Annotated in this window: 42 protein-coding genes (2 of these 42 running past the window's edge); 5 read left to right on the forward strand and 37 right to left on the reverse strand. The window is 71.7% G+C overall.

The features are described 5' to 3' along the window. The 6 genes from ACFWV3_RS06960 to ACFWV3_RS06985 all read right to left on the reverse strand — a co-directional run. On the reverse strand, positions 1 to 332 hold the 5' portion of the coding sequence (locus tag ACFWV3_RS06960; RefSeq protein WP_382409152.1) for a hypothetical protein. Its footprint begins 745 nt before the window's first position; 332 of the gene's 1,077 nt are visible here — the first part of the coding sequence; its start codon is at positions 330 to 332; its stop codon lies beyond the left edge, outside the window. Continuing rightward, positions 329 to 2,716 carry a lantibiotic dehydratase gene (locus ACFWV3_RS06965; protein WP_382409154.1) on the reverse strand — a complete coding sequence of 796 codons (2,388 nt, stop codon included), beginning with the start codon at positions 2,714 to 2,716 and terminating at the stop codon, positions 329 to 331. Before ACFWV3_RS06965 ends, ACFWV3_RS06960 begins: the two co-directional genes overlap by 4 nt. Continuing rightward, positions 2,713 to 2,886 (reverse strand): thiazolylpeptide-type bacteriocin, encoded by a 174-nt coding sequence (locus ACFWV3_RS06970; RefSeq protein WP_382409156.1) that lies wholly within the window; start codon positions 2,884 to 2,886, stop codon positions 2,713 to 2,715. Before ACFWV3_RS06970 ends, ACFWV3_RS06965 begins: the two co-directional genes overlap by 4 nt. Positions 2,887 to 3,400: 514 nt before the next feature. Then, a complete protein-coding gene (locus tag ACFWV3_RS06975) occupies positions 3,401 to 6,085 on the reverse strand; it encodes a BTAD domain-containing putative transcriptional regulator (RefSeq protein ID WP_382409158.1) in 2,685 nt (894 codons plus the stop codon). A 335-nt stretch (positions 6,086 to 6,420) separates the two neighbouring features. Next, positions 6,421 to 7,047: a TetR/AcrR family transcriptional regulator gene (locus ACFWV3_RS06980; RefSeq protein WP_382409160.1), complete on the reverse strand. Its 627-nt coding sequence runs from the start codon at positions 7,045 to 7,047 to the stop codon at positions 6,421 to 6,423. Between the two features lie 3 nt (positions 7,048 to 7,050). After that, the gene (locus ACFWV3_RS06985; RefSeq protein ID WP_382409162.1) at positions 7,051 to 9,375 is read right to left on the reverse strand and encodes a glycoside hydrolase family 3 C-terminal domain-containing protein; all 2,325 of its coding nucleotides are present in this window, start codon (positions 9,373 to 9,375) and stop codon (positions 7,051 to 7,053) included. Between the two features lie 144 nt (positions 9,376 to 9,519). Between ACFWV3_RS06985 and ACFWV3_RS06990 the strand changes: the two genes are divergently transcribed. Further along, entirely contained in the window at positions 9,520 to 10,227 is a 708-nt protein-coding gene (locus ACFWV3_RS06990) for a BTAD domain-containing putative transcriptional regulator (RefSeq protein ID WP_382409164.1), read from the forward strand. 291 nt (positions 10,228 to 10,518) lie between these two features. On the opposite strand, the gene ACFWV3_RS06995 is transcribed toward ACFWV3_RS06990, so the two are convergent. The 11 genes from ACFWV3_RS06995 to ACFWV3_RS07045 form a co-directional block, all read right to left on the reverse strand. Continuing rightward, a complete protein-coding gene (locus tag ACFWV3_RS06995; protein WP_382409166.1) occupies positions 10,519 to 12,729 on the reverse strand; it encodes a hypothetical protein in 2,211 nt (736 codons plus the stop codon). An 88-nt stretch (positions 12,730 to 12,817) separates the two neighbouring features. Further along, positions 12,818 to 14,200, reverse strand: a complete 1,383-nt coding sequence (locus tag ACFWV3_RS07000) for an FGGY-family carbohydrate kinase (RefSeq protein ID WP_382409169.1) — start codon at positions 14,198 to 14,200, stop codon at positions 12,818 to 12,820. Next, positions 14,197 to 15,672 (reverse strand): FAD-binding oxidoreductase, encoded by a 1,476-nt coding sequence (locus ACFWV3_RS07005; protein ID WP_382409171.1) that lies wholly within the window; start codon positions 15,670 to 15,672, stop codon positions 14,197 to 14,199. The genes ACFWV3_RS07000 and ACFWV3_RS07005 overlap by 4 nt, the downstream gene beginning before the upstream one ends. A gap of 19 nt (positions 15,673 to 15,691) precedes the next feature. After that, positions 15,692 to 16,459 (reverse strand): SDR family oxidoreductase, encoded by a 768-nt coding sequence (locus tag ACFWV3_RS07010; RefSeq protein WP_382409173.1) that lies wholly within the window; start codon positions 16,457 to 16,459, stop codon positions 15,692 to 15,694. Continuing rightward, positions 16,459 to 17,871, reverse strand: coding sequence for an NAD-dependent succinate-semialdehyde dehydrogenase (locus tag ACFWV3_RS07015; RefSeq protein ID WP_382409175.1), 1,413 nt, complete (start codon positions 17,869 to 17,871; stop codon positions 16,459 to 16,461). The genes ACFWV3_RS07010 and ACFWV3_RS07015 overlap by 1 nt, the downstream gene beginning before the upstream one ends. 11 nt (positions 17,872 to 17,882) lie before the next feature. Further along, positions 17,883 to 18,791 (reverse strand): NAD(P)-dependent oxidoreductase, encoded by a 909-nt coding sequence (locus tag ACFWV3_RS07020; RefSeq protein ID WP_382409177.1) that lies wholly within the window; start codon positions 18,789 to 18,791, stop codon positions 17,883 to 17,885. Further along, complete coding sequence (gene fae / locus ACFWV3_RS07025) at positions 18,788 to 19,291, reverse strand: formaldehyde-activating enzyme (protein WP_382409179.1); 504 nt, start codon at positions 19,289 to 19,291, stop codon at positions 18,788 to 18,790. Before fae ends, ACFWV3_RS07020 begins: the two co-directional genes overlap by 4 nt. After that, positions 19,291 to 20,211: a glycine betaine ABC transporter substrate-binding protein gene (locus tag ACFWV3_RS07030; protein ID WP_382409181.1), complete on the reverse strand. Its 921-nt coding sequence runs from the start codon at positions 20,209 to 20,211 to the stop codon at positions 19,291 to 19,293. Before ACFWV3_RS07030 ends, fae begins: the two co-directional genes overlap by 1 nt. Positions 20,212 to 20,239: 28 nt before the next feature. Beyond that, positions 20,240 to 20,986 (reverse strand): ABC transporter permease, encoded by a 747-nt coding sequence (locus tag ACFWV3_RS07035; protein WP_382409183.1) that lies wholly within the window; start codon positions 20,984 to 20,986, stop codon positions 20,240 to 20,242. Next, positions 20,983 to 21,954: an ABC transporter ATP-binding protein gene (locus ACFWV3_RS07040; RefSeq protein WP_382409185.1), complete on the reverse strand. Its 972-nt coding sequence runs from the start codon at positions 21,952 to 21,954 to the stop codon at positions 20,983 to 20,985. Before ACFWV3_RS07040 ends, ACFWV3_RS07035 begins: the two co-directional genes overlap by 4 nt. After that, positions 21,947 to 22,600 carry an ABC transporter permease gene (locus ACFWV3_RS07045; protein ID WP_382409187.1) on the reverse strand — a complete coding sequence of 218 codons (654 nt, stop codon included), beginning with the start codon at positions 22,598 to 22,600 and terminating at the stop codon, positions 21,947 to 21,949. The genes ACFWV3_RS07040 and ACFWV3_RS07045 overlap by 8 nt, the downstream gene beginning before the upstream one ends. Positions 22,601 to 22,709: 109 nt before the next feature. Here ACFWV3_RS07045 and ACFWV3_RS07050 point away from each other — a divergent pair, with 109 nt between their 5' ends. Next, complete coding sequence (locus tag ACFWV3_RS07050) at positions 22,710 to 23,546, forward strand: IclR family transcriptional regulator (RefSeq protein WP_382409190.1); 837 nt, start codon at positions 22,710 to 22,712, stop codon at positions 23,544 to 23,546. Between the two features lie 9 nt (positions 23,547 to 23,555). Here ACFWV3_RS07050 and ACFWV3_RS07055 read toward each other — a convergent pair whose 3' ends face one another. Beyond that, the gene (locus ACFWV3_RS07055; protein WP_382409192.1) at positions 23,556 to 23,921 is read right to left on the reverse strand and encodes a hypothetical protein; all 366 of its coding nucleotides are present in this window, start codon (positions 23,919 to 23,921) and stop codon (positions 23,556 to 23,558) included. Between the two features lie 10 nt (positions 23,922 to 23,931). Next, on the reverse strand, positions 23,932 to 25,032 hold the full coding sequence (locus ACFWV3_RS07060; protein ID WP_382409194.1) for a PucR family transcriptional regulator: 1,101 nt from the start codon (positions 25,030 to 25,032) through the stop codon (positions 23,932 to 23,934). Between the two features lie 106 nt (positions 25,033 to 25,138). On the opposite strand from ACFWV3_RS07060, the gene ACFWV3_RS07065 reads away from it, so the two are divergent. Then, entirely contained in the window at positions 25,139 to 26,806 is a 1,668-nt protein-coding gene (locus tag ACFWV3_RS07065) for an FAD-binding dehydrogenase (protein WP_382409196.1), read from the forward strand. Between the two features lies 1 nt (position 26,807). Here ACFWV3_RS07065 and ACFWV3_RS07070 read toward each other — a convergent pair whose 3' ends face one another. Genes ACFWV3_RS07070 through ACFWV3_RS07085 form a run of 4 tightly spaced genes read right to left on the reverse strand, consistent with a single transcriptional unit; the run spans position 26,808 to position 31,185 of the window. After that, positions 26,808 to 27,383, reverse strand: coding sequence for a hypothetical protein (locus tag ACFWV3_RS07070; RefSeq protein ID WP_382409199.1), 576 nt, complete (start codon positions 27,381 to 27,383; stop codon positions 26,808 to 26,810). Further along, positions 27,370 to 28,977 (reverse strand): substrate-binding domain-containing protein, encoded by a 1,608-nt coding sequence (locus ACFWV3_RS07075; protein ID WP_382409201.1) that lies wholly within the window; start codon positions 28,975 to 28,977, stop codon positions 27,370 to 27,372. Before ACFWV3_RS07075 ends, ACFWV3_RS07070 begins: the two co-directional genes overlap by 14 nt. Then, on the reverse strand, positions 28,974 to 30,113 hold the full coding sequence (locus tag ACFWV3_RS07080) for a toxic anion resistance protein (RefSeq protein WP_382409203.1): 1,140 nt from the start codon (positions 30,111 to 30,113) through the stop codon (positions 28,974 to 28,976). The genes ACFWV3_RS07075 and ACFWV3_RS07080 overlap by 4 nt, the downstream gene beginning before the upstream one ends. Position 30,114: 1 nt before the next feature. Further along, positions 30,115 to 31,185, reverse strand: coding sequence for a hypothetical protein (locus ACFWV3_RS07085; protein ID WP_382409205.1), 1,071 nt, complete (start codon positions 31,183 to 31,185; stop codon positions 30,115 to 30,117). Positions 31,186 to 31,356: 171 nt separating this feature from the next. Between ACFWV3_RS07085 and ACFWV3_RS07090 the strand changes: the two genes are divergently transcribed. Beyond that, positions 31,357 to 31,689, forward strand: coding sequence for a YciI family protein (locus ACFWV3_RS07090; protein WP_382409207.1), 333 nt, complete (start codon positions 31,357 to 31,359; stop codon positions 31,687 to 31,689). Here the strand turns inward: ACFWV3_RS07090 and ACFWV3_RS07095 are convergent. The 14 genes from ACFWV3_RS07095 to ACFWV3_RS07160 form a co-directional block, all read right to left on the reverse strand. Further along, positions 31,669 to 32,058, reverse strand: a complete 390-nt coding sequence (locus tag ACFWV3_RS07095) for a VOC family protein (protein WP_382409209.1) — start codon at positions 32,056 to 32,058, stop codon at positions 31,669 to 31,671. The two genes, ACFWV3_RS07090 and ACFWV3_RS07095, sit on opposite strands and share 21 nt — an antisense overlap. A 151-nt stretch (positions 32,059 to 32,209) precedes the next feature. Then, the gene (locus ACFWV3_RS07100) at positions 32,210 to 33,175 is read right to left on the reverse strand and encodes an alpha/beta hydrolase-fold protein (RefSeq protein ID WP_382409211.1); all 966 of its coding nucleotides are present in this window, start codon (positions 33,173 to 33,175) and stop codon (positions 32,210 to 32,212) included. Further along, positions 33,172 to 34,881, reverse strand: coding sequence for an ABC transporter ATP-binding protein (locus ACFWV3_RS07105; RefSeq protein WP_382409213.1), 1,710 nt, complete (start codon positions 34,879 to 34,881; stop codon positions 33,172 to 33,174). The genes ACFWV3_RS07100 and ACFWV3_RS07105 overlap by 4 nt, the downstream gene beginning before the upstream one ends. Beyond that, entirely contained in the window at positions 34,868 to 45,940 is an 11,073-nt protein-coding gene (locus ACFWV3_RS07110; protein ID WP_382409215.1) for an amino acid adenylation domain-containing protein, read from the reverse strand. The genes ACFWV3_RS07105 and ACFWV3_RS07110 overlap by 14 nt, the downstream gene beginning before the upstream one ends. Before the next feature lie 15 nt (positions 45,941 to 45,955). After that, complete coding sequence (locus ACFWV3_RS07115; RefSeq protein WP_382409217.1) at positions 45,956 to 47,752, reverse strand: ABC transporter ATP-binding protein; 1,797 nt, start codon at positions 47,750 to 47,752, stop codon at positions 45,956 to 45,958. Positions 47,753 to 47,781: 29 nt separating this feature from the next. After that, positions 47,782 to 48,810: an iron-siderophore ABC transporter substrate-binding protein gene (locus ACFWV3_RS07120; RefSeq protein WP_382409219.1), complete on the reverse strand. Its 1,029-nt coding sequence runs from the start codon at positions 48,808 to 48,810 to the stop codon at positions 47,782 to 47,784. A 94-nt stretch (positions 48,811 to 48,904) separates the two neighbouring features. Then, a complete protein-coding gene (locus ACFWV3_RS07125) occupies positions 48,905 to 49,738 on the reverse strand; it encodes an ABC transporter ATP-binding protein (RefSeq protein ID WP_382409221.1) in 834 nt (277 codons plus the stop codon). Positions 49,739 to 49,779: 41 nt separating this feature from the next. Then, positions 49,780 to 50,574 carry a hypothetical protein gene (locus ACFWV3_RS07130; RefSeq protein ID WP_382409223.1) on the reverse strand — a complete coding sequence of 265 codons (795 nt, stop codon included), beginning with the start codon at positions 50,572 to 50,574 and terminating at the stop codon, positions 49,780 to 49,782. A 139-nt stretch (positions 50,575 to 50,713) separates the two neighbouring features. Then, on the reverse strand, positions 50,714 to 51,763 hold the full coding sequence (locus tag ACFWV3_RS07135; RefSeq protein WP_382409225.1) for a FecCD family ABC transporter permease: 1,050 nt from the start codon (positions 51,761 to 51,763) through the stop codon (positions 50,714 to 50,716). Further along, the gene (locus ACFWV3_RS07140) at positions 51,760 to 52,815 is read right to left on the reverse strand and encodes a FecCD family ABC transporter permease (RefSeq protein ID WP_382409227.1); all 1,056 of its coding nucleotides are present in this window, start codon (positions 52,813 to 52,815) and stop codon (positions 51,760 to 51,762) included. Before ACFWV3_RS07140 ends, ACFWV3_RS07135 begins: the two co-directional genes overlap by 4 nt. 50 nt (positions 52,816 to 52,865) lie before the next feature. After that, positions 52,866 to 53,306: a hypothetical protein gene (locus ACFWV3_RS07145; RefSeq protein ID WP_382409229.1), complete on the reverse strand. Its 441-nt coding sequence runs from the start codon at positions 53,304 to 53,306 to the stop codon at positions 52,866 to 52,868. Between the two features lie 85 nt (positions 53,307 to 53,391). Continuing rightward, positions 53,392 to 56,061, reverse strand: a complete 2,670-nt coding sequence (locus ACFWV3_RS07150) for a BTAD domain-containing putative transcriptional regulator (protein WP_382409231.1) — start codon at positions 56,059 to 56,061, stop codon at positions 53,392 to 53,394. Between the two features lie 150 nt (positions 56,062 to 56,211). Continuing rightward, positions 56,212 to 56,625 (reverse strand): hypothetical protein, encoded by a 414-nt coding sequence (locus ACFWV3_RS07155; protein WP_382409233.1) that lies wholly within the window; start codon positions 56,623 to 56,625, stop codon positions 56,212 to 56,214. Positions 56,626 to 56,662: 37 nt separating this feature from the next. Next, on the reverse strand, positions 56,663 to 57,532 hold the full coding sequence (locus tag ACFWV3_RS07160; protein ID WP_382409235.1) for an alpha/beta hydrolase: 870 nt from the start codon (positions 57,530 to 57,532) through the stop codon (positions 56,663 to 56,665). Positions 57,533 to 57,601: 69 nt separating this feature from the next. Here ACFWV3_RS07160 and ACFWV3_RS07165 point away from each other — a divergent pair, with 69 nt between their 5' ends. Further along, positions 57,602 to 57,671, forward strand: partial view of an NYN domain-containing protein gene (locus ACFWV3_RS07165; protein WP_382409237.1) — the 5' end (the start) only. Its footprint extends 686 nt past the window's final position; 70 of the gene's 756 nt are visible here — the first part of the coding sequence; the start codon lies at positions 57,602 to 57,604; its stop codon lies off the right edge, out of view.

The raw sequence follows: 57,671 nt of genomic DNA on the forward strand, positions 1-57,671 counted from the left end.
TTGTTGGGGTGCAAGGGTGTGAACGGCGGCAGCAGCAGCTCGGCGACCGCGGCGGACCGTGCGTGGGCGAGCTGGGCGTCCTCGGACAGTTCCACTGTGGACGGAGTGGCGGTGACGTACGACCGGAGCAACGTCGCCAGCAGCAGCGCCGCGTTGTCCGCCGACGGGCCGAACAGGCGCACTCTCACGTGCGGGCCGTGCAACCAATGGCGTTCGACGTGGCCTGCGACGTCCGGGAAGGACGCCGTCACCGCGGCCAGTGCGGGCAGGACGCCGTCGCGCAGCAGTGGCGCCTTGATCGGGTCGTGGTAGGTGCAGACGACGTCGGTCATCCGGCCCTCCGGTAGGTCTCCGCGATCACCTCGAGCACCTGGCCCGACGGCACCGGCAGCGCCTCGGTGAACCGCACGCGGCCGGGGTAGCGGGACAGCAGCCGGGGCAGGCCGCGCAGGTGCAGGGCGTTGGTGAGGTCGAGGTACTGCGGTTTCGGGCCGTTCACGCGGGCCTCGAAGTCCTCGCGCGAGGTGATCTCGCCGCCCATGCCCGCGAACAGCTGGGCAGGGAGGCCGTGCCGGGCGCGGAACGCCGTCACGTCGGCCACGCCGGCCAGTTCGGGGGAGGCGAAGTCCCACGAACGGCGGGCCAGCAGCACGTTCTGGTAGCGCAGCCGGTCCGCGACCCGCACGCCGGAAGCGTCGGTGACGGGCTGCAACGGCGTGAGGTCGGCGGCACCGCAGGCGAGGTCGGCGTGCAGGGCGGCGGCCCGGTCGGGCAGCGAGACCGGCATCAGGTAGCCGAGGTACAGCACGTCCACGACGGCGCCGGAGTCGCGGCGCCGCACCCGCAGCTCGTCCTGCTCCTGGTCGTGGAACACCTCGAACGCGTCCGGCGTGTGGTCGGCCCAGCGCGGGTCGTCGCCGATCTCCGCGCGGCCGAGCAGCGGGTGCAGGTTCGGGTTGAAGCCCTGCACCGGGCGGTACTCGGCGAACCCGCGCGGGAACACACCGTCCAGAGTGGCCCGGACCGTCGCGTAGGCCTCGGGCGGCAGCAGGTCGAGGAACCGGCCGGGGAAGCGCCCGAAGCCGTCGTAGACGTGGTTCACCACGAGTCCGTCGTCGACCGGCTGCGCGAAGAACGAGTACGAGACCGGTCGCGTCTTCATCCACGCCGGCAGCAGGTCGGCGGCGGCGTCGACGGCCTCGTCGGTGATCACGCCGTCCCGCACCAGGTCCGCGACCTGCGCCCGGCTGGCACCGAGGCCACCGGTCGGCGCGCCGGACATCGCCGCGTGCAGCAGGGGAGCGCAGGCGGCGAGCCGCGCGGAGCCGCCGCGGCCGAACTCCTTGACGAACCGGTCGCGCGAGTCCCGCCGGACCGCCAGGTGCCGGTCGAACAGCATCAGCAACGGCGTCAGCGCGGCCAGCGACCGCACGCCGTCGTACCCGTGCCTGCGGCCGAGGCGAACGGGCTGGGGCAGCACGACGTCCTCGCTCAGCGGCGTCACGCCGCTCAGGTCGGCGCCGACGAGCGTGCCCAGCGACTCCCACTCGGCGAACAGCGCGGCGAGTGCTTCGGGACGTTCGGCGGCGTCGAGGTCGGCGAACGCCGCCGTGGCGCGGTGGATCGCGACCACCCGGTCGGCGATCCCGCCCCGGCCGGTGTCGCGCAGCCACGAGGCCAGCGCGAGGCAGGCGAACGGGTCCTGCGGGTCGACCGGCAGCACCGGGACCAGCAGCTTGATGTCGAGCAGCAACGCGACGTACCCCTGGGCGCGGTCGCCCTCGCCGTCCGGCAGACGGGTCGCGAGGGCGCTGGCGAGCTCGGCCGGGCTGATCCCCTTGGGGTTGGCGGCGGTGAGGCCGACGAGGAACCGCAACGGCGGGCTCGACGCCAGTTCGACGGTCTCCTCGATGCCGACGGACGCGCGCAACGGCCCCGTCGCCGGGACGTCACGGCGGAACCGCGTCCGCGACGACTCCTCGTGCACGTCCGGCGCGAGGCGGTGCGGGTGGTCGAAGAGCAGCGTGCGGTCGGTGACCAGCGCGGCGACCAGCCGGGTCAGCAGCACCTGGTTCACCCGCGTGACGGCGACCGGCGTGCCCCAGTCCGGCGCGGGGGCGTCCGGCGACCACGTGGCCCAGCCGACCGACGCGTACCAGGACAGGGGACTGGTCTTCGCGGTCGCGCGCAGGGCGTGGCGCAGCACGGACGGCTCGGCCTTGCGTGCCCGGCGGTCGTCGCGGCCTGCCCTGGCGAGCCCTTGCCACAGGTCGCGCCCGTTCAGCACGGCGGCCCGCCGCAACGGCTCCTGCGCGCAGACGTCCGCGAGCACCTCGCGTTCGGCTTCGAGCGCCTGCGGGAAGAGCGCCTCGGCTTCCGCTTGCAGCGCTTGTCGTTCGTCGAGCACGCGGAACCACGTGCCGAGCAGCGGAATCCGCTCGACCAGCTCCTCGGCGGCAGCGCGCAGGGCAGGACGCGGCGTCCGTCCGTTGTGGACGTCACGGCGCAACGGCAGCACCACCCGCCGGGGCCCGCCGCTGTCGTGCAGCAGCGCGCTCAGCGGACCGGCCAGCGCGAGCAGCTCGCTCTCCCTGTTCGCCAACGCCTCCACCACCCGCCGGAACGGCGCCGCACCCGCGGCGCCGTCCGGGTGCGGCAGGGCGGCCAGACGCACGAGTGCGTACGGCGCGGCTTCTCCCTGCACGCGATCGGTCATGCGGACGGGAGCTGGGGCTGAACGCAGCTGCTGCACGACGAGCTGCCGCAGGAGCACGACGAGGCCGCGCCGGACGCACCGGACTCGGGCAGAGCCGCGGAGTCGCGCATCGAGGTGACCGCGAGGTCGCCGAGTTCCAGGTCGTCGAGGTCGAACGAGAGGTCCTTCATGCCGTGTCCTTCGCATTCAGTTGTGTCGAACCGGCCGGGGGAGAGGCCGTCCGGACACGGTGGCAAGGCGCGATACGGCACGGATCGCGCCTTGCTTGATCGGAGTGGGGCGCGCGGCGGTGGTGGGCGGCCCGGTCAACTCGGCCCGCTGCGGATTCACGCCAGGAGGGAGTGCGCCACCCGCCCCTGCTCAGCGCAGCCCGCCCTTGTCGCCCGCCCCTGTCGCTCGGCTCGGTCAACTCGGCTCGCCCCGCGCGCTCGGTCCACCCTGACCCGGCCCGCCTCGGCCCCAGCCCACCCAGGCCCCGGCCCGCTTCGGCCTGCCCGGCTCCGGCCCGTCTCCGCCCTGGCCCGTCTCCGCCCTGGCCCGTCTCCGCCCTGGCCCGTCTCCGCCCTGGCCCGGCTCCGCCCGGCCCGGCTCCGGTCCACCCAGGCCCCAGCCCGCCTCGGCCCCGGCCCCGGCCAAGTCCCGCCCGCCCCAGTCTCCGCCGACCCCAGCCCCGCCCCGCCGGCCTCAGAGCCGCCCCCGCACCTCGTCCGCCTTCGGCTCCCCCAGCTCCTCGAACAGCGTCACCGACTCGAGCCAGCACTTCTCGGCCCCCCGCCGGTCCCCGAGCCCGTCCAGCGCCAGCCCCAGGTTGTCGAGCGACTCGGCCTGCCCGTACAGGTCGCCGATCGCCCGGAACGTCTCCAGGGCCCGCTCCACGTACGACACGGCCTCGGGGAAGTCGAGCAGGCCGCGGTGGACCTCGCCGATGTTGTTGAGCAGGATGGCCTCGCTGTACGGGTCCTTGATCTCCTGCCGGATCTCCAGCGCGCGCAGGTAGCGGGCCAGTGCGACGTCGAACCGGCCCGCGTCGGCGTGCAGCAGGGCGATGTTGTTCAGCGTCACCGCCTCCGAGTGCAGGTTGCCCAGGTCGCGGGCGATGGCGGCGGCCTGTTCGAAGCACGCCAGCGCGTCGTCGGGGCGGCCCTCGACCATGTGGACGATGCCGAGGTTGTTCCAGGTCGGTTCCTCGCGCGAGCGGTCGCCGATCGCGCGGAAGATCGCCAGGGCCTTCTCGTAGCACTCGACGGCCTCGTCGTGGCGGCGCACCTCGCGCAGGGCGATGCCCAGGGTGATCAGGGTCCTGCCCTCGGCCACGTGGTTGCCGGCCGCGCGGGCGGCGTTCAGGGCCACCTCGTGCGTGTCCATCCAGTCGGCCCAGTGCTTGCGGAGGTTGAAGAAGTCCCACAGGCACTGGGCGAGCGTCCAGGAGTGCTCCGGCAGGTCGTGCTCGGCGGCGTCGCGGACGGCGGCCACCAGGTTCGCGCGTTCGGTGTCGCACCACAGCAGCGCGGTGTCGCGGTCGGCGAACGTGCGCGGGTGCACGGCCGGGTCGGCGGTGGCGATCTCCAGCTTGCGCTGCGGGTTCAGCCGCTGGGCGCTCTGCCACGACGTGTGCACGTACCAGTCCATCACCCGCCGCCGCGCGAGTGCTCTGGCCGGTGGTGGTTCGGCGGCCATGACCTGCTCGACGGCGTACGCGCGCAGCAGGTCGTGCAGGCCGTAGCGGCCGGGGGTGTGCTGCTGCAGCAGGTGTTCGTCGAGCAACGTCTCCAGCAGGTCGCCCGCCTCGTACGCGGTCAGTCCCGCCAGTGCGGCGGCGGAGTCGGCGGTGACGTCCTCGCCGGGGTGGAGTCCGAGGAGGCGAAACAGGCGCCTCTGGTTCTCCGGCAACGCCTGGTACGAGAGGTCGAACACGCCCCGCGCACCGAGACCGCCCCCTCGTTCCAGCTGGGCCACGAGGTCCAGCACCGTCCACTGAGGACGCCGGGCGAGCCGTTTCGCGGCCAGCGCCACGGCGATCGGCAGGTGCCCGCACAGCTCCGCGACGCGCTGGGCCGCCTCGCGGTCGGCGTCGACGCGGTCGGCTCCCGCGATCCGCGACAGCAACGCCACGGCCTCGCCGGGCGTGAACACGTCCAGGAAGACCGACCGGACGCCGTCGAGGCGCAGCAGCGTGCGGCGGCTGGTGATCAGCACCATGCACGTCGCGCTGCCCGGCAGCAGCGGCAGCACCTGGTCCTCGCCGGCGACGTTGTCCAGCAGCACCAACGCGCGCTTGCCCGCCAGCCGGTCCCGGTACAGGGCGGCGCGGGCCTCCAGCGACTCGGGGATCTGCCCGCCCGGCACGCCCAGCAGGCGCAGGAAGCTCTCCAGCACGGCGGCGGGGTCGGCAGGCAGCTCGTCCGGGTCGAAGCCGTGCAGGTCCGCCCACAGTTGCACGTCCGGGAAACGCTGAACGAGCCGGTGGGCCGCGCGGACCGCCAGCTTCGTCTTGCCCACCCCTGCCATGCCCTCGATCGCGGAGATCACGACCGTGGTCTGCGGTCCCGGCTCGCACAGCTTGCGCAGCTCGGCCTCGCGCCCGGTGAACTCGGCGATGTCCATCGGCAGCTGGCGGTGCGCGTTCAAAGCCGCGGGCGAGGGCACCCGGCTTTCGAGGATCACCTGCTGCAACTGGCGCAGCCGCGCGCCCGGCTCGACGCCGACCTGCTCCACCACGTGCTTGCGCGCCGCCGCGTAGGCCTCCAGCGCCTCACCCCGCCGCCCGGAGCGGTCGAGCGCCAGCATCAGCTGCGCCCACAGCTCCTCGCGCAACGGGTGCAACGCCGACTCCCGCCGCAGCCGGTCGATCACGTCGTCGAACCGGCCGAGCTCCAGCGCCGCTCTGGCGTAGCGCTCGACGGCGGTGAGCCTGCGTTCCTGGATCCGGGTGAACTCCGCGCGCAGCAACGGTCCCGCGTTCAGCTCCGCGGTCGGGATGCCGTGCCACTTGGCCAGCGCACCGGCGAACGCCTCGGCCGCGGCCTCGGTGTCGTTGTCCGCCAACGCCTGCTCACCGGCGCGCACGAGCTCGTCGAACGCGTCCAGGTCCAGCTCGCCGGGCTCGACGGTGAGCTGGTAGCCGTGACCGGGCCTGGTGACCAGCCGGTCGCCGACGACCTTGCGCAGCCCGGCGACGTAGGTGCGGAGGTTCGACTCGGGCGAGACCGGCGGAACGTCCCACACGGCCTCCGTCAGCTGTGCGACGCTGACGGCCTCGTTCGCGTGCAGCAGCAGCATCGTCAGCACCGCGCGCTGTCTCGGTCCTCCCAGCTCCAGCAGTGCGCCTTCCCGCCGTACCGCCAGCGAGCCGAGCAGCAGGAACTCCACAGGTTGGTATCTCCTCGATGATCGGGAACGGTCGGTACGGCCATCCTCGCGCACATCCTGACCGTCTGTGCACGCCCTGGGCGAAATCTGTGCACGCCTCCTGGCACCGTTGCACCCAGAGCCGGTACCTGTGCCGCCAGGCCCGAGAACACCTGGGATTTGGGGGTCGGCACAGTTGCCGGATCCGGTTCCCCCAAGAACCCGGCCGGCGTGTGAAAGTCACCGCGCACGTCGGCCACCTTCACAAGACCGGTGGCCCGGGCGGGTCCCCCAGACTGAATCCGGGCCACCACCTTGTGCACGGCGCCGACGCGCTCAGGGAACTGTCAGGACCTTCAGGAGCAGCGCCAGCGCGCCCGCAGCGTGGACACGAAGATCTCGAACTCGCGTGCCATCGCGACTTCCTCCGGTTGCAGCAACCACTGCTGCTGCAACCCGTCGATCACCGCCACCGTCGTCCGCACGATCGAGCCGACCGGGGCGTCCGCCGCGAACTCGCCGCGCTCGACGCCCGTGCGAACGGCCTCACCCAGCCAGGTCCGAATGCCCGCGTAGTGCTGCTGCACCCAGGCGTGGGCGGGGTGCGCCGGGTCGGTCGCCTCGGCCGCGAGCCGCACGAACAACCCGACCAGCTCCGGCCGCGTGGAGTTGCGCGCCACCAGCGCGGTCAGCGCGTCGAACGCCGCCCAGCCCAGCGGGGGCGCCGTGCCGCCGGCCAGGAACGCGCCGTCCTGCCGGTCGCGTTCCTCCAGCACGGCCGCGAGCAGCGCCGCCTTGCTCGGGAAGTGGTGCAGCAGACCGGACTGCGAGAGCCCGGTCTTCGCCGCGACGGCGGCGACGGACGTTCCCCGGTACCCGGTCAGGGCGAACAGCTCGGTCGCGACGGCCACCGCCTTCGCCCTGGACTCCTCACCGGAGACGTCCACGCGCGACCTGGCCCGGTAGCGGGGTGGGAACGACACGGGTCACCCCTGCCCGGCCGGCAGGGTCACGCGGACGTCGCCCAGCCCGCGGGCGATCAGCACCTCACCGCCGCGCAACGGGTGCCAGCCGTCGAACCACACCCGCTGCACGCGAGCCGAGCACTCCACGTCGACCCGCGCGGTCTCACCCGCCGCGACGTCCACGAGCGACCAGCCGACCAGCCGGACCGGTTCGTCCGCCGGTCGCAGGTAGACCTGCACGACCTCGCGGCCCGCACGATCGCCGGTGTTGGTGACCTCGACGGACACGCGGTCGACCATTCCATCCACAGTGGACGGTGAGGCGGTGCCGTACTCCCAGGTCGTGTAGCCGAGGCCGTGACCGAACCAGAACAACGGGTCGGCCGCGGCGCGGTGACCGATCGCCGTGCCCTCGTCGTACTTCAGCTCGCCGTCCACCGGGACCAGCGGCAACACCTCGGCGTCGGTGCGCGGGAACGTGGTGACGAGCCGCCCGGCCGGTTCGACGTGCCCGAGCAGGGCCGCGGCGACCGCGTCACCGGCCTCCTGACCGGGAAGTCCCGCCCACAGCACGGCGTCGACCTGGTCGAGCCACGGCATCAGCACCGGCGTCGCCGCGTTCACCACGACGACCGTGCGCTTCGCGGCCGCCGCCACCGCCGCGACCAGCGCGTCCTGCTCGCCCGGCAACGCCAGCGTGGTCTTGTCGAAGCCCTCGGTCTCCTGCTCGTCGGTGAGGCCGACGACCACGACCGCGACATCGGCCTCGCGGGCCGCCCGCACCGCGGCGCCGATCGCGTCGGCGGGCGGACGGGGCACGGGCTGGGCGATGAGGCCGACCAGCGCGCTGGCCTCGCGGACGCGGGCGGTGATCCGGTCACCGGGGGAGAGCAGGACCTCGGTCGTCCAGTGCGGCGGCTTGAGCAGCGCCTCCTCGACGATGCCGTCCGCCCAGGCCAGCCGCGGGGAGTGCTCCTCGCCGCCGGCCTCGAGCGTCCAGGAGCCGAACCCGCGCACGCCGACCAGCAGCCTCGTCGGTTCGTCGAGCACGACCTCGCCGGACACCTCGATCGACGCGGCACCCTGCGCCCACCCGCCGTACGCCGCGAGCTCCGCGATCTCCATGTCGCGTGACGCCAGCACCTCGCCGGCGGCGTCGTAGGTCGTGGCGCGGATGTTCGTCAGGATCTTGGGCGCGGCGTACCGCAGCCGGACCTCCACACCGTCTACAACGGACACCCCGGGGCCAAGCAGCGAGGCCAGGCCGTCGGCGATGCTGATCACGTGCGGCGGTCGCAGCCCGGCGGAACCGCCGCCCTGGGCGACGGTGTCGAGTGCGTGCCGGCCGATCAGCGCCATCCGGGAGGAGGCGTCGAGCGGCAGCGCGCCCGAGTTCTTCAGCACCACCATGCCGCCTGCGGCGAACCTCCGCAGCTGCTCCCGCCGGATCTCGCTGTCCGGCGCGGGAAGGCCGGTGGGCCACGTGCGTTCACCGCCGAACGCGCCGGTGCGCGATGCCAGGAGCAGCAACCGGCGCAGGTGGTCGTCGATGGCCGCTTCGGTGACCTCGCCCGCCTCGACGGCGGCGACGAGCTCGTCCTCCCACGGCCCGCCGGGACCGGGCATGACCAGGTCGAGGCCGCCGTTTGCGCTGGCGGCGGTGGACTTCGTGGCGAACCAGTCGGACATGACCAGGCCGTCGAAGCCCCACTCGCCCTTCAGCACGCCCTCGACGAGCTCGGTGTGCTCGGTCGCCGGCACGCCGTTGACGTTGTTGTAGGCCGCCATGACCGCCCACGGCGAGGAGTCCTCGACGACGATCTCGAACGGCAGCAGGTACAGCTCGCGCAACGTCTTCTCGTCGAGCACCATGCCGGCCGTGCGCCGCTCGGTCTCGGACTCGTTGGCCACGTAGTGCTTCGGCGTCGCCGCGATGCCCTTGTCCTGCAGGCCCCGCACGTACGCGGCGGCGAGCACGCCGGTGAGCAGCGGGTCCTCGCTGTAGGCCTCGAACAGCCGGCCGCCGAGCGGCGTGCGGTGCAGGTTGATCGTGGGGCCGAGCACGACGTGCACCTGTTGCGCCGCGGCCTCGTCGGCGAGCACCTCGCCGACCTCGCGGGCCAGGCCTGAGTCCCAGTGCTGGGCGAGCAGCGTCGCGTTCGGCAGCACGCAGGCGATCACGCCGCCGCGCAGCTCGGCGCCGCGGACACCGGTCGGGCCGTCGGACAGCTTCAGCGACGCCAGCCCGATGCGCGGCTCGTCGTGCAGCGCGAAGAGCGCGGACCCGGTCAGCAGCCGCACCTTGCCGCGCAGGTCCAGGCTCGCGATCGCCTCGTCGATGTCCATGCTCCCGAGCAAACCACCGCTACCGACCAAGTGGTCGGTCGGTATATGCCGCCGTGACCTCACGGTGATGCCGCCGTGATGTGTGCCGTCGTGCGGCACACCGGCGGCACGCCTCTTCTCACGTCCAAGGGGAGGGGAATGGTGATGAGGATCCAGGTGCGGTTGCTGGGACCGCTGGAGGTGCACGGGCCGTTCGGCCCGGTGCGCTTCACGGGGGCGCGGCGGCGGGCGGTGTTCGCGTTGCTGGCGCTGAGAACCGGGCGGCTGGTGTCGAGATCGGCGCTGGTCGACGGCCTGTGGGGCGAGGACGTGCCGCCGACGGGCACGAAGACGCTGCAGGGGCACGTGGCGAAGGTCCGCAGGGCGCTGGAGCTGGCGGGAGCTCCCGGTGTCGTGCTGACCCGTGAACCGGGGTACGTGCTCGACCCCGCGCGGGTCGTCGTCGACGTGGAGGAGTTCGACGGGCACGTGCGGCGCGGGAGGTACGCCTCGGCACTGGCGCTGCACCGCGGGGACCCGCTGGCGGACTGCCCGGTCGAGGGGTGGGCGGCGGCGGAGGTCGTGCGGCTGCGGGAGGAGCTGGCGTTCGCGGAGGAGAGCCACGCGGCGGCGCTGTGCCTGGCGGGCCGGCACGCGGAGGCGATCGGGCAGCTGGAACGGCTGGTGGCGCTGTACCCGTTGCGGGAGTCGTTGTGGGACCTGCTGATGGAGGCCCAGCACCGGGCGGGAAGGCCGGGCGACGCGCTGCGGACCTACCGGCGGGTGCGCGCGTTGCTGGTGGAGGAGTTCGGGATGGAGCCGGGGGACGCGTTGCGCCGCAGGGAGGCCGCCGTGCTGGCCGGCTGCGCCTGAACACCGCGGCCCGTGTCGGGGGTGCGAGCCGCGGTGTCCTCTCCGGCGAGACCGGTCGCGTCGCGTTCTGGGGTACCGCTTTCCGCGGGCGACCGGCCGGGTGCGCCGCGACCCGCGCTGGGGGACAGGTCGCGACGCTGGTCGTGCTGCCGGCCAATGCCGCCCCCTCGGAGGCACTGACCGGTCACGAACCGGGTGGCACGGGCCGGAGGACCCGTGGGCGGAGGTGCTCGGCGCCTCCTGACCTCCAGCGTGCCGGACCGCGGTGGCGAACCGGCGGCCGCGCGGTGGTCAAGATCCGCCGGGCCGGTACGCACAGCGGTAGCCGGTGGTCACGGCCGAGCGCAACGCGTCCGCTGTGGACGGTTCGGTCGCCGCGATCGTGTCGATGGCGCGCCGGATCGCCTTGCGCACCGCGGTCCTGGCGCGTTCGGCGGGGCCGGCGAAGTTCCTGCCGCGCCCGCCCAGGCCCGTCTCGCGTTCCAGGTGGCTCAGCAGCGCCTCCAGCTCGGCCTCCAGCCGCGGCGACGGGTCCTCGTCGATCCGGGCGCGCAGGTCGCGGATCCGGGCGAGGTAGGCGGTGCGGGCCTCCGGGTCGAGCACCGGCTGGTTGCCGCTGTCCTCGCCGCCGACGAGCTCCAGCGCCGGGATCTCCGCGCCGGGGTTGGCGACGAGCCGCGCCAGGTAGCGCATGCCGACGAGGTCCTCGACGTGGACCTCGGCGCCGTGGTGGGCCACGACCCACCAGCCGCTCTCCCTGCGGATCGTGACGCGGCCGGCCAGCCCGTCGCGGGAGCGCGCCCACGCTGCGGCGCGGGCGGTCATGCCGATCTCCGCGGCGTCGGCGACGGCGGCGTCGAACAAGGCCCGGCCGCGGTCCCCGCCGACGACCTGCGCGAGCTCCGCGCGGGCGCAGGCGGTCATCGGCCGGTTGCCGAGACGGATGTTGGTGGTGACCGCGCGTTCCAGGTGCCGTGTCGCGAGGGCGGTGTCGCCGAACGTCGTGGCGGCGATGCCGAGCAGCAGCTCGACCGAGCCGAAGCAGACGATCGCGGTCGCGGGCACGACCGGCTGCGCGGCGAACGGTTCGAGCAACCGGTAGGCCTCGCGGGCGGTCTCCGCCTCGCCCAGCGCCGCCACCACGTGCACCACGCCGAACATGCACACGATCCACGTGCTGGACAACGGGACCGCCGCCAGCCCGTTGATCGTCAGCCGGTCCAGCGCCGACCGCGCCCGGTCCGGTTGCCCGGCCTCCAGCGCCAGCAACGCGTGCGCCGCCTCGAAGCTGAACTCCAGGTCCGGCAGCGTGGGCGAGTGGGTGACCTGTTCGGCCAGGTCGGCGAGCTCGCCGCCGCGGCCCTGCAACCACCGGATCGCGAACAGGTGCGAGCTGTGGAACGTCTCCGCGTCCACGTCTCCCGCCGCCAGGCCCATCCGCAGGCAGGCCAGCGCCTTGTGCTCGGCCTCGTCGAACCGCCCGGCGCGGATCGTGCGCATCACGTCCATGGCGGCGTGGTAGAAGAGCAGCCCCGGGTACCCGGCCGCGCGGCGGGCCAGCTCGACCTGCGACCGCTCCGCGTGCGGGTCGCCCAGGCAGAACAGGTCCTGCGTGCGGCGGCACAACCCGCTGAGCGCCAGCAGGTCCAGCCCCGCCGCCGAGGCGACGGTGATCAGCTCACCGGCCAGCGCCAGCCGGGCGGCGTTGTGCTCCGGCGACCACAACGCGTGGTGCGCGAGCGACAACGCCTCGGCCAGGGTCCGCGAGTCGCCCGTGTTCCTGGCCTCCTCCAACGCTTCCAGCGCGCACTCGGTCTCACGGCGCTCGTAAGCCCGTTCCGCCGCGAGCCGCACGGACAGCCGCGTGCGCAACGGCTCCGGCGGTTCCGCGGCCAGCGCCTCGCGCAACCGGGCCGTCGCGAGCGCGCGGTCGGCCCTGCCGCGGTACTTGTTGACCCACATGCCCGGCAGCCCGAGCGCCGCCTCCGGGTCGCCCTCGCGCGCCGCCTGGTCGAGCAGGTCACGCGCCTCGGTGATCCTTCCCCCGGCCAGCACGGCGTGGGCGCGTTCGACCAGCCGCACGGTGTCGTGGAGCGCGGTCGAGCCGGTCGAGGTGACGACGAGGACGACGGGCAGCCGGTGCACGCCGCCGGCGACGAGCTGCGTCAGCCGGAACGTCTCCTCGCCGGCCACGTCGACGTCGTCGACCAGGACCAGCGCCGGCCCGGCCGACAGCAGGTCGAGGACCTTCCTCGCGCACACCTCGGGATCGCCGTCGAGCGCGGACGCGTCCCCGCCCAGCCCGGCGACGACGGCGTGCCACGGCCAGAACGCGGGCGCGTCCGCGCGGCACCCGACCCAGGTGACCGCGAACCCGTGCGTGCGCGCCAGTTCCGCCGCCTGGACCAGGTCCCGCGTCCGTTCGGCTCCCGCCGGTCGCGTGACCGCGAAGAGCTGACCGGCTCCCGTTCTCGCCCGTTCGAACGCCGCTTCCGGCAGCACCAGTTCACCCTCGAATGCACTTCCTCGGCCAGGACCCGGAGGAACCTAGCGGAGACCGGAGACCGCCGCGTACGCGGTCGCTACGCATTCAAGGACGAAGGTTCCGCTGCAGAGATACGAAAAGCGGATCGGTGAACTCCGTGATCCGCGCGTGCTCCCGGGAGAGCACCGCGTAGGCCTGCGCGGCGGGGGACGGCGTGACGACGTCCGCGGTCGTGACCATCGCCTTCACCGCGGTGTCCCAGTCGGGGTGCACGCCGCCGCCGACCGCCGCGCAGATCGCCGCGCCCAGCCCGGCGGCGTCGCTCATCCCGGTGCGCCGCACGGGAAGCCCGAACACGTCGGCGAAGATCTGCGTCATCAGATCGGACCGCGACCCGCCACCGGAGACGACCAGCTCCGTGAACGGCCGCCCCAGCGCGTCGGCCATGGCCGTGCTGTGCCGGTGCATCGTGAACGCGATGCCCTCCAGGATCGAGCGGTACAGGTGGAAGCGGCCCTGCGTGCCGTCGAACCCGAGCAGCGCGCCGCGCCGGTGCGGGTGGTCGCCGGGCGCCAGCCAGTCGAGCACGGTCATCAGCCCGCCGCAGCCCGGTTCCACCGCGGCGGCACCGGTCTCCAGGTCGCCGAGGTCCGCGCCGACGAGCTGCCGGTACCAGCTCACGGTCCACATGCCGCGCCGGATCCCGTTGCTCTCGTACAGGTACCGGCCCGGCACCGAGCCGAAGTTCGACCAGAACCGCGCCTCCGGGTCCACGACGTGGTGGGCGCCAGTGGTCATCGCCGCGATGTAGGTGCCCAGCGACACCAGCAGCTCGTCGCCGAGCCCGCTGCCGAGCGCCTCGACTGCCTTGTCGTTGGACGTCGCGAACACCGGCAGCCCGGCGGGCAGCCCGGTCGCCGCGGCCGCGTCCTCGGTGACGTGCCCGAGCACCTCGCCGGGGCCGACCAGCTCGAACAGCTGCTCGCGGCGCATCCCGGTGTCCTGATAGGACGGTCCACCGTCCGGCCAGCGCCACGTCTCGTGGTCGATCGGCCACATGCCCTCGTAGTTGCCCGCGGTGTCGCGGCGCTCGCCGGTGAGCCGGAGCGTCACGTACCCCGAGGAGGTCGTGACGTACCGGATCGCCGGGTCGTCCCACTGCGGCTGCCCCAGCCGGTCGTCCATCCAGCTCAGCACCGGCTCGGTGAGCCGGCCGTCCTCGTCGAGGAGCGCCCGGCAGAACCGGATCGTGCACAGGCCGACACCGGCGATCTCACCGGGTGCGCCGGTGAACCGCCGCATCGCCTCGGCGCAGGCCTCCGCGATCGAGTCCCACACGTCGTCACCGGGATGCACGACCTGGCCGCGGACCGGGTGTTCGTACGGCCGCAGCGGCCGCTGGGCCGAGGCGTGCACCCGGCCCAGCTCGTCGACGATCGACACCTTCGTGCTCTGCGAGCCGTTGTCGATCGCGATCAGGTAGCTCATGACACCGGGAAGATCGTGCCGGCGTTCATGATCCCGTTCGGGTCGAACCCGCGCTTGAGCACCTCCAGCAGCGAGTACGCGCTGCCGTGCTCCTCGCGCGTCCACGGCGTGCGGTACTTGCCGATGCCGTGGTGGTGCACCATCGACCCGCCGAGCCGCAGCGCCTCCTCGACGATGATCGCGTTGAGCGGGATGTGGTACTCGGTGATCTCCTGCTCGGGCTCGCAGGTGATGTCGTAGTCGTAGACGAAGTAGAGGTTCGTGCCGGTCTGGTAGCTGTGCGACGAGTGCGCCCCCAGCATCGTGAGGTCGCCGAAGCGCGGGAACTCGGTGCGCACGCGGGTCATGATCGCGTCGTAGAGCGGCGTGACGTTCGACCAGTCGACCGAGACCTCGGTGGTGTAGCCGAGGTGCCGGGTCTCCAGCATCGCGCGCTTCTCGGCGTCGATCTTGTCCTGGCCCCAGTTGAGGTTGTCGAACCAGTCGACGACCAGCTTCGGGTCCACGGCCTCGGTGCCGGCGAACGTCTTCTCGATCGCCTCGGCGGTGGCCCGCGCGATGCCCTCCGGGCCTTCCGCGACCAGCACGACCACGTTCTTGTTCCGGGAGAAGTGACGGAAGTGCTGGTTCGCGTCCTCGGGGGAGTAGACGCGGCACACGGACGGCCGGTACCCGTCGGTGATCAGCGTGCGCAACCGCTCGACGGCGTCGCCGAAGTCGTCGGTGAGGAAACCGAAGTAGTGGTTGTGCTCGGGCTGGTGCTTGAACAGCTTCACGGTGACCTCGGTGATCACGCACAGCGCGCCCTCGTTGCCGATCACGACGTGGCGGACGTCCGGACCGGCCGCGCGGCGCGGGACGTTCTTGATCCGGCTGACCGTGCCGTCCGGGAACACCGCCTCCAGGCCCACGACCATGTCCTCGATCCCGCCGTACAGCGTGGAGAACTGGCCGATCGACCGGGTCGCGACGAGCCCGCCCATCTGCGCGAGCGGCTTGGACTGCGGCGAGTGGCCGGTCGTCAGCCCCTGCTCGCGCAGCGCGTCCTCCAGGCGCTGCAACGGAACGCCGCACTGCGCCGTGACCATCATGTTGACCGGGTCGATCTTGACGATGGCGTCCATCGTGGACCCGTCGAGCACGACGGTGTCCTCCACCAGCGTCTCCAGACCGCCTTCGGTGGCGGTGCGGCCGGTGCGCGGGACGACGTTGACCCGGTGCTCGTTCGCGAACGCCAGCACCTTGCTGACCTCGCCGGTGTTGCCCGGCTTGACGATCGCGGCCGGGATCGGGCCGGTGAAGATGCCGTGCACCGACGTGTACTTGCGGAACCTGTCGACGCTGGCGTCCTTCAGCTCCTGGTCGTCGGTGACGACCCGGCCGGCGCCGAGGAGGGCGGTGAGGCCGGCGACGATTTCGGCGCGGCTCAGGTCGGAGGCGGACGGGACGGAGGGCGGCGGTGCAGGAAACATGGCTCTGCTTTCAGGAGAGTCAGCGGACGAGATAACCGCCGTCGACCACGAGCGTGTGGCCGTTGACGTAGTCGGAGGCGCGGCACGCCAGGAACACCAGCGCGCCCATGAGGTCGCTCGGGTCGCCCCAGCGGCCGGCCGGGATGTGGTCGACCACCCGCTGGTTGGTCGCCGGGTCCGCGCGGGTGGCCTCGGTGATCTTCGTGGCGAAGTAGCCCGGCGCCAGCGCGTTGACCTGGATGTTGTGCTGCGCCAGCTCGTCGCAGTAGGCCTTGGTGAACCCGGCGATGCCGTGCTTGGTCGCGGCGTACGCGGGGGACTGCCTGCCGCCCAGGAACGAGAACAGCGACGCGATGTTGATGATCTTCCCGGATCGCTGCGGGATCATGTACCGGGTGGCCTCGTGGGCGAGCTCGAACGCCGCGGTCAGGTTGACCGCGACCATCGGGTCCCACTTGGAGCGGTCGAAGCCCTCCACGTCGTCGAGCAGGCTGATGCCGGCCGAGTTCACGACGATGTCGACCGACCCGAACTGCTCGAAGCACGCGTCCACGACCTGGGCGCAGGCGCCGGGTGCCGTGATGTCCGCGGTCATCCCCGCGAACCGCCTGCCCTGCGCCTCGACGAGCTCCTGCGTCTCGCCGTCGTCGTTCACCAGGCTGGGCACGAACACGTCGGCCCCGGCGGCGGCCAGGCCGAGCGCGAACGCCTGGCCCAGCCCGGTGTTGCCGCCGGTGACGACGGCGTTCTTGCCCTTCAACGAGAAGAGGTCCAACCCGAAGTCCATCAGATGCTCCCGAAGGGGTCGGACACGGCCACGTACGTGGTTTCGAGGTACTCCTCGATGCCCTCGGCACCGCCTTCACGGCCGATGCCCGAGTGCTTGACGCCGCCGAACGGCGCGGCGGGGTTCGACACGATGCCCGTGTTGAGGCCGAGCATCCCGGTCTCCAGCGTCTCCGCGAGCCGCAGACCCCGGTCGAGGTCGCGGGTGTAGGCGAAGCAGACCAGGCCGTACTCGGTGGCGTTGGCGAGCCGGACGGCCTCGTCCTCGGTGTCGAAGGTGGTGATCGGCGCGACCGGGCCGAAGATCTCCTCGGACAGCAGCCGGGCGTCCTCCGCGATGTTCACCAGCACCGTGGGCTCGTAGAAGAACCCCTTGCCCTCCGGTGCCTTGCCACCCAGGACGACCCGTGCGCCGCCGCCGACCGCGTCGTCGACCAGTTCGGACACCTTCGTCCTGGTCTTCTCGTCGACCAACGGGCCCAGCGGGTAGGTCTTCATGCGTTCCGCCAGCTTCGCCGTGAACTCCTCCACCACGTCGGAGTGCACGAGGAACCGGTTCGCTGCCACGCACGCCTCGCCGCCGTTGCGCAGCTTCGCGAGCACCGCCCCGTCGGCCGCGGCGTCGACGTCGGCGTCCTCGAAGACCAGGAACGGCGCGTTGCCCCCGAGCTCCATCGAGACCCGCAACACTTGGTCCGCGGACTGCGCGATGAGCTTCTTGCCCACCGCGGTGGAGCCGGTGAACGACAGCTTGCGCAGCCGGGGATCGCGGATCAGCGGACCGGTGACGGCGCCGGGATCGGTCGTGGTGACCACGTTCAGCACGCCCGCCGGCAGTCCGGCCTCGGTCAGCACCTCGGCGAACAGCAACGCGGTCAACGGGGTGAGCTCGGCAGGCTTGAGGACCATCGTGCACCCGGCCGCGATCGCCGGGGCGATCTTGCGGGTCGCCATGGCCAACGGGAAGTTCCACGGCGTCACGAACAGGCACGGCCCGACCGGCCGCTTGACCGTCACCAGACGGTTCTTCCCGTCCGGCGCGGTCGTGAACCGGCCGGAGATCCGCGGTGCCTCCTCCGAGAACCACCGCAGGAACTCGGCGCCGTAGGCGACCTCCACCCGTGACTCGGCCAGCGGCTTGCCCATCTCCGCGGTGATCAGCCGGGCGAACTCCTCGACGCGGCCGGTCACGAGCTCGAACGCCTTGCGCAGGATCTCGGCGCGTGCTCGCGGGGCGGTCTTCCCCCACGCGGGCTGGGCGGCGACGGCGGCGTCGAGCGCGTGGAGACCGTCCTGCGGCGTGGCTTCGGCGACCTGGGCCAGCACCTCCTCGGTGGACGGGTCCAGCACGTCGAACGTGCGGCCGTCGCTCGCGTCGGTCCACTTGCCGTCGATGTACAACTTGGTGAACATGGCGGTTCCCCTCACAGCCTCAGGTCGACCCCGATGAGGTCCTCGTAGAGCTTCATCGGGGTCATCTCCCCGGCGCGGTCGCCGTAGCTGGCGCGAGCGCGGCGGAAGATCTGCTCGACGAGTGCGGACAGCTCGGCGGGTACCCCGACCGACGCCGCGAGATCCGTCGACAGGCCGAGGTCCTTGCAGGCCAGCGCGATCGCGAAGCCCTCGTCGTAGTCGCCGTGGTCCAGCACGGACAGCACGTCGTGCTCGACGAAGTTGCTCTGCGCGGGACTGTTGACGAGCGCGGTGCGCAGCACGCCGAGGTCCACCCCGGCCTTGACGCCGATCGCCAGCACCTCGGCGGTCGCGACCAGGTGCGAGAACCACAGCTGGTTCAGCATCAGCTTCACCGTGTACCCGGCGCCGTGCCCGCCGACGTGCAGGATGCGTTCCTGGTCTCCCATGGCCTCGAACACCGGCCGGAGCCGCGTCACGTCGTCCGCGTCGCCGCCGACGAAGATCTGCAACGTGCCGTTCGCCGCGCCCACCGACATGCCGCTGACCGGCGCGTCCAGCACGTGCAGGCCGGGGTTGCGCTTGCGCACCTCGTCGGCCACCTCGGGCACCGAGGTGGACATGTCGACCCACGTACCGCTCGGGACGATCCCGGCGAGCACACCGGCCTGGCCGTTCACGACCTCGTGCACGTGCTTGGGCGTGGGCAGCATGGTGATCACCAGGTCGCTGTCGGCGGCGACCTCGGCGGGCGTGTCCGCCCACCGGGCCCCGTCGGCGACCAGCTCGTCGGCGGCCTCGCGGCGGATGTCGTTGACCACCAGCCCGAACCCGGCCTTCTGCAGGTTGCGGGTCATGCCCGAGCCCATGCTGCCGAGCCCGATGAAACCGACAGTCAGGTTCTTCGACTGCGCAGTCACGCTCTCTCCTGTGGCGTGTAGAAGGGGTTGCTCGGCGTGTCCCTGGCGGCCAGCACGTCCGCGACGGACGGCAGGTCCTTGGCGCCGTTGGCCAGCGCCGTCCGCGTGGCCTCGCGGTTGTTGCGGTAGACGGTGTCCGCGTCGTCGGCGCCGGGGTTGACCCAGACCGCCGCGATCAGCACGTGCGTCGACGTGTCCGGCTCCGGGATGCTGCCCTCGGCCACCGCGTCGGCGACCCCGGCGGCGACACCGGCCTGGGCGGGACCCCAGATCAGCAGCCCGTGCTCGTCGTTCGCGGGCGCCGCCTTCGTGACGAACAACGTCATGGGCTTGACCGGCAACGAAGGCCGCAGCACCGCCACGAACGGCACGTGCCCCGCGGAAGGCGTGGCGAGCGCGGTCGCCCACGCGGTGCCGGCGGGCCCGTCGCGGTGACCGAGCACGGTGTTGATGTGCGCGGCGTTGACGCCGTCGCCGACGAAGCTCTCCCCGATCCGCATCAGATCAGTCCCTGGGAGGTCAGCCACTCCTGGGCGACCTCGTCCGGCTCGTCACCGTCGACGTCGACCTTGGCGTTGAGCTTCTGCATCTCCTGCGTGGTCAGCTTCTCCGCCATCGGCTTGAGCACGTCCGCGATCTTCGGGTGGCTCTTGAGCACGTCGGCCTGCAGCGTGAACCCGCCCTGGTAGATCGGGAAGAACGTCCTGTCGTCCTGCAGCACGGTCAGCCCGAGCGCGGCGATGCGGCCGTCGGTCGCGAACACCTCGCCGAAGTTGCAGTCCTTGCCGTCCTTGGTGGCGGTGTAGATGACGCCGGTGTCGAGCAGCTTCACGTTGTCCTTCGGCGCGTCGAAGGCGTAGGTCTTCGAGACGCCGGGCCAGCCGTCGTCGCGGGTGGAGAACTCGCTCTCGATGCAGAACGTCCGCTCGTTCGCGGGCAGCTTGGCGATGTCGCTCATCTTCGAGACGCCGAGCTCCTTCGCCTTCTCGTTGCGGATCGCGAAGGTGTAGGTGTTGTTGAACGGCGCGGGCGCGACCCAGGCGATGCTCTTGGCCTCGTCGGCCTTCTTCACCGCGTCGAACTGCTCCTGCTCGGTCTTGAGCGGCGTCGTCTGCTTGTTGTAGGTGATCCAGGACGTGCCGGTGTACTCCCAGTAGCCCACGAACTGCTTGTTCTCCAACGCCTGGCGCACGTTCGCCGAGCCGACCAGCTTGGTGTTGGCCTCGAGCGTCGCGCCGTGGGCGTTGAGGATCTTGGTGGTCAGGTGGGCGAGGATGTACTGCTCGGCGAAGTCCTTCGAGCCGATCTGGCCGGACAGGCCCGCGAGATCGCTGCTCTTCGCCTCGGTGCTCGCGTTCGGGGAGCTGGAACAGGCGGCCAGCCCGAGGGCGAGCACACCGATGAGGGCGCGCTTGTACATGGAGGGTTCCTTTGTGGCGGAAGGGACTCTAGAGACCGCGGGGGCGGACGAGGTCCTCGACGAGGCCGGCGGCCCAGTCGATGAGGACGGCGATCGAGGCGACGAGCACGGCGCCGGCGACGATCACGGGGTAGCGCTGGAGCTTCAGGCCGTTGACGATCATGTCGCCGAGGCCGCCCGCGTTGATGAACGTCGCGATGGTGGCGACACCGACGGAGAACACGAGAGCGGTCCGCAGCCCGGCCAGGATCACCGGCGAGGCCAGCGGGAGCTCGATGCGCCAGAGGACCTGGCGCGGGGTCATGCCCATGCCCCTGGCCGCCTCGCGGGTGGCGTGGTCGACCTGGTCGAGGCCGGTCAGGGTGTTGCGCAGCACGGGCAGGAAGCAGTAGGCGACCAGCGAGACCAGGGCGGTGGAGAAGCCCGTCTGCCACACGATCGCCAGCAGGATCACCACACCGACCGCCGGGGTGGCCTGGCCGATGTTGCCGAGGCCGATCACGAACGCCCGCACCGCCCTGGACCTCACCCGGTAGGCGGCGATGCCCGCCGGGATCGCCAGCAGGGCGACGAGCGCGGAGGAGACCACGGTCAGCACCAGGTGTTCCCAGGTGCGGTCGAGCAGGTAGGTGGAGTTGAGGGTGCGTTGCTCGATGGAGTCGAGCGTCAGCGTGCTGATCCACAGGAACAGCACGGCGACGACCGCGAGCACGGCGACCGGCGTGACGAACCGCTTGAGCGCGAGCCGCGGCATCTGTCCGGTGTGGACGCTCATGACGCCTCCACCGGTTGCTTCGCCTTGCCGAGGGCGGCGGAGATCCTCGCGTGCGTCAGCGACCCGTTCGCACCGGACACGTTGACCCGCTCCGCACCGGTGACCACCAGCAGGTCCAGCGCGTCCCGCAACGACGCGTCCGCGTCCACCGCCGGCGCCGCCGGGTCCGGCGCGTCCAGCTCGACGTCGGAGATCGGGATCAACGCCAGTCGCATCAGGCCCGCGCCGTGGCCGATGAAGCTCGCCACGTAGTCGTTGGCGGGGGAGGCGAGGATGGTCGCGGGCGTGTCGAACTGCTCGATCCGGCTGCGTTCGCTCAGCACCGCGATCCGGTCGCCGAGCCGGATCGCCTCGTCGAAGTCGTGCGTGACGAAGATGATCGTCTTGCCGATGTCTGCCTGCAGCTTGAGGAACTCGGCCTGCAGCTTCTGCCGGGTGATCGGGTCGGTGGCGCCGAACGGCTCGTCCATCAGCATCACCGGCGGGTCGGCGGCCAGGGCGCGGGCGACGCCGACGCGTTGCTGCTGACCGCCGGAGAGCTGCTTGGGGTAGCGGTGCGCGAACGTGCCGGGGTCGAGCTGGACCGTGCGCAGCAGCTCGTCGACCCGCTCGGCCGTGCGCTGTTTCGACCAGCCCAGCAGCTTCGGCACGGTCGCGATGTTGTCCGCGATCGTCATGTGCGGGAACAGGCCGATCTGCTGGATCACGTACCCGATGTGGCGGCGCAGCTCGTTCGGGTCGAGCGACAGCACCTCGCGGCCGTCGATGGTGATCGACCCCGACGTCGGCTCGATGATCCGGTTGATCATCTTCATCGTCGTGGTCTTGCCGCAGCCGGACGGCCCGACGAACATGACCAGCTCGCCGGGGCGCACGCTCAGCGAGAAGTCCTCGACGGCCGCCTGCTGCTGACCGGCGTACCGCTTGGTGACGTGGCTCAGCTCGATGCCGACTCCAGGCTCAGACACGGAGACCCCTCGAGGTGCTGTAGCGGGCGATGAGGACGAAGGCGCCGTCGATCAGCAGCGCCAGCAGCACGACGCAGATCGTGCCGGTGAGGGCGAAGTTGAGCGCGTTGACCGAGCCGAGCGACGACAGCCCCTTGAAGATGTAGAAGCCGAGGCCGGGCCCCGCGACGTAGGCCGCGATCGCCGCGATGCCGACGGTGAGCTGCGCGGCCACCCGGATGCCGGTCACGATCACCGGCCACGCGAGCGGCAGCTGGATGCTCAGCAGCGTCTTCGTGGAGGTCATGCCCATGCCGCGCGCCGACTCGACCAGGTGGGCGGGCACCTCCCGCAGGCCGACCACGGTGTTCCGCACGATCGGCAGCAGCGAGTAGAAGACCAGCGACACCACCGTCGGCGCCCACCCGAGCCCGAGGACCGGGCTCAGCAGGGCCAGCAGGGCGAGCGACGGGATGGTGATGGCGATGCCGGCGGCGGTCAGGGCCGCCGAGCGCGGGACGCTCTTGTCCCACACCAGAAGTCCGATCAGAACGCCGAGAACGGTGGCGATCGCGAGGCTCAGTGCCACCACGGCGAGGTGTTGCAGCGTCAGCGTGACGAGGTCTTCCCAGCGGCGGGCGAGGAACTCGTCGAGGGGTGCGGTCACGGTGCTCCTTTCGGCGACGGTGCCGATGGCCGGGAACGGTAGGTTTGGCGGTGTCTTATGCACAACAGGTGTTGGCAATATGGCAACGTGCCTCGTAGGGTGCCCCGTCATGCAGGGATCTCGACGCAACTCAGCAGGCCTGGCACGGGACATCGAGGTGCTGGAGGTGCTCGGCCGGCCGGAGGCGGTGCAGGCGGGCGGCCTCGGCGTCGTCCGGATCGCCACCCTCGTCGGCAGGGACAAGACGGTGGTGTCGCGGACGCTCGCGACCCTGGCGGAGGCCGGGCTCGTCGAACGCGACCTCGACTCGCTGAGCTACCGCCTCGGGTCACGCCTGTACGCGCTGGCCGCCAGGACGTCCGAGGGCGCGCTCGCCTGGAACGCGCGCGGGCGGCTGAAACACCTCGCCCAGGTGACCCGAGAGACCGCGCACCTGTGCGTGCTGCGCGGCGGGAACGTGCTGACGCTGATGAGCGAGCTGAGCCCGAACCGCTTCCACACGACCGGCTGGGAGGGCGTGACGACCGCGGCGTGGCGCACTCCGTCCGGCCGCGCGTTGATCAGCGACTGGGATCTGTCCTCTTTGGAGGTCTGGTACGCCGAGCACGGTCACGACGCGGCGGTGCTGGAGGAGGGCGAGCGGGCCGACGCGCAGTTCGCCGTGCTGGAGCAGCCCTCGCCGCGGCCGAACTCGATCACCGACCTCGACTCGCTGGTGGCCGAACTTCGACGCGTGCGGGAGCGCGGCTACGCGACGTCCGACGAGGAGCTGGAACGCGGTGTGGTCGCGGCTTCCGCGCCGGTGTACGACTTCACGTCGCGGATCGTGGCGGCGTTGAACGTGTCGGCGCCCAAGGAACGCATCGGCACGCAGCTCGACAAGCTCGGCCGGATCGTGGCGGGGGCGGCGCGGGACCTGTCGGCGGCGATCGGGTTTCCGGGCTGAATTTCCGGGCTAGTGCGGGAACATCGCGTACGACAGGTCGTCGGTCAGCGGCGTCGACAGGTGTCCTTCGCCCTCGGTGTCCTCGAAGGACAGCAGCGACCCGGGACCGAACTCGCGCCGCTCGCCGTTCGAGACGGTGACGGCGGCTTTTCCGCTCAACACCACCAGCCACTGCTGGCGCGGCGCCACGTGGAGCTCCCAGTCCGGTGTGCCGCCCGGAGGTTGTTCGACCACCAGCATCGCCGACGCCGGGAACGGGCCGGACACCAGCAGTGGCGGCACACCCTCGACCGTGACCGTCGGCGTGCCTTCGACCTCGACGTCCTCGAAGGCCGATGCGCCGCTCTCGTCCGCGAAGACCCGCACGTACCGCATGATCGCGAGGTTACCGCGTCGCGAGCCTCGCGCACTGCAGCACGAACAGGTCCCACGGCCGGCGCGGGTCGCGTCCCGTCATCGCCGTGATCCGGCGCAACCGGTAGCGCACGGTCTGCGGGTGCACTCCCAGCCGCACGGCCACTTCCTCGGCGTTGCCCGCCACGAACAACGCGTCCAGCGTCTCGGTCAGGTGCTCCTGGGACGCGATCCCCGCCAGCACGGTCGACGCCGCCCGTTCGGGGTCCGCGTCCGCCCGCCCGGCGAGCAGCGCGAGCACCTCGGCGTCGCCCCGGTCGAGGACCAGCCGGTCCGCGGGCGCCCGGTCCAGGCACGCCCTCGCCAGCCGGTACCAGCGCGGGGTCTCGTTGGCGCCGATGTCCGCGAGCACGCAGCACCGCGCGCCGCGGCGGTGCAGCGCCTTCAGGTCGGCCTGCCCGGTGACGACGACCCCGGTGCCGTCGATGACCGCGTGCATCACCGGCTCCGCCACGGCGGGCAGCACGGCGTCGACGGCCGCGGCGGACTGGAGCACGACGACCGTGAACCGCTGGGGGAGGGGCACGTCGAGCTCGCGCAGCCGGGCGACGAAGGCACCCTCGTGGGCGTGCCGCCCGAGCACGAGGTCGCTGACCAGACGCCCGATCGCGCGGTCGCGGTCGGTGCTGATCGAGTTCTCCGCCGCCTGGTAGCCGTCGTGCAGGGCGTCGGACAGCTTGTCGTCGGCGGCCAGCCACACCCTGGTGAGGTCGGCCATGTCCCGCGCGGTGAGCACCTCGCCGAAGCGGTCGGCCACGTACCCCATGAACGCGCTGGCGGCGACCCGGTAGGAGCGCAGGATCACCGAGAGCGGCCTGCCGTCGCGCGCCCGCACCGCGCCGACCCCGCGGAACCGGTTGGCGTCGGCCTCGGTCAGCGACGTCCCGGTCGCCCACAGTTCCAGCACCCGGCTGACGTTCCACCGGATCTGCGCGCGCACCTCCGCCAGCTGCACCGCGTCGAGCACCTGGTAGCCGGGGATCTCCGCCAGGATGACGTCCATGAGGTGCTCGACGAGCAGGGCGTCGTCGCCGGTGATCCGGCGGCGCACCTGGTCGCGTGATTCGGGCACGGGGCAACTCCTTGTCAGACGATGACAAACCTAGCTGTCCGGGACTGACAAGTCATCTGGTTCGCTGCGGGCGCGCCGAGGAGAGTGGCGCCGCAGGGTCAGGACGATGTGGAGAGTGCGCGTGGACACCGATGTGATCGTGGTCGGGGCCGGTCTGGCCGGGCTGACCGCCGCGGCGGAGATCGCCGACGCGGGCAAGAAGGTGCTGCTGCTGGACCAGGAGCCCGAACAGTCGCTGGGCGGGCAGGCCTTCTGGTCGCTCGGCGGGCTGCTGTTCGTCGACAGCCCCGAGCAGCGGCGCATGGGGATCAAGGACTCGCACGACCTCGCCTGGCAGGACTGGCTGGGCAGCGCGCAGTTCGACCGCCCCGAGGACGAGTGGCCGCGGCGCTGGGCCGAGGCGTACGTCGCCTTCGCGGCCGGCGAGAAGCGGAGCTGGCTGAAGGCCATGGGCCTCAAGGTGTTCCCGATCGTCGGGTGGGCCGAGCGCGGGGACGGCAGGGCCAACGGGCACGGCAACTCGGTCCCGCGGTTCCACATCACCTGGGGCACCGGGCCCGGCGTCGTCGAGCTGTTCGAACGGCGGGTGCGCGCCCACGCGGCCGCCGGGCGGATCGTGATGCGGTTCCGGCACCGGGTCGACGAGCTCGTCGTCGACAACGGCGTGGTGACCGGCGTGCGCGGCGGGCTGCTCGCCCCGAGCACCATCGAGCGCGGCCAGGCGTCGTCGCGGGACGTGGTCGGCGACTTCGAGTACACGGCGCAGGCGGTGGTCGTCTCCTCCGGTGGCATCGGCGGCAACCACGACCTCGTCCGCGCGTCCTGGCCGGAGCGCCTCGGCACGCCGCCGAAGACCATGGTCGCGGGCGTGCCGGCGCACGTGGACGGCCGGATGATCGGCATCAGCCGCACCGCGGGCGCCCGCGTGATCAACGAAGACCGGATGTGGCACTACGTCGAGGGCCTGCGGAACTGGAACCCGATCTGGGAGAACCACGGCATCCGCATCCTGCCGGGACCGTCGAGCATCTGGCTGGACGCGACCGGCAAGCGCCTGCCCGCGCCGTACTTCCCCGGCTTCGACACCCTCGGCACGCTCGGCCACCTGCGCGGCACCGGCTACGACTACTCGTGGTTCGTGCTGACGCAGAAGGTGATCGAGAAGGAGTTCGCGCTGTCGGGCTCGGAGCAGAACCCCGACCTGACCGGCAGGGACCTGAAGCTGCTGCTCGCGAGGGCTCGCGGCAACAACCCGAACTCGCCGATCGAGATGTTCAAGAAGCACGGCGCGGACTTCGTCGTCGCGGACACCCTGACCGAGCTCGTCGCGGGCATGAACAAGGTCGGCGACGCCGAGCTGATCGACGAGGCCTCGGTGCGCGCCCTGCTCGAAGCGCGCGACCGGGAGCTCACCAACCCGTTCTCGAAGGACACGCAGGTCGTCTTCCTGCAGCAGCACCGCTCCTACCGCGGTGACAAGCTGCTGCGCACCGCGAAGCCGCACCGGTTCCTGGACCCGGCGAACGGTCCGCTCATCGCCGTGCGGCTGAACATCCTGACCCGCAAGACGCTGGGAGGCCTGGAGACCGACCTGTCCGGCCGGTGCCTGGCCGACGGCAGGACGCCCGTGCCCGGCCTGTACGCGGCCGGGGAGGCGAGCGGCTTCGGCGGTGGCGGCATGATGGGTTACAACGCGCTGGAGGGCACGTTCCTCGGCGGCTGCCTGTTCTCCGGCCGTGCCGCGGGTCGTGCCGCGGCTGCCGCGATCGTCTGACCTACCGGTCCTCCAGGTAGCGCGTGTGGTCGGCCTGGCGTTGCGCGTCCGCCGAGTGGAACCGCTCGGCGGTGCGCACCGCGTCGGCGTGCAGGAGGTCGAGCTGCCGCACCAGTTCCGCGCCGGAACCGCGTGCGGCGGCGTACCACCACGGCAGGTTCAGGTAGGTCTGCACGGACAGCGGCAGGTCGGTGCCCACGAGCCTGGTGACGGCGTGCAGGGCGTCCGGGTCGGCCCGCAACGCGCGCGGCCGGTCCAGCATGCCGTGCAGGACCTCGGCGACCTCCGCCAGCCTCGGCGGCACCTCGGCCGGCACGCGCAGGCCGTGGACGCGGTCCACGAGCGCGTCCAGCTCCCTCTTCAGCGCGCCCGCCTCCTCCTCGGGATCGGTCACCAGGGTGATCCGCTCGGGTGGGGCGGCGAGCGCGCCCACGCCGTACAGGCCGAGGACGACCACGACCCAGTACGACCCGGCCAGGCCCGTGAAGTGCAGCAGCAGGCCCACGAGCCCCGCGGTGCAGCCGGCGAGGTTCTTCCACGACCCCAGGTAGCGCAGCACGGGGTTACTGGTAGCCACGGATCTCCTTGAAGGCGGCCGAGAGCGACCGGCTGCGGGCGTCGAAGACCTTGCCGCCGCTCAGCTTCGCGAGCTGGTCCATCTCGGCGGTCGCGCTCTCGCCGAACAGCACCGGGAAGATCGGGATGCTCTTCAGGTCCGGTGGCAGGGTGGTGTGGAACAGCTGGAAGTCCGTGGCGTCCTCGCTGCCGGTGTTCTCGCCGTCGGTCATCAGCACGACGGACGTGAACCGGTCGGGGTCGGCGTCGATCTGCCGGCGCAGCACGTCGTACCCGCCGCGCAGGCTGCTGTAGATCGCCGTGCCGCCGGACGCGTCGAGCGCCGTCGCGGTGGTCCGGATCTGCTCGAGCACCGGCCGCGGGTCGTTCTGCGGCACCTCGTACTCCAGCGGTGCCCTGGCGGTGCTGCTGAACGGCAGCAGCGTCACCTGCTCGCGGCCGTGGAACCGGCTGAACTTCCCGGCGAGCGACTCGTCGGCGCCGGTCAGCCCGGAGACCGCCTGCTTGAGGCTCTCGATGCGGTCGCCCTGCATCGAGCCGGACGTGTCGAGCACGTAGAGCGTGCGGGACGGGCGGCGCAGCTGGTCGAAGTACGTGGTGATCAGACCGTCCACAGCGGACTGGCTGCCGGGGAACGGCAGCTCGACCAGGTCCTTGACCGCGAACTCAGCCCCGAGCTGCACGCCGGGGACGGCCGGCCGTCGGTGCGTGGTCTCCATGATCTTGCGCTGGACGTCGGGGGACCTGAGGTGCTCGGAGAGCTTGCGGTGCGCCTCACGGGCCTCGGAGTTCGCCGCCGTGAGCAGCGTCAGCGGGTAGTCCGCGGTCACCACGCCGTCGCTCGGGTAGACGAGCGTCAACGGCTCGGGGAGCGTCGCGTTGAGCGACAGCAACACCGACTCGTAGTTGATCAGACCGTCCACTTTGGCGTTCGGGTCCTTCGCGTGCTGCTGGAACGCCTCGCCCAGCCAGCCCGACGACCCGGCGGACAGCTTCTGCGCGGAGAAGAACTGCTTGAGCTGCGGCGCGACGGCGGCGATCCGGTTCGCGTCGAGCGCGGCCCCTTCGCCGGAGAGCGCGGCCGCGACCCCGACCAGCGCGCTGAACCCGGAGTTGGAGGCGGACGGGTCCGTCATGCCGTAGCTGAACTTCCCCGCCCCGGCGGCCTGCGCGATCTCGGCCCAGCCGACGCGCCTGCCGTCCCAGCCGAGCTCCTTGACCTTGCTGGCGGGCAGGCCGAGGACGACGGGGGAGGACATGACCTTGGCCGGGGTGCCGAGGCGTTTCTGGGCGTCCGGCACGAGCTCTAGGTAGCGGTTGGAGGAGAACCAGACGGCGTCGAAGCCCTGTTCGGCGGCGCCGCTCGCGACCTTGTCGGCGCCCTCGATGGTGCCGGTGAAGCTGAACTTGACGGTGATGCCGGTGGCCTTGGCGGCCTCGTCGAGGACCGGCTGGAGGTCGGCGAGCTCGCTGCCCGCGAGGACCCGCAGGGTGCCGGGGGTTGCCTCACCGACCGGGGTGGCAGGGTCGGCCTCGTCGGAACATCCCGCGAGCAGCGCCGCGACGGCGACTACCGGGACGAGACGGCGGATCATGACTGCTCCTGGGAGTGCTGACGGCTCAGGTGGTCGTGGGCGCGCCGGATCTCCGCGTCGAGTGCGGACACCGTGCTCGACATCGAGTCGGCGGCGCGTGCCTTGAACGTGTCGATCGCGTCGATCGCCGCGTAGATCTGGTCGAACGACGTCCGCACCGCCTCGATGCCGACGGCCGGCGTCGCCGCGATGCGCTGGACGTCCTGGCCCTGCAACGACATCGCCGCAGCGTTGGAGCGCAGGATCGAGTCGGTGAGCCCGCGCACGGCGTCGACCTGGTCGATCACCTCGCGCTGCCCGGCCAGTGCCGCCGCGACCGCCACACCGATCCGCAACGCCGTCACGGTGGTGCTCACGGCGCGTTCGACGCCCTTGATCAGCTCGTCGTTGTTGCGGCGCACCACGTCCAGCGCCAGGTACCCCTGAGCGCACACCGCGAGCTGGGTCAGCAGGTCCTGGTGCCGTTGCCGCAGACCGAACAGCACCTCGGCGCGCAACGCCTGGGCTCGTGCGGGATCGGCCAGGTCGAGGATCGCCACCTGGCGTTCCACCGCCTCGTCCATCGCGGCGGCCAAGGCGGCGTCCTGCGACAGCTTCGCCATCAGGTCCCACAGGCGTTGCCGCTCGCCCTTGATGGCGGCGTTGTCCCGCTTCAACGCGTCCTGGCCGGACCGCAGCTTCAGCACGATCCGGTTGACGGGCTCGTCGGCGGCGCGCAGCCGGGCCAGCAGGCCGCGGGCCGCGTTGCCGCCGGGCAGGAAACCGAGGACCTTGCGGCCGGTCAGCTTCGACAGGTCGGCCGGGTCCAGCTCCTTCACCGACCGGCGCAGCTCGGCCAGGCTCGTCGACAGCTGCGCGCCGTGCGGGGACGAGACGGACGCGAGCGTGCGGTCGAGCAGCCGGCCCGCGATCTGGGCCGCCACCCGCATCTCCGCCTCGCCGAGCACCAGCGCGTCGTCGACGATGCGGCCGAAGTCCGGCGACTGCGGGTCGACGGCGTTCACCGCGTCGACGAAAGCCGTTGCCCTGGTGGAGAGCTCCGTCCGCACTCCGGCGTCGACGGGGATCAGTCCGGCGGCACGGTCGACCGGCACGGGTGCGACCGGCTCCGGCGGCGTCAGCACGAAGTCCGCCATGTCAGTACTGCTTCGCGATCGCCTCGAGCATCCGCTCCAGCGTCTCGTGCGCGGGCGGTTCGACGACGTCCACGATCGTCTGCGGCACGGTCAGGTTCTTCTCCTTGACGATGTCGTTGAAGTGCTTGGGATCGGCGGTGCGGAACCCGAACGTCGCGGCGAGCTTGCCCAGCTCGGCATCGGTCGAGAGGAGCTGCCCGACGCGGTCCCCGTTCTCGCGCAACGGCACCAGCGTGTGCTTCGACAGCACGGTCGGCGCCGGGTAGAGGAGCTTCATGCCGGGCTGGATCGTCGAGTCGCCGCGCACCACCCGGTCGACGTACTGCGCCTCGTAGGCCAGCACCAGCGGCGTCTTGCCCATCCCCGCGGACAGGTAGTCCTCGAACGGGCCCTCGCTGCTGCTCTGCGTGTACCCCTGGTCCAGGAACAGCTTCGACACCGACGGCAGCACCTTGGCCTCGGCGTCCTGCGACGAGACGACGCCGCCGTTGGCGACGAACGACGTGATCGCCAGGTACATCGCCGCGGAGTTCGAGTCACGCGGGTCGGTCGTCGTGACCAGCAGGTTCTTCCGCGCCGGGTAGGCGGTGTTGCCGGGCAGCTGGTCCCACCGCGTGCCCTTGGCCGCGAGGTCCAGATAGGCCTGCACGTCGAACGTCGGGTAGCCGGGCCCGGACTTGACCACGCCGGCCTTCGTCAGCAGGTCGACGATCGGGTCGAACGTCGCCACCACCATCGGCGACGAGAAGGGCGCGTACGTCCGCGCGGCCTTGCGGTCCCGCTGGATCTTCTCCGCGGCCGGCGCGGACGACGGAAAGGCGAAGTCGTACCGGTCCAGGTCGACGGCCGTCGCGATCTGCCGCGACCCGGCCGGATCCACCTCGACGGCCAGCCCGTGCCGCGCGAACACGTCCTTCACCCGCTGGTCGGCGAAGAAGGCGAGCTTCTCCGACCCGATCACCCCGCGCACGGTCTGCAACGGCGGCCGGTCGTCGCCCTGTCCCAGGACGATGGCGGTCACCACGCCCACCAGCAGCACCACGGCGAGCCCGATGCCGAGCGTTCTCTTCACTGTCCACCCCTGCTGAAACCCTGTCGGGAAACAGATCTTTCGTCACTTCGACGCTGTTTCCCGGTGAGTGGTCGCAACCGCGAGGTGAACAGTCGATGAACGGGCCGATGAGTTCCGCTCCGCTGGTGAGTCGGTATGGCTGAAGAGTCCTGAATGGAGGAGGTTCGACCGATGAAGTTCGTGACGATCGGGTACGGCGACCGCGAGGGCTACGACCGCATGGAGCCATCACTTCGTGACACGGCGCATGCGCACGACGACCGTCTGCGCGCGGCCGGTGCCGAGATGGGCATCGCCGGGCAGCCCGTGCAGGTGCGCAACCACGCCAACACCGGGACGGCCGTGGCACCAGGCCCGTTCCTCACCTCGGCACTGCCGATCGCCGGGTTCGCGATCATCGAGGCGGACTCGCTGGAGGAGGCCGTCTCGCTCGTGTCGGGCACCCCGTGCGCCGTCGGCTACGGGGTGGTGGAGGTGTGGCCGCTAGACACCGCGCAGGGGTGACCGGTCGCCCACGGACCACTTGTGCCCGAACGGATCCGTGAAGCCGCCCTGCCGATGCGTGCCCCACGGCATCTCGTGGCTCACCACCGCGGAACCTGAGGCCCCCGCGGCCACGGCCTGCTCGACGACGATGTCGGGGTCGTCGGTGAACAGCTCGACCCGCACGTGGGTGACCCCGCCGGGACTGGTCTCCGCGGGGTTGTCCGGGTTCACCTCGTGGACGAGGAACGCGGCGCCGCCCAGCGAGAGGGCGGCGACTCCGCCGAGGTTCCACAGCTCCTCGGCACCGAGCGCGGTCCGGTACCAGGCGACCGCCGCGTCGGCGTCCGGCACGACCAGCATCACCGAGATCACGGGAGGCTCTGCCATGCCGTCCAGCCTGCCGGATCAGCCCGGAGATCGCCGGGTGGACCGGTCCGCGGAGATCGCACCGCGGACCGGACCGGCGCACGGCCGGTGCCGTGCCCGATCTGTCCGGCGACGCCGTGGTCCCCCCGTGCGCGACCGCGCCGTCAGCTCGTCAGAGGTCGGACAGCAACCAGCCGACGTCCCGCAGCAGCGCGTGCCGCCACCCCGCCCGGTCGTGCCCCGCGGGCGACCGGCTCACCCGCACCGAAGCGCCCGCCGCGGCCGTCAGCTCCTCCACGGCCGCGCAGTGCCGGTGCATCCGCGGCTCGTGCTCGCCGACGTCGAACGCCACCCGCAACCCCGACAGGTCCGGGACCGCGCGCAGCCGTTCCGCGGTGTCACCACCGGCCGGGCCGTCGAGCGAGAGCCCGCCGGCAGGCAGGTCGCGGGCGAACCAGAACGACCCCGACTGGCACGCCACCCGCGACACCAGCGACGGGAAGTCCAGTGCGGCCTGGAACGCGCTGAAACCGCCCAGGCTCTGGCCCGCCACGACGAACCGAGCGGGGTCGACCGTCACGCCGTTCGAGGCGAGCAACGGCAGCAGCTCGTCCTGGACCGCCTGCCACAGCGCGGAAGAGCTGTACTCGGCGTCTCGATCACGTGGCGTGGGAAGGAAGACGAGCGTGGCGGACGGCATCTCACCCGCCTTCACGGCGGACTCGAACGCCGCCGCGAAAGGGTGCACGTACATCCAGTCGTCGCCGTCGAGCAGCAGCACGACCGGCTCACCGCCCTGGTGCACACGCACGGTCTTGCGTCCCAACGACCCGTTCCACCGCACGCGCAACGACGGCAGGTCCAGCACCTCGTCCGGACCGACGACGGGCCAGTGCGGCTGCGGGTCGAGATCGGGTGTGCTGAACAGGGAACGGTTCGGGCCCGCACCGGCCGGGTTCGCCGGGTCGGCGTGCTCGTCGCCGTCGGCGTCGACGAAGTGGTAGGTCACGCGCAAACGTTCCGGCATCTCGACCTCGGCGGACCAGAGGTCATCCCGCTCGTGCGTCAGCGCAACCGGCTCCAGCACGCTCTCGAACGTGAGCGTGGCCGGGCCGCCGCGCCACTCGAACCTCGTCATCGGGCCACCGCCAGCTGGTAGGAGGAGTCGCGGTCGAGCAGGTCGCGGTGGGTGCCCTCACCGGTGACCGTGCCGCCGTCCAGGACCACCACCCGGTCGGCCACGTCGAGCAGCGCCGGGCTGCTGGTGATCACGACCGTCGTGCGGCCGCGGCGCAGCTCGGCGACGTTGCGGGCGATGAGCTGCTCGGTCACCGCGTCGACGGCGGTCGTGGGGTCGTGCAGCACCAGGATCTCCGGGTCGGCGGCCAGGGCGCGGGCCAGCGACAGCCGCTGGCGCTGGCCGCCGGAGAGGTTCGCGCCGCGGTCGCGCACGGCGTAGTCGAGTCCCTCGGAGTGCAACGCCACCACGTCGGTCAGCATCGCGGCACGCACGGCCTCGTCCACCAATGCACTGGTGCCGGCGGGATCCACGTTCTCCCGCAACGTTCCCGCGAACACCTCGTGGTGCGACGGGTTCACCAGCAGGCAGGTCCGCACGCTCTCGATCGTCAGCGCCGCGATCTCCCGCTTGCCCACCAGCACGACACCCGTGTACGCGGCCGGTGGCGTCTCGACGGACAGCACCGACACCAGCTCGGCGGCCGCCTGCGGCTGGTAGGCCGCGATCGCCACGAGCTCGCCCGGCGCCACCGAGAAAGTCAGGTCCCGCAACGCTCCGCACGTGACACCGCGGACCTCCAGGCCGCTCTCCGGTCCCGGCACCTCGACGCCCGGCGTCATGCGGGCGGGCGCGGCCAGCACCAGCGCCATCCGGTCCGCGGACGCCCGCGCGATCATCACGTACTTCGGCATCTCCGAGAACAGCTTCAGCGGCTCGATCAGGAACTGCGCCAGGCCGACCACCATCACCAGCTGGCCGATCGAGATCGTGCCCTGGAACGTGAGGTAGCCCGCCCACAACGTCACCGCCGCCGCCAGCACCGAGTTCAGCGCCAGCGCCAGACCCGCGTACACGCCGTTGACCCGCGCCACCACGATCGACTGCTGCTTCGCCTCGGTGCTCACCCGCCGGTAGGCCTGGAACGCCGCGTAGCTGCCGCCGAACCCGTGCAACGGCCGCAGTCCCGCGATCAGGTCCGACACCTTGGCGCCGGCGCGGGCGACCTTCGCCTGCTGCACCTGGGTGTTCGCGCCGATCCGGCGGGACATCACGCTCAGGACGCTCAGGATCGCCGCGGTGCCGGCGAACACCAGCACCCCCAGCGGCACGCTGATCACCGCCAGCACGACACCGGTGATCACCACCGACACCAGCGAGCTGATCAGCAGCGGCACCACCTCGATGATGTCCGCGGTCTGGTCGGCGTCCTCGGTGGCGACGGTGAGCACCTCGCCGGACTTCAGGTCGACCTCGCGCGCCACCGGTTGCAGGCCGCGGTCCGCGACCGCGACGCGCCACCGGTGCGCCTCCGTCGTGTTCGCCTTCTGCAGGATCCGCATGCCGAAGCGCCACGAGTACGACACGGTCGCCATGACCAGTCCCAGCGCCAGCAGCGCGAGGCCCAGCGAGCTGAGCTCACCGCCGCGCAGCGCGTACTCGACGATCACGCCGAGCAGGATCGGCACGGCGGTCTCGGCGGCCTGGTAGGAGCCCATGAGCAGGGTCCCGGACGCCATGGCGCCGAAGTTGCGGCGCAAGGCGATCCGCAGGATCTCCCTGCCCGTGCGGACTTCGGTGCCGAGGGGGACTTCAGTGTTCGTCAACGTGGCGCGCAATCGCTTCGGGGGTGGAGAGGGACAGCAGGTCGCGGATCGTGACCACGGGACCGAACTCGCGGCGCAGCAGGCCGATCAGCCGGACCGCGAGCATGGAGTGCCCGCCCAGGTCCGTGAAGCCGCTCGCCATGCCCACCTCGTCCTCGTCGAGGTCGAGCGCCTCGGCGAACAGCTCCCGGACGACGACCTCGGTCCCGGTCAGCTCCCTGACCTCCCGCGTGACCAGCGTGCCGAGCGGACGGGCCTCGGGCAAGGCCGACGTGTCCGCTTTGCCGTTGACCGTGAGCGGGATCGCGTCCACCGCGGCGAAGTGCGTGGGCCGCAGGTAGTCCGGCAGGCCCGCACCGACCTCGGCGGCGATCGACGGGATGTCCGCCCCGTCCGCGAGCACCAGGTAGGCGGCGAGCCGGTACGCGCCGTCGACCTGCGGGTCGGCCTGCGCGACGGCGGCGACGAACCGCACGCCCTCGTGGGCGGCGAACCGCGCCTCCACCTCGCCCAGCTCGACCCGGTGGCCGCGGATCTTGACCTGCTTGTCGGTGCGGCCCAGGTAGAGCAGGTTGCCGTCAGGACGCCGGATCACCAGGTCACCCGTCCGGTACATGCGCTCACCCGGCACCCACGGGCACGCCACGAACCGCTCGGCCGACTGACCGGGCTGCCCGAGGTAGCCGCGCGCGATGCCCACACCGGACACGTACAGCTCACCGGGAACACCGTCCGGGACGTGCCGCAGCCACGGGTCGAGCACGTAGACGTCGGTGTTGTCGATCGCCACACCGACCACCGGGTCGACGCAGTCGAACGTGCCGACGCCGAGCGTGTTGATCGTGTACTCCGTGGGCCCGTAGAGGTTGTAGCCGACGACGCCGGGGGTGTCGGCGAGCAGCTGCCACAACGTGGGCGTGACGGCCTCACCGCCGAGCAGCACGAGCGGGGGCTTGTGCGTCCCGCCGAGCAGTCCCTCGGCCACCAGCTGCTGCGCGTAGGTCGGCGTCACGTTGATGACGTCGATCTCGTGCTCCTGGCAGTACTCGACGAGCCCGGTGGCGTCGCGGCGCAGCTCCTCGTCGCAGATGTGCACCTCGTGGCCGTCGGCGAGCCAGAGCAGCTCCTCCCACGACATGTCGAACGCGAACGACACGGTGTGCGCGATCCGGAACGTCCGGTGCCCGTGCTCGGCGAGCACCGGCTCGAAGATCCGCCGCTGGTGGTTGACCAGCATGTTGGTCAGGCCCGCGTACTCTGTCACGACGCCCTTCGGCTTGCCCGTCGACCCGGACGTGTAGATCGTGTAGGCCGCGTGCTTGAGCCGGTTCGGGTCGTTCTCGCCGAACGTGACCACGGGTTCGGCGTCCGGCCACGGCTCGTCGAGCTTGAACGTCGTGCCCTGGATCCGCGGCGCCACCGCGCTCGTCGTGACGACCAGCGCCGGGCGGGCGTCGTCGATGATCGCGGCGATCCGCTCGTCCGGGTGGTCCAGCTCCAGCGGCACGTAGGCCGCGCCGCAGCGCAGGATGCCGAACAGCGCGACGACCCAGTCCAGCGAGCGCGGCACCGCGATGGCGACCGACGTCTCGACGCCGATTCCCTTGTCCGCCAACACACCCGCGAGGTGACGGCTGCGGTCGCGCAGCTCCGCGAACGTCATCGTCCTGCCGTGTGCGACGAGGGCGACCCGGTCCGGCGCGCGGTCGGCCGCCTCGTCGAACAGGTCGACGACGGTCTTGGTGCCGAAGTCGTTGGCGGGGTTGAGAACCGGCTCCGGCCCGGTGCCGCGGATCGCGCCGATCGGGCCTTCGGCGGTCGCGAGGTCGCCGAGGACGCGCAGGTACTCGTCGAAGAGCCGGTGCGCCAGTGCGGGATCGGTGACCTCCGGCCGGTACTCGAGCTTCACGGTGAGCTGCCTGCCCGGCGTCACGACCCACGTGAACGGGTAGTGCGTCGAGTCCTCCGACTCGTGGGCGACGATGCCGTTCTGCGCGTTCAGCTCGTCGAACGTGTCGTCGCCCAGGAAGTTCTGCAGCACGAACAGGCTGTCGAACAGCTGGTCGTGCCCGCTCGCGCGCTGGATCTCGCCGAGCCCGAGGTGCTCGTGCTCCATCGCCTCGACCCGCGAGGCCTGCACACGAGCGAGGAACTCGGCGGCGGTGTCGCCCGGCCGTGCGAGGACCCGCATCGGCACGGTGTTGAGCAGCACGCCGACGATGTCCTCGGTGCCCTCCTCCTCACGCCCGGAGACCGTGACGCCGAAGACCGCGTCGCTCCTGCCGGTCTCGCTGCCCAGCAGCACCCCGAGCGCGCCGGTGACGACGGAGTTGAGCGTGACGCCGTTCCTCGCGGCCGCTTCCTTGACGCGAGCGGAGTCTTCCTCGGTGAGGGTGCGCACGATCTTCGCCGGCAGAGTGTCCGAAGTGGACCCGTCGCTCATGAGCGTGGGGCCGGGCAGGTCCGCGAGATAGCCGGCCCAGAACCGTTCCGCGGCCTGGACGTCCTTTCGCGCGAGCGCCCGGCAGTAGCCCTCGAAGCTCGGCGAGGCGGGGGAGGAGTCGACCGGCTCGCCCGCGAGGAACGCCCGGTAGGCCCCGAACAGGTCGCGCAGCACGATCTCGCGCGACCAGCCGTCCCACAGCAGCAGGTGGTAGCTGAACAGCAGGGCGTCCCCGCCGTCGGGGGTGCGCAGGACGGTCAGCCGCACCAGGGGCGGCTTCTGGAGGTCGAACCCGGTGGCGCGGTCCTCGGTCCGGATGGCCTCGACGGCGTCCTGGCCGAGCACGTCGACCGTGCGGACCTCGACCTCACCGCCGGGCGTGAGCACCTGGACCGGCGTGCCGTCCTCGTCCTCGAAGCCCGCGCCGACCACCGGGTGGCGCGCGATGACGTGCTTCACCGCCTGGCGCAGCTTCTCGACGTCGAGGCGCCGGTCGAACCGGAAGCAGCTCTGCGCCACGTACTGCCCACCGGCGCTGAGCTCGGCCTGGAAGTACAAACCACGCTGCAACGGCGAAAGCGGCGCCGTCCGGCGTGAGGTCTCCGACGCGTCCGCGATCCGTTCGAGCGCCAGCAACCACCGCGCCGCGATCTCGTCGCTGATGTCCTCGGTGAGCGCGAACGTGGCCTTGAGACTGCCCGTCGTCGTGTCGACCCAGCAGTTGACCTCGACCGCGTACGGACTGGGCTGGTGCCCGGCGTCGACGTGCAACGCCTTCTCCTCGCTACCCCGGCCGAGGTAGTTGAACAGCACCTGCGGCCTCGGCAGCGCCGCGAGAACCGGCGCGGTCTGCGGGTTGAGGTAGCGCAGCTGCCCGTAGCGGACGTGCTGTTGTTCGTCCGGCTGACGTTCGGTGACCTCGTGCGCGGCCGCGACCGGGTCGGTGTGCGGACCGAGCCGCACCGGCGCGATCGCGGTGAACCACCCGACCGTGCGCGTGTAGTCGTGGTGCTCGTGCACCGGCACACGGCCGTGGCGTTCGAGTTCGATCGTCAGGTCGGTGGGCGTGGCCTGCGTGTCGGTGAGGGCGGTGCGGAGGGCGCCGGCCAGGAGCTCGGTCAGCCCGAGGTCCAGCGCGGTCGGGGCGGTGTGGACCACGCGGGTGGTGATGTCGGCGGCGAGGGTGACGGTCACCTCGCGCTGGTTCTGGACCCGCGGGGTGAGGGGCGGGGCGTCGAGGGTCTCGATCCAGCGGGGGAGGTCTTGGCCGCTTGAGTGTGCGGCCAGGGTGAGGGCGCTGGAGTAGGTGCTGAACGGGGTGGTGGTCGGGGCGAGCTCGCTGCCTTGGACGGCGGCCGTGATGTCGTCGAGGAGGATCAGCCAGGAGACGGCGTCGACCGCGAGGTGGTGGACGACCACGACGAGGGTCTGGCTCGCCTCCAGGTAGGTGAAGGCCGCGAGGACGCCGGCTTCGGGGTCGAGCCGGTCGGCGGCCTCGTTCGCCGCGGCCTGCGGGTCGGTGGTGCCGGCCAGGACGAGGGCACCTGGGCCGGCCTGGCCGCCGTCGTCCTGGGCACCGCTGGTGCTGCCCGAGCCGTGCGCCGCGGCACTGGTGCTGCCCGAGCCGTTCGCCGCGGCACCGCTGCCGTCGGCGCTCCTAAGCCGCGTGGCGCCCCCTCCGATGACACCCGGTCGGGTGGTGGTGACGAGACCGGCGTCCAGCCCGCCCCGAACGGCGCCGAAACTGTCAGACCCGATTGAGACGATAGGAGTGGGGACCCGATCCCCCCAGGGGGCCCGCCAGTCCGGATCGATTCCGAACGACCACACGCCGTGCTCGACCGTCAGCCGCATCCGCAGCGCCGGGTGTGCCTCCAGCACGGCTCGCGCCGCCCGTTCGGCGGCCTCGGGCGTCGGACACTCCACCGCCCGGGCCTGCGCGAACCGCCGCAGCTCCCCGCCCAGCTCCCGCTGCCGCAGCACGATCGGCGTCGGCACCACCGGCCCGTCCGCGACCTCGGCCACGGTCGGCACCACGGGCGCGGCGAAGAACTCCGATGCCAGCGAGCGCGGCGTCTTGTGCACGAACAGGTCGCGCGGCGCGATCCGCAGACCGAGCGCACGTGCCCGGTTCACCACCGAGATCGCGATGATGCTGTCGCCGCCCGCCGCGAAGAAGTCCGTGTCGGCGTCCACAGTGGACCCCGGCAGCACCTCGGCGAACAACGCCACCAACGATTCCAAAGCCGGCGACCCCGAAACGACCGCCGGCCCGGGAACGCCAGAAACGCCAGAAACGCCAGAAACGCCAGAAACGCCAGAAACGCCAGAAACGCCAGGAGCGTCCGAAACCCGCGCCCGCTCCTCCAAAGCACGACGGTCCAGCTTCCCGTTCACCGTCAGCGGCAGCGCGTCGAGAGCGAGAACCCGCTGCGGCACCATGTGCACCGGCAGCTTCGCCCGCAGCACCGAAGCAAGATCGACCGCAGAGCCGACGACGTGCGCGACCAGGTGATCGCGGGAGTCCGCCACCGTCACCGCCACGTCGACCACGCCCGGCACGGACCGGATCGCCGACTCCACCTCGCCCAGCTCGATCCGGAACCCCTTGAGCTGCACCTGGTCGTCGGCCCGGCCGACGAACTCCAGCGAGCCGTCCAGCGCGCGCCGGGCCAGGTCGCCCGAGTTGTACATGCGCGCGCCGTCCCCCGCGAACGGGTCCGCCACGAAACGGCACGCGGTCAGCGAAGGTCGGTCGTGGTAGCCCAGGGCGAGCTGGGCCCCGGACACGTAGATCGCGCCGACCTCGCCCACGCCGACCGGGCGCAGCGCGGCGTCCAGCAGGTACGTGCGCAGGCCGGGGATCGGGCCGCCGATCGGGCTCACCTCGCGGCCCGACGCGAAGTCGGCCTCGTCCAGGACGCGGTGCGTCACGTGGACCGTGGTCTCGGTGATGCCGTACATGTTCACCAGCTCGGGCCGCGCGGTGCCGTAGCGCTCGACCCAGCCGCGCAGCCGGGACAGCTCCAGCGCCTCGCCGCCGAAGATCACCCGGCGCAGCGCTGGCAGCGGCTCGCTCAGCCGGTCCGCCTCGATGAACTGGTAGAACGCCGACGGCGTCTGGTTCAGCACCGTCACGCCCCGCGCGCGGACCAGCCGGTGGAAGTCGACCGGCGACCGCGTCAGGCCGTGGTCGGGCACGAGCAGCTCGCCGCCGTGGGTCAGAGCGCCCCAGAGTTCCCAGACCGCGAAGTCGAACGAGTACGAGTGGAACTGCGTCCACACGTCGTGCGGCCCGAAGTCCATGTCCGGCCGGGTGTTGGCGAGCAGCGCCACGACACTGGCGTGCGACACGACGACGCCCTTGGGCTTGCCGGTCGAGCCGGACGTGTAGATCACGTACGCCGGGGTGCGCCAGTCGAACTCCGGCAGCACGCCCTCGCCCGGCACCTCCTCGCCGTACACCAGCACCCGCGCCGGCACCCCGGCATCGGCCAGCAGCCGCTCGAACCGCGCGCGGTGCTCCGGCGAGACCAGCACGACCTCGGGAGCGGAGTCGGCGAGCACGTACGCGAGCCGCTCGTCCGGGTACGCGAGGTCCAGCGGCACGTACGCGCCACCGGCCGACACGATCGCGACCAGGGCCACGACCTGCTCCACCGACCGGGGAATCGCGACCGCGACCCTCTTGTGCGGCCCCACCCCGGCGTTCACCAGCGAGCGGGCCAGCCGGGTCTTGGCGTCGGCCAGCATCCCGTACGACAGACCCTCCGAACTGCCGTCGAGGTGGCACATCGTCACGGCCCGCGCCGACGGGTCGCGCTCGGCGGCCGCGTCGAACAGCCCGGCCAGCGTCACCGGCGTGATCTCGGCGGCGGCCCGCCCGCCGGACAGCTCCGGCGTCGGCACGTCCTCCAAGCGCAGCAACGAGTCCAGCGTGTCCGCGAACGCCTGCAGGATGACCTCGGCGCCGCGCACGACCGTGGTGTCGTGGATGAGGTTGAACCGCAACGAGCCGTCGCCGGCGCGCTCGACCACCAGCGTCAACGGGTAGTGCGGCGCACCCTCGTTGACGACCTCGGCGATCGTGAACGGACCCTGCAACGACGTCACGTCGGTCGCGACGTCGAAGACGACGAGCGTGTCGAACGCCGACCCGTGCGGCGCCTGCCGCCCGATGCGGGTCAGCGAGACGTGCTGGTGCGGCAGCACGGCCGTCTGGTGCGCACGCACCGAGTCCAGCAGGTCGTGCGCCGACGTCGACCACGTGCAGCGCACGGGGATCGTGTTGATGAACAGCCCGACCATCTCGGCGATACCCGGCACGTCGGCGTCACGCCCGGACACCGTCGACCCGAACACCACGTCCTGCCGGCCCAGCAAGGCACCCAGCGTCACGCCCCACGCGCTGTGCACGGCGACGCTCAACGACACCCCCGCCGCGCGCGTCCGGTCGTCGAGGTCCGGCGCCGCGTCGAGCACGGTGTCGGCGAACAGCTCCGACGGTGTGTGTCCCTCCGCCACCAACGAAGGACCGGGTAGTCCGGCGAGCTCCGCGGCCCACACACGGTCGCTCTCCGAGGCATCGGCCTGGACCAGCCAGCGCACGTAGTCGGCGTAGGAACCGCGCACGTGCACCGAACCCGGCTTGTCGTACTCGGCCAGCAACGCGCGCAGCATCGGCGGCACCGACCAGCCGTCCGCGATGATGTGGTGCACGGTCTGCACGAGCACGTACCGCTGCGGCGCCGTCCGGATCAGCGTGAAGCGCATCAGCGGGCCGCGGGCGAGGTCGAACCCGGCCACGCGGTCGCGTTCGGCGAGGACGGCGATCTCCTCGCCGGTCATGCCCTGACCGTCCACAGTGGAGAACTCCGGCCGCACCCCGGACTCCAGCGCGGAGACGACCCGTCCGTCGGCCAGCGAGACGAACCGCGCCGCGAGGTTCGGGAACAGCTCCAGCACCCGCGCCGCCGCGGCTTCGAGCCTGCGCGCGTCGACGGACCCGGTCAGCGTCAGCAGCTGCTGCTCCACGTACCGGTGCGCCGACTCGTCGTCGAAGACCGAGTGGAAGTACAGGCCCTCCTGCAACGGCGTCAGCGGCAGGACGTCGCGCAACGCCGGGGAGTCCAGCGCGTCGACGTCGGATTGGGCGAGCGGCACCAGGTCGAAGTCGCTGGGCGAGTGCCCACCCCGCGTCAACGCCGCCAGGGCCTCCAGCGCCTCGACGAAGTACTCGCCGATCGTCGTGATGTCGGCATCGGCGAACACGCCGAGCGGCCACGAGAGGACCGTGACCAGCTCCAGCTCGCCATCCGCACCGGGTTCGGCGGAGGCGTTGAACTCCAGTGCGCGCGGCAGCCGCATCGCCGGGTCGCGCTTCTCGCCGAGCTGGCCCGCGTTCTCCGCGAGCTGCCAGTCGCCGGTGGTGCCGCCGGAGAACCGGCCGAGGTAGTTGAACAGCACCTGCGGCCGTGGTGCGTCGAACTCGTGCTGTCCCAGGTACTTCAGCGCGCCGTACGAGACACCGTTGCTCGGCACGCGGGCGAGATCTTCCTTCACCCGCTTCAACGCCGCGCCGAGATCGTCGACGTCACCGGGGTCGACGGTGACGGGGAACAGCGTGGTGAACCAGCCGACCGTCCGCGACAGGTCGGGATCGAGCGGCACGAACCGGCCCTCGCGGCCGTGGCCCTCCAGCTCGACGTGCGCGAACGTCTGGTCCTGCCCGATGTCCCGCCGCCAGCGGGCCAGCGCGACCGCGAGACCGGTCAGCAGCACGTCGTTGACCTTGGCGTGGAACAACGCGGGCACGTCGCCCAGCAACGCCGTCGTGACCGCGGACCCGACCGTGACCGTGCGGACCTGTTCGTGCGCCACGACATCGGTCTCGTGCAGCTCACGCCGTCCGAGCAGCTGGTCGGCACCCGGCAGCGGGCGCTCGTAGTACGCGCGGTCCGCCTCGAAGCCGGCCTGCTCCAGCAGCTGCGTCCAGCGCCGGAACGACGTGCCGACCGGCCGCAGCTCGACGGGAGCACCGGACGACACCTGCTGCCACGCCAGGGCGAGGTCGTCGAACAGGACGCGCCACGAGACGCCGTCGATCACGACGTGGTGGACCACGACCACGAGCTGCCGGGCCCCGGGCCGCCACACCGCGCGCAGCATCACGCCCGCATCGGGGTCCAGCCCCGCGGTCGCCGCCGCGACGCACTCGTCGAGCGGCGCGGCGCTCTCCTCCCACAGCGCCCGACCCTCGGAAGGAATGTCGAACGACCAGTGCTCGCCCCGAACCAGCCTGGCGCGCAGCATGTCGTGCCGCTCGACGACCGCGTCCAAGATCTGCGTCAACGCGTCGCCGGTCAACGCAGCAGGCGTGTTCAGCACGACCGACTGCACGAACCCGTCGACGGCATCGGTGGTCTCGCCGAGCCACTGCACGATCGGCAGCCCCGCCACCGGTCCGGTCGGCACGTCGTCGTGGTCGACCGCCGAGGCGCCGTCACGGGACGCGACGGTGGCCAGTGCCCGCGGGGTCCGGTTGACGAAGATCTGCGTGGCCGTGACGAACACGCCCTGAGCGCGCAACGCCGACAGCAGCGAGATCGCCAGGATGCTGTCGCCGCCCAGCTCGAAGAAGTCCTGGTCGGCGCCGACCTGCTCCAGGCCCAGCACGGACGCCACCGCGGCGCAGACCGCGGCCTCGTCGTCGTTCTCCGCGGCCGTCACCGGACCGGTGTCGGCCACCGGCTCCGGCAGCGCGCGGCGGTCGAGCTTTCCGTTGGGCGTCAACGGGAACTCGCTCATCACCACGACGTGCGCGGGCACCATGTACTCGACGAGGTTCTCGGCCGCCCACTGCTTCACGGCGTCCGAGGTCAGGCCGTCGTCGGACGGCACGACGTACCCGACGAGGTAGTTGCCGCCCGCCGAGTTCTTCCTGACCACCACACAGGTGTGCCGCACGCGCGGGTGCTCGGCGAGCGCGACCTCGACGTCCTCCAGCTCCAGCCGCATACCGCGGATCTTGACCTGGTTGTCGACGCGGCCGAGGAAGTCGAGCGACCCGTCCGGCGCGAACCGCGCCAGGTCACCGGTCCGGTACAGGCGCGAGCCGTCGGACGCGAACGGGTTCGCGACGAACCGCGACGCCGTGAGCCCCGGCGCGTTCACATACCCGCGCCCCAGCAGGAAACCGCCGATGTACAGCTCACCGCCGACACCGACGGGGCACGGCCGCAGCTGGTCGTCGAGCACGTACAGGTCGGTGTTCGGGTTGGCCCTGCCGATCGACGTCGACAGCCGCTCGGCCTCGCCGCGGTAGATCACGTGCGAGACGCCGATCGTGGCCTCGGCCGGGCCGTAACCGTGGTACATCGGGATGTCGAGCTGCGTGCGGAACCGGTCGTACAGTTCGGGCGTGAGCACCTCGCCGCCGCACCACACGTGCCGCAGGCTGGCCAGCTCGCCGTCCTCCGCGATGTTCAGCAGCACGTCCAGCATCGACGACACCAGGTACACGAACGTCACGCGGTGGCGGTCGATCGTGTGCAGCAGGTGGTGCGGGTCGCGTTCGCCGCCGGACCGCACGACGACGGTCCGCCCGCCGCACACCAGTGGCAGGAAGATCTCGTTGATCGAGATGTCGAACGACAGCGGTGCCTTGAACAGCGACGCGTCCGAGTGTCCGAAGTGGAGGATCTGGTGCACCTGCCACAGCAGGCGCTCGCTGATCGCCTCGTGCCGGATCATCGCGCCCTTGGGGCGGCCGGTGGAGCCGGACGTGAACATCACGTACGCGAGCTGCGCGCCGGCGATCGCGACGTCGGTCGGCTCGGGGGAGTACTCGGAGAAACCCCACGAACCCAGATCGACCGCGACGGCCTCGGGTTCGCCCTCCTGGCCGCTGCCCAGCAACGACACGACCCGCGCGTCGGTGATCACGGACTCGCGGCGCGACGCCGGCCACTGCGGGTCGAGCGGCACGAACGCGCCCCCGGCCTGCAGCACGGCGAGCAGGGCGACGACCATCTCCGCCGAGCGGTCGAGCGAGATGCCGACGACCTGCTCGGTCCGCAGTCCACGGTCGAGCAGGTGGCGGGCCAGCTGGTTGGAGCGGGCGAGCACCTCGCCGTAGGTGAACGCGCGGTCGCCGTCGTTGAGCGCCACGGCGTCCGGGCGTTGCCGGGCCTGCTCGCGGAACAGCTCGACGACGCTCGGCCGGTCGCGGGAGAACTCGTTGTCGTTCCACCGCGCCAGCTCCGCGAGCCGCTCCTCGGTGGTCTGCGCGGTGAGCGTGCCGATCGTGCGGTGCGGGAACTCGGCCAGGTCGTCCAGCACCCGTTGCGCCGCAACGGGATCGATTCCCTCGGGCAGTGGAACGGCCCAGCCGTCCGTGGTTTCGGTGACGTCCCAGTGCTGGCCCTTGTCGGCCCACACGAGCAGGTCGCCGAACGGCGTCGCGGAGGTCAGCTCCAGCCCGTCGACCACGAGGCCGGGGTCCGCCCAGCGGGTCAGTGCGACGGCGCTCGCGACCGCGATGGTCCGCTGCGGGTACTCGCCGGCACGACGCCGGACGGAGGCGATGCGGGCGGTCGAAAGCAGCACCTGATCCATAAAGGTGAGCCTAACCTAACTGCTTGCGGAACCGAATCGCCAAGCAGCCCAAAGTGCCGCGTAACGCCCGTCACGCGCGACAAGTTCCTCGTGCGTGCCCTGTTCCAGCACACGACCGGCGTCGAGCACGGCGATCCGGTCCGCGGCGATCGCCTGGGTCAGCCGGTGCGCCACCAGGAGTGTGGTGCGGCCCCGGCACGCCGCGAGCGCGGCTCGTTCCAGCGCGGCGGCACCCTGGCTGCCCGCCTCTGCCGTCGACTCGTCGAGCACGACGACGGGGGAGCGCCCGAGAACCAGGCGTGCCAGCGCGATCTGGGCGACCTTGGTGACGTCGAGGCGTTCGCCGCCTTCGCCCACGTCGGTCTGAAGTCCTCGCGGCAGCGCCTCGACCCACCCGTCGGCGCCGACGGTTCGCAGCGCGTCCAGCAGGTCGTCGTCGGTCGCGTCCGGCGCCGCGAGCCGCAGGTCGTCCGCCAGCGGACCGGCGAAGACGTGGGCCTCCTGGGTGAGGATGCTGACCACAGCCCTGGCGCCGGCCTCGTCGACGTCCGCGAGGTTCGTCGGTCCGATGTGGACGGACCCGGTCCGCGGGGTGCCGGTGCCGGCGACCAGTGCCGCCAGCGTCGTCTTGCCTGCGCCGGTCGCGCCGACCAGTGCCAGCGACGTGCCGGCCGGGATCTCCAGGTCGACGTCGCTCAGGACGTCGTGCTCGGAATCGGGGTAGCGGAAGGAAAGCCCGCGCACCGAGACCGGCAGCGGCCGTGCGTCCGCGTCGACGGCGACCGCGCTGCGCACCAGCTCGTCGCCGTCGGACTCGGTGGTGACGCCGACGAGTCGCGTCAGTCCCGCGCCGGACTTCTGCGCCTCGTCGAAGAACGCCATGATCAGCCCGAGCGGCACGAACAGCTTGTGGAACAACAACGCCGCGACGGAGACCTGGCCCAGCGACGACTGGCCGTTCGTCACCAGCAGGTAGCCGACGACGATGATCAGGCCGAGGCCGATGAACTCGGCGCGGTTCTCCCTGCCGATGAACCGGCCGAAGAACCGGAAGACGTCGATGCCGATGTCGCGCACCCGCCACGACTCGGCGGTGACCCTGTCGCGGAACGCGCCCTCCAGCCGGTAGGTGCGGACCGTGGCGATGCCGTCGAGTCCGCTGATCAACGCCTGGGCGCGGTCGGCCTGCGCCTCCGAACGGGCCCGGTAGAGCGGCTGCGACCGCGGCAGGTACCAGCGCAGCGCGAGCCAGTAGGCGGGCAACGCGCTGGCGCCCGCGAGACCGAGCCGCCAGTCGAGCCCGAACATGCCCGCGGTGGCGATGACGACCAGCACGACCGCCGAGAAGATCGTCGGGATGGCCGTGCGGAAACCCTTGGAGATCACGGCGACGTCGTCACCGACGCGCGAGAGCACGTCACCGCGGCCGACCTGCTCGATCCGTTCGCTCGGCATCCCGAGCACCGCGCGCACCGCGCCTTCCCGCAGCCGCGCCAGCATCTCGGCGCCGACCCGGCCGACGAGGTAGGTGGACACCGCGGTCATGACCGCGCCGAGCAGCGCGGCCACGACCGTGGCGGTGCCGATCGTCCACAGGACGGACGGGTTCCTCCCCCCGGCGACCCCGTCCACCACGGTGCCCAGCAGGAACACCGGGACGACCTGCAGCACCGCCCCGGCCACCGTCGCCACCACGGTGGCGACCGGCAGGCCGGGAGCGGACCGGCAGTGGTCGAGCACCCAGCGGAGGGCTTCCCGTCCGGACGCGGTGCGCAGGATCTTCGCGGGCGCGCCGGAGACGGTCGTCGTCACAGGGGGAAGCCTTTCGCGGGGTGGGACCGTCAGGCAGCCGACTTGGCGGCCTTCACCAGTTCGTCGACGGCGTACGGCATGGACGCGAGCGTCGCCTGCGAGATGGCGGCACCGATGGCGGGACCCTCGCTGTCGAGCAGCCAGTGGACCTTGCCCGCCTTCACCGCGGGCAGGTTGGTGAAGAGCGCGAAGCCCTTCAACGACTTCTGGTCCGCCTCGTCGGCGATCACGAAGATGCGGTCGACGTTCATCACGTCGATGCGCTCGGGGGACAGCGTGACGAAGAACTTGCCGGCCGCCAGCTCGTCGACCTTGGTGTTGCCCTTGAAGCCGATGCCGGTGATCACCTGGCCGCGCACGTCGGTGGTCGAGAACGGCGCGACGGCGTCCTTGTACCAGGACGTGACGACCGCGGTCTCGTTCGCCCAGGCCGGGTTCGCCTTCTTGGCCTCGGCCATCTTGTCGTCGACGTCCTTGATCATCTTGGCGCCCTCCGCCTCCTTGCCGAGCGCCTTCGCGATCTGCAGGGCGTTGTCCTGCCACTTCGCGGAGAACGGCTCGGTCTCGGCCTTGGTGCGGCCGACCACGGGGGCGATCTTGGTGAGCTTGTCGTACCAGGACTGGTCGGCCTCGGAGTAGACGGCGATGATCAGGTCGGGCCGCAGCTGCGCGATCTTCTCGTAGTTCGGCTCGGTGTCACCGTTCTTCATGACGACCTCGGGCGTCGTCGAGCCCCACTTGTCCTTCACCCAGGCCCACTGGGTGTTGATGTCGGGCGTCTTGCCCTCGGGGTTCGGGTACTGGTCGACCATGCCGACCGGCACGGTGCCCAGCGCGAGCATCGTCTGGTCGTCGGTGTAGCCGAGGGAGACGACGCGCTTGGGCGCCTCCTTGATCTCCGTCGTGCCGAAGAAGTGCTCGACCTTGGTCGGGAACGTGCCACCGGAGGCGCTGCCCGAGTCCGGCGTCGTGGCGGGCGTGGAGGAACCGCACCCGGCGAGGACGCTGGCACCGACCACCACGGCTGCTGCCACGGCGGTCAGTCGCTTCCAGGTCATGGTCGTTCTCTGGCCCATTCGGCACCTCATTTTTCGCTGCCCACGCGGCGGGGGAAATTAGGACAGCCGAACCTTATCACCCAGTTAGGGCAGGCTAACCTAGTCCTTGGTCACTCTTCGGTACCACGTGCGTCCGCCCGATCGGCACGATCAACGGCCGCTCGCTCACCGGGTCGTCGATCACCTTGGCCTGCAAGCCGAACGTGTCCAGCAGCAGCTCGCTCGTGATCACCTCGCCCGGATGCCCCTGCGCCACGATCGAGCCGTCCTTCATCACGACGAGGTTGTCGCTGTAGCGCACCGCGAGGTTGAGGTCGTGCAACACCATCACGATCGTGCAGCCGCCCTCGTGCAGGTCGTCGACGAGGTCGATCACGTCGATGGCGTGCGCGAGGTCCAGGTACGTCGTCGGCTCGTCGAGCAGCAACAGGTCCGTGCCCTGCGCGAGGGTCATGGAGATCCACACCCGCTGCCGCTGCCCGCCCGACAGCGAGTCGACGGGCCGGTGGGCGAGGTCCGCGACCCCGGTCATCCGCAACGCCTCGGCCACCACGTCGGCGTCGTCGCTGGACCACTGCCGCACCCAGCTCTGGTGCGGGTGCCTGCCCCGCGCGACCAGGTCGGCCACCGTCAGGCCTTCCGGCGCGATCGGCGTCTGGGGCAGCAGGCCCATCCGCTTGGCGACGTCCTTGGTCCTGAGCCGCGCGATGTCGTGGCCGTCGAGCAGCACCGTGCCCCGGCGCGGTTTGAGCAGGCGCGACAACGTGCGCAGCAGGGTCGACTTGCCGCAGCCGTTGGGGCCGATGACCGTGGTGATCACACCGGTCGGGATGGTGACGTCGAGGTTGTCGAGGACGACGCGGTCGGCGTACCCGACCGTGACGCCTTCGGCGCCCAGGCGGGCGGCATCGGTGCGCAGCGCGGTCATGAGGTCAACCTTACTTCGGTGAGGCTGCCCTCAGGGCGTGGCTATCGTGAGGCGGTCGCCACCTCCACCTCGACGGTGATCACCTCGGTCTCGTCGGCCGGACGGGTGCCGGGAGCGGAGCTGATCCGGAAGACGGCGTACGTGTCGTTCGTCCGCATGCAATAGAACGCCGACTGCTTCACCGGCACCTGTGAGCTGCTGTAGCCGACCCTGTCGCGGCAGGTCTCGGGGTCGGGTGAGTCCGTCGACACCAGCGCCGCGCCGTTGACCGGCTCGACGTAGTAGGAGATCGCCCGGCCCGGTGTGCAGTTGGCCCGGAAGTCCACCGGGTCGCGGCACTCGATGGCGAAGTCGGCGCTTTTCTCCGTGCTGCTCACCGGGAATGTGAGTGTTTCCAGGTCGATCGAGTTCTGCGGTGGTTTGTAGGCCATGTGGAGTGGCATCCTCAGCGATTTCACCGGAAGAGAGGTGGTCGTCGTGGGAGCTGTCGTCGGAGAAGCGGGCGTTCCCGGACTCGATCCGGGATCCGGCGGCTTGACCCACCCGCGGACCCGCTCCGGCCCGACGACGGCGACGGTCAGGACGACCGCCGCGACCGCCAAGATGATCAGGCCGATGCGCAGGCTGCCGCGAAAGCGCGTGGCTATCGTCCCGATGCCGAAGAGGACCGCGATCGCGGCCACCACCGCCGCCAGTGCTCCCCAGCCTTCGAGGGCGACGGCCACGACGGCGGCCACGTCCGCGACCATGCCGGTGCCGCTGAACACCTTCGCGCGTGCGGACGGGCGCGCGGCGGCCACGTCCTCGGTTTCCCGGCCCTGATCTCGAGTGTGCATCGGAATTCTTGATCGCCCGCCGCGAATATTCGGGGAGTTCTGGGGAAAGTGCGGCGAGAATGATGGCACGGCCGGGACTTCGGCCGCCAGCACGAATGCCCGCGATTCCCGCTACAGGCGATTCCGGCGAACGGCACCCTCAGGCGGCGCGCTTCACGTTCGCCCGCACCAGCAGGTACACGAGGAACGGCCCCCCGATGATCGCCGTCACGATCCCCACCGGCAGGTCGTTCGGCAGCACAACCCGCGCAACCAGATCCGACCCGATCAACAGCAACGCCCCGAACAACCCGGAAGCGATCAACGGCGGCACTGGCGTCCGCAGCAGCCGCATCGCGATCTGCGGCCCGACCAGCGCCACGAACGGCACCGGCCCGGCCGCGCTCACCGCGACACCGGCCAGCAGCACCGCGCACAAAAGCAGCACCGCCCGCACCGCCCCGTACCGCACGCCGAGACCGGCGGCCACGTCGTCGCCGAAGTGCATGGGACGCAACTGGAACGCCACGAACCCCACGACCAGGACCAGGGCGATCATCAGCCACAGCGACGTCCACACCTCGGTCCACGACCGCGCGTTCAGCGACCCGACCAGCCACGCCTGCGCGCGGGCGACGTCGCGGATGTCCGCCAGTGCCAGCAACCACGTCGTGAGCGCCTGCATGGCCGCGTTCACCGCCACGCCGACCAGGATCAGCCGGAAGCCGTCGATGCCCTTCCGCCACGCGAGGAAGTAGACGAGCAACCCGGTCAGCAGGCCGCCGGCCAGTGCCGCGGCCGGCAGGCCCACGGAGTTGCCGATGACCGCGCCGCCGCTCGCCGTCACGATGAACACCGCGGTGGCGCTGGCGCCGGAGGTGATGCCGAGGACGTCGGGGCTGGCCAACGGGTTGCGGGCCACCGACTGCGTCAGGGCACCGGAGACGCCGAGGGCGATGCCCGCGATCAGGCCCACCAAGGCGCGGGGCATGCGCAGGTCCATGATGACGAACTCGTCGACCCGCTCGCCCTGGCCGATCAGGGTGCGGAACACCGCGCCGAGCTCGATGGTGAAGTCGCCCACCGAGATCGACACGCAGAAGACCAGGAACGTCGCGGCGGCCAGCGCCAGCGTCACCAGGGCGATCCACGGGCGCCAGACCCACGACCAGCCGCCGACGCGGACACCGGGGTGCATCTGTGCGCTCATGCCTGCCTGAACTTCCCGAGCCAGACCAGCGCCGCGAAGAACGGGGCGCCGATGAGGGAGATCACGATGCCCGCCTGCAGTTCGGCGGGACGGACGACGAGCCGGCCGGCCATGTCGCCGAAGAGCAGCACCAAGGCCCCGAGCAGACCCGCGTACGGCACCAGGAACCGGTAGTCCGGGCCGGTCAGCCAGCGGGCGACGTGCGCGACCATCAGGCCCAGGAACGCGATCGGCCCGCACGCCGCCGTGGCCGCGCCCGCCAGCAGCGTCACGGCCAGCACGCCGACCGTCCTGCCCAGCGCGATGTTCACGCCGAGTCCGCGCGCCACGTCGTCGCCGAGGTTCAGCAGGTTGATCGCGGGCAGGTTCAGCGCCGCCAGGACCAGCCCGACCACGACGAACACCGACGCCACGGCGATCACGTCCCAGCCGACGCCCTGCACCGAGCCCGCGTTGAAGAACCGCAGCACGTCGAGCGCCTGCTTGTCGGCCAGCGCGAACGCCCCGGTCACGGCGGTGAGGAAGATCGTCACGCCCTGGCCGGCCAGCACCAGCGTGAGCGGGTTGCCGGCCCCGCGGCCGAGGCTCGACAGCCCGAACACGACCACGCCGGCCGCCGCCGCGCCCAGGAACGCGAACCACAGGTACTGCAGCGGGCTCTGCAGCCCGAACAGCGAGACCGCGAGCACCACCGCGAACGACGCCCCGGAGTTCACGCCCAGCAGGCCGGTGTCCGCGATCGGATTGCGGGTGTGGCCCTGGATCACCGCCCCCGCGACGCCGAGCGCGAGGCCCGCCACGATCGCGAGCACGGTCCTCGGCACGCGCAGCGTCCGCACGATCAGCTCGATCTCGACGAGCCGCTGGTCGGTGCCGGGGTCGCCGAACAGGCCCTGCCACACCTCGGCGGGGGACAGCGCCCGCGCGCCGATGACCAGCGACAGCACCGCCCCGGCGGCGAGCAGCGCCAGCAGACAGGCCAGTCCGGTCAGCCTGCGCCGGCGCACCGCCGGTGCGGGGTCCGGTCCGCGCTGCTCCACCACGATGCTCACGACCGGGTACGTTAGCCGCCGATCACCCCGTCGACCCAGGGCACCCTTACCTAACCCCTGGCCTCGACCGCGCGGACCGTCTTCTCGAGCGCGCCGCCCAGCACCTTCTTGCCGAGCAGGCCCAGGGAGGCGCCCAGCAGGCGGCCCTTGAGGTTCTTGCCTTCGCGCACCACGGTGGCGTGCACGAGCGTGGTGCCGTCGGCCTGCCTGGTGAACGTGTAGGTGTGTCCGGACCGCCCACCCCAGACGTTCGAGTCGACCGTGCGCAGGACGACCCGGCTCGGGTCGGACCAGTCGTAGTGCAGGCGCTCCCAGATGCCGCCCGACCCCTCGGTGACGTCGGCGTACGCGTCACCTCGGTCGTGCACCCGCAGGGCGTCGTCGGCGCTGTTGGGGAAGAGCTCCGCGCGGCCGGGGCCGAAGTCCGTGAGTCCCGCGATGAACTGCTCCGGCGTCGCGGTGGTCGGCTGGGTCAGGGTGATGGTGGGCATGTCCTCGGCTCCTCGAAGTCCTGTGTGCTGGACCCAGGTTCGCCGGTCGGGGGCCTCGTTCGCGCCAGGGAGACACCCTGGTCGGTCACTGCCCGGGGAGCGCGGCCAGCCGCTCGCGCAGGTGCGCGGCCTCGTCGTCACGACCCTGCCGCTCGAACATCTCGACCGCCTCCCGCCACACCTCGGCGGCGCGGTCGTGCCTGCCCAGCTCCAGGAGCGGGTCGCCGAGGTTCGAGAGCACGTTGGCGGTGGTGTAGTCGTCGTCCTCGGCCCGGTAGAGCGCGAGCGCTCGGTCGTAGAGGGCGATGGCACGGGCGTGGTCACCGTCCTGCTGCTCGATGTGGGCGAGCGTGTCCAACGCGGACGCCTCACCCTGCCGGTCGCCGAGCTCGTGCAGCATCGTCCACGCCTTGGACGACGACTCGCGGCCGCCGGCGAGGTCGCCGACCTCCGCCGCACAGTGGCCGATGTTGTTGTGCGCCACCGCGATCAGCATGAGGTTGCCGGTCTGCTCGTAATGCGGCAGCGCGGCCCTGGCGTGGTCGAGCGCCCGGCCGAACTCCGACCGGCCGGCCCACAGCCAGGAGAGCGACCCGTGCGCGGTCGCGATCTGCAGCGGTTCCCCGATCTGCCCGGCGAGCGCCAGCGCCCGGTCGAGGTGGTGCAGCGCCTCGTCGAAGCGCTGGACCTGGCCGAGGCTGCCGCCCATGATCCGGTGCGCGACGGCCTGCTCTTCCGGGTTCCCGGCCGCGTCCAGGGCGGTCTGCCACATCGCGAGCTCGTCGTCGAGACGGCCGCGCAGCTGGTGGTAGGCGTGCGACACCCTGGCCAGCAGCACGGCCCCACCGTTCCAGCCGTGCGCCGCGGCGGCCTGCTGGACGGCCCTGCGCGTGTGCCGTTCCGCGTCGAACCAGGCCAGCGCGCCGGCCTTGTCCGCGGCGGGGGTGATGTGGGCGCCGGGAACCGCGTCGGCGAGCTCGACCACCGGACGGTGCGGGTCGATCAGCCGGTCGTTGGCGTGGGCCGTGTGCACGTGGTGGTCGACTAGCCTGCGCAACGCCCCGGCGCGATCGCCGACCTGCTGCCCGGCCGCGTAGGCGCGGACCAGGTCGTGCATCCTCACGCGGAACCCGCTGCCGACCGACACGAGCGACGCCTCCTCCAACGCGCGCAAGGTGACCCGTGCGTCCTCAATGGACAGACCGGCGAGGCTGGCCGCGGCCGGGAGGCCGACGTCCTCGCCCGGCGCGGTGCCCAGCAGCGCGAACATCTCCTGCTGCCGGTCGGTCAGCGCGCGGTACGACCACGACAGCACGACCGCCACGCTCACGCTCGGGTCCGCGTCGAGCGCGCCGAGGCGGAGCTCCTCGAGCTGCCGGGCGATCGCGGCGAGCGAGAGGTCCGGCTCGGTGAGGACGCGCGCGCCCACGATGCTCAACGCCAGCGGCAGCCCGCCGCAGAGATCGATCAGCCGTGCGGTGGCGAGAGGTTCGGCGGTCAGCCTGGTCTCGCCGATGCGCCCGGCCAGCACCGTGCTCGCATCGGCGTCGGCCAGCACGTCCAGCGCGACGACCCCGGCGGCCAGACCCGGCAACCGGTTCCGGCTGGTCACGAGCACCCGGCAGCTGTCACCACCGGGCAGCACGGGCACGACCTGCGTCGCGTCCGCCGCGTTGTCGATCACGACGAGCATCCGCCTGCCGGCGGTGAGATCGCGCAACGCCGCCGCCCTGGCGCGCGGGGCGGCCGGGACGCGGTTCGCGTCGAGGCCCAGCGCGTGCAGGAACCCGCGGACCGCGACGTCCGGTTCCATCGGCGTCTCGTCCGGGCTGAACCCGCGCAGGTCGACGAACAGCTGGCCGTCGGGGAACCGGTGCGCGTTGTCGTGGGCCCACCGCAACGCGAGCCACGTCTTGCCCATGCCGCCCGCGCCCGCGATCGTCGCGATCCCGGCCGTGCGCATCACCTCGTCCAGCTCGGCCAGGTCCTGGACGCGTCCGGCGAACGGCGCGGGCGCGGACGGCAGCTGCCGCGGCACCGACACCGGCTGCTCGTCGCGAAGCAGTTCCTCGTACAGCGCCTGGAGGTCCGCGCCGGGTTCCGCCCCGAGCTCGGCGACGAGCAGGGCACGGGTGGCGCGGAACCGTTCGAGCGCCTCGGCGATCCGGCCGGCCTGCGCGAGTGCTCGCATGTGGTGCGCCGCAAGGCGTTCGTCGAGCGGCCAGGTCTGGGACCGGGTGGCGGTCGCCGCGACCAGCTCGGGACCGTGGCCGAGACGCAGCCTGGCGTCGACGAGGTCCAGCTCGGCGGCGGTGCGTTCCTCGGCGAGCTGCTGGCGGGTCAGGTCGGCCCACTCACCCCCGATGCCGGTCAACGGCTCGCCGTGCCACAGCCGAAGTGCCTCGGTGAGGGCCTCCGGCCGGCCTCCCGCGTCGTCGCGCAGCTTCCTGAACCGCTGGAGGTCCACGGAGGACTCGTCGGCTTCGAGCACGTAACCGTTGGGGCCCTTGGTGAGCGCGACCGCGCCACCGAACGCGTGCCGCAGGCGTGACAGGTAGCTGTGGAGCGTGGCCCGCGAGGTCGGCGGCGGCTCCGCGCCCCAGACGCGGTCGGTCAGCTGCTCCACCGAGACGGGCCTGCCGGCGTCGAGCGCCAACGCCGCGAGCACGCACCGCTGCCGCGCGGGCCCCAGGTCGAGCGGGTGACCGTCGACCCGCGCGCTCACCTCACCGAGCAGTGCGATCTCGACCGCCACCCGCGAACCTCCCTAGGGCCTGTATCGAAGTCCAAGTCCGCGATAGCCGGGCCTGAGGCGGCCCCTGGCGGCACGGCCGGACGACCCACATACAACACCGGTATGCGGCTCATCCGGCCGCACCACCAGGAACCACCTCAGGCGCGACTCTCATCGAACAGGACTTCGATACAGGCCCTTGCTGTCCTTCTTGGTCGCGACCAGCGACACGATCGCCAGCCCCGTGTTCACGGCGGAGATGATCGTGGTCAGCTTCGCCGCCTTGGCCGGCAGCTCACCGCGCCTGCCCGCGTAGACGGCGGCGGCCGTGTCCGTCGCGTGGATCAGCACGGCCTGGCCCAGCACCCGGCGGGCGTTCGGCGCGTCCGGGCGCAGCGTCAGCAGGTCGACCCCGAGGACGAGCGTGCGGATGCCGAACATGCGCGCCGGGTAGACGAACCGCTTGTCGTCCTTCAGTTCGTCGCCGAGGCTCGCGGCCATTCTGGACGCGGCGAACAGGCCCAGCGCGCCGTTGAAGATCCGGACGCACGCCAGTGCGGTCCGCGTGACATCGCCCAGCTTCATGTCGCCACCTCGTGTTGATCTTTGATCCGCGAGAAGTCTAGGAGAGCCTCTCGGTGAGCCACCGCTCGATGTCCCGCCGGGCCGCACGGGCCATCCCGGTGTCGCGGTTGGTGAACCCGTGCTGCGACTCCGGGTAGACCTTCAGGTCGACCTCGCCCACGGCCGCCACCCGCGCCGCCATCGCCAGGTTGTCCTCCAGCAGGACGTCCAGCGCACCGACGACCATCAGCACCGGCGGCAGGTGGCGCAGGTCGCCGTACACGGGGGAGATGTCCGGCACGGTGCGGTCGGGCACGTGGCCCGCGTAGGCCTGGATGAAGTACTCGTCGGCGATCAACCTGCCCGCGGGCGTCCGGCCGCTGAGGTCGTAGGTGCCGAACTGGAGCGCGGCACCCGCGAACCGCGTGGCGCGGTCCTCCAGCCGGAGCAGGGTGGCGACGGCGAGCGTGGCGCCCGCGGAGAAACCGCCGATCGTGAGCCTCGTCGTGCCGAACCGCTCCCCGGCGTGGTCGAGCAGCCAGAGCGCCGCGGTCTCGGCGTCGTCCGGCGCGGCGGGCCAGGGGTGCTCCGGGGCGAGGCGGTAGTCGACGCTCACGACCACCACGCCGAGCGCGGCCGCCAGCCGCCGGGCGCGGTCGGCGTCCTTGGCGGTGGCACCGAGGTAGAAGCCTCCGCCGGGGAGGTCGAGGTGGACGCCGCGCGGGGTGCCCTCCGGCAGGTGGACCCGGACGGCCGCCCGCCGGCCGCCCGCCTCGGCGGTCGTGGCGCCGCCGGGCGGGGGTGTCCGTGCAGCCAGCACCTCGCCGTGGTTGGCTGGACCTCGCCTGACGCCTCGTCCGGCGTTCTCGGCGCGGGCCTCCTCGGCGTGTGCCGCGAGGGCCGGGTCGATGAAGCTGTTCAGGTCCACTGGCCGCCTCCCGTAGATCAGGGATGATCCCAGCGACCGGTGTGACGGACTTCGAGGGGCTTGGATCTCATGGCCAGCGACAACACGGCACGGCTAGCGGTGCTGATCGACGCGGACAACGCGCGCCCGTCGATCACCG

Source organism: Lentzea sp. NPDC059081 (assembly GCF_042738015.1).
Classification (GTDB): Bacteria; Actinomycetota; Actinomycetes; order Mycobacteriales; family Pseudonocardiaceae; genus Lentzea.

What these genes read in the sequence shown, in the direction of transcription:
- ACFWV3_RS07120 (WP_382409219.1), bottom strand. Translation starts at nt 48,810, where the DNA reads ATGACCTGGAAGCGACTGACCGCCGTGGCAGCAGCCGTGGTGGTCGGT.
- ACFWV3_RS06985 (WP_382409162.1), bottom strand. Translation starts at nt 9,375, where the DNA reads ATGGACATCGACGAGGCGATCGCGAGCCTGGACCTGCGCGGCAAGGTG.
- ACFWV3_RS07000 (WP_382409169.1), bottom strand. Translation starts at nt 14,200, where the DNA reads ATGAGCTACCTGATCGCGATCGACAACGGCTCGCAGAGCACGAAGGTG.
- ACFWV3_RS07090 (WP_382409207.1), top strand. Translation starts at nt 31,357, where the DNA reads ATGAAGTTCGTGACGATCGGGTACGGCGACCGCGAGGGCTACGACCGC.
- ACFWV3_RS07030 (WP_382409181.1), bottom strand. Translation starts at nt 20,211, where the DNA reads ATGTACAAGCGCGCCCTCATCGGTGTGCTCGCCCTCGGGCTGGCCGCC.
- ACFWV3_RS07110 (WP_382409215.1), bottom strand. Translation starts at nt 45,940, where the DNA reads ATGGATCAGGTGCTGCTTTCGACCGCCCGCATCGCCTCCGTCCGGCGT.
- ACFWV3_RS07155 (WP_382409233.1), bottom strand. Translation starts at nt 56,625, where the DNA reads ATGAAGCTGGGCGATGTCACGCGGACCGCACTGGCGTGCGTCCGGATC.
- ACFWV3_RS07125 (WP_382409221.1), bottom strand. Translation starts at nt 49,738, where the DNA reads ATGACCGCGCTGCGCACCGATGCCGCCCGCCTGGGCGCCGAAGGCGTC.
- ACFWV3_RS07100 (WP_382409211.1), bottom strand. Translation starts at nt 33,175, where the DNA reads ATGACGAGGTTCGAGTGGCGCGGCGGCCCGGCCACGCTCACGTTCGAG.
- ACFWV3_RS07075 (WP_382409201.1), bottom strand. Translation starts at nt 28,977, where the DNA reads ATGATCCGCCGTCTCGTCCCGGTAGTCGCCGTCGCGGCGCTGCTCGCG.
- ACFWV3_RS06990 (WP_382409164.1), top strand. Translation starts at nt 9,520, where the DNA reads ATGAGGATCCAGGTGCGGTTGCTGGGACCGCTGGAGGTGCACGGGCCG.
- ACFWV3_RS07035 (WP_382409183.1), bottom strand. Translation starts at nt 20,986, where the DNA reads ATGAGCGTCCACACCGGACAGATGCCGCGGCTCGCGCTCAAGCGGTTC.
- ACFWV3_RS06965 (WP_382409154.1), bottom strand. Translation starts at nt 2,716, where the DNA reads ATGACCGATCGCGTGCAGGGAGAAGCCGCGCCGTACGCACTCGTGCGT.
- ACFWV3_RS07145 (WP_382409229.1), bottom strand. Translation starts at nt 53,306, where the DNA reads ATGCCCACCATCACCCTGACCCAGCCGACCACCGCGACGCCGGAGCAG.
- ACFWV3_RS07095 (WP_382409209.1), bottom strand. Translation starts at nt 32,058, where the DNA reads ATGGCAGAGCCTCCCGTGATCTCGGTGATGCTGGTCGTGCCGGACGCC.
- fae (WP_382409179.1), bottom strand. Translation starts at nt 19,291, where the DNA reads ATGCGGATCGGGGAGAGCTTCGTCGGCGACGGCGTCAACGCCGCGCAC.
- ACFWV3_RS07135 (WP_382409225.1), bottom strand. Translation starts at nt 51,763, where the DNA reads ATGAGCGCACAGATGCACCCCGGTGTCCGCGTCGGCGGCTGGTCGTGG.
- ACFWV3_RS07005 (WP_382409171.1), bottom strand. Translation starts at nt 15,672, where the DNA reads ATGTTTCCTGCACCGCCGCCCTCCGTCCCGTCCGCCTCCGACCTGAGC.
- ACFWV3_RS07065 (WP_382409196.1), top strand. Translation starts at nt 25,139, where the DNA reads ATGTGGAGAGTGCGCGTGGACACCGATGTGATCGTGGTCGGGGCCGGT.
- ACFWV3_RS06970 (WP_382409156.1), bottom strand. Translation starts at nt 2,886, where the DNA reads ATGAAGGACCTCTCGTTCGACCTCGACGACCTGGAACTCGGCGACCTC.
- ACFWV3_RS07015 (WP_382409175.1), bottom strand. Translation starts at nt 17,871, where the DNA reads ATGTTCACCAAGTTGTACATCGACGGCAAGTGGACCGACGCGAGCGAC.
- ACFWV3_RS07050 (WP_382409190.1), top strand. Translation starts at nt 22,710, where the DNA reads ATGCAGGGATCTCGACGCAACTCAGCAGGCCTGGCACGGGACATCGAG.
- ACFWV3_RS07080 (WP_382409203.1), bottom strand. Translation starts at nt 30,113, where the DNA reads ATGGCGGACTTCGTGCTGACGCCGCCGGAGCCGGTCGCACCCGTGCCG.
- ACFWV3_RS07130 (WP_382409223.1), bottom strand. Translation starts at nt 50,574, where the DNA reads ATGCACACTCGAGATCAGGGCCGGGAAACCGAGGACGTGGCCGCCGCG.
- ACFWV3_RS07055 (WP_382409192.1), bottom strand. Translation starts at nt 23,921, where the DNA reads ATGCGGTACGTGCGGGTCTTCGCGGACGAGAGCGGCGCATCGGCCTTC.
- ACFWV3_RS07010 (WP_382409173.1), bottom strand. Translation starts at nt 16,459, where the DNA reads ATGGACTTCGGGTTGGACCTCTTCTCGTTGAAGGGCAAGAACGCCGTC.